51 protein-coding genes and 1 riboswitch (2 of these 52 only partly in view) are annotated in these 55,910 nt (G+C 68.2%); of the genes, 17 read left to right on the top strand and 34 right to left on the bottom strand.

Going from position 1 to position 55,910, the window contains the following annotated elements:
- Positions 1-219, bottom strand: partial view of a 4-hydroxybenzoate 3-monooxygenase gene (gene pobA / locus AC07OC_RS12690; RefSeq protein ID WP_218339170.1) — the 5' portion only. Its footprint begins 954 nt before the window's first position; only the first 219 of its 1,173 coding nucleotides appear in the window; the start codon lies at positions 217-219; its stop codon lies off the left edge, out of view.
- 103 nt (positions 220-322) lie between these two features.
- On the opposite strand from pobA, the gene AC07OC_RS12685 reads away from it, so the two are divergent.
- The 3 genes from AC07OC_RS12685 (at position 323) to AC07OC_RS12675 (ending at position 2,112) form a co-directional block, all read left to right on the top strand.
- On the top strand, positions 323-1,204 hold the full coding sequence (locus tag AC07OC_RS12685; protein ID WP_494598232.1) for a helix-turn-helix domain-containing protein: 882 nt from the start codon (positions 323-325) through the stop codon (positions 1,202-1,204).
- An 86-nt stretch (positions 1,205-1,290) separates the two neighbouring features.
- Complete coding sequence (locus AC07OC_RS12680) at positions 1,291-1,668, top strand: VOC family protein (protein ID WP_494598231.1); 378 nt, start codon at positions 1,291-1,293, stop codon at positions 1,666-1,668.
- Positions 1,669-1,683: 15 nt separating this feature from the next.
- Positions 1,684-2,112 (top strand): VOC family protein, encoded by a 429-nt coding sequence (locus AC07OC_RS12675; RefSeq protein ID WP_218296596.1) that lies wholly within the window; start codon positions 1,684-1,686, stop codon positions 2,110-2,112.
- Positions 2,113-2,142: 30 nt separating this feature from the next.
- On the opposite strand, the gene AC07OC_RS12670 is transcribed toward AC07OC_RS12675, so the two are convergent.
- Entirely contained in the window at positions 2,143-2,595 is a 453-nt protein-coding gene (locus AC07OC_RS12670) for an Lrp/AsnC family transcriptional regulator (protein ID WP_218296595.1), read from the bottom strand.
- A 102-nt stretch (positions 2,596-2,697) separates the two neighbouring features.
- Here AC07OC_RS12670 and AC07OC_RS12665 point away from each other — a divergent pair, with 102 nt between their 5' ends.
- Both AC07OC_RS12665 and AC07OC_RS12660 read left to right on the top strand, forming a co-directional pair.
- A complete protein-coding gene (locus AC07OC_RS12665; RefSeq protein ID WP_218339171.1) occupies positions 2,698-3,318 on the top strand; it encodes a LysE family translocator in 621 nt (206 codons plus the stop codon).
- 103 nt (positions 3,319-3,421) lie between these two features.
- Positions 3,422-3,961 carry an EVE domain-containing protein gene (locus tag AC07OC_RS12660; RefSeq protein ID WP_218339172.1) on the top strand — a complete coding sequence of 180 codons (540 nt, stop codon included), beginning with the start codon at positions 3,422-3,424 and terminating at the stop codon, positions 3,959-3,961.
- Positions 3,962-4,358: 397 nt separating this feature from the next.
- Here AC07OC_RS12660 and AC07OC_RS12655 read toward each other — a convergent pair whose 3' ends face one another.
- The 12 genes from AC07OC_RS12655 to AC07OC_RS12600 form a co-directional block, all read right to left on the bottom strand.
- The gene (locus AC07OC_RS12655) at positions 4,359-5,069 is read right to left on the bottom strand and encodes a hypothetical protein (RefSeq protein ID WP_494598229.1); all 711 of its coding nucleotides are present in this window, start codon (positions 5,067-5,069) and stop codon (positions 4,359-4,361) included.
- A gap of 161 nt (positions 5,070-5,230) precedes the next feature.
- Complete coding sequence (locus tag AC07OC_RS12650) at positions 5,231-8,968, bottom strand: molybdopterin cofactor-binding domain-containing protein (RefSeq protein ID WP_494601306.1); 3,738 nt, start codon at positions 8,966-8,968, stop codon at positions 5,231-5,233.
- Positions 8,965-9,468 carry a (2Fe-2S)-binding protein gene (locus tag AC07OC_RS12645; protein WP_494601304.1) on the bottom strand — a complete coding sequence of 168 codons (504 nt, stop codon included), beginning with the start codon at positions 9,466-9,468 and terminating at the stop codon, positions 8,965-8,967. The genes AC07OC_RS12650 and AC07OC_RS12645 overlap by 4 nt, the downstream gene beginning before the upstream one ends.
- 22 nt (positions 9,469-9,490) lie before the next feature.
- Entirely contained in the window at positions 9,491-10,663 is a 1,173-nt protein-coding gene (locus tag AC07OC_RS12640) for an ABC transporter substrate-binding protein (protein WP_218296589.1), read from the bottom strand.
- A gap of 142 nt (positions 10,664-10,805) precedes the next feature.
- Positions 10,806-11,549: an ABC transporter ATP-binding protein gene (locus AC07OC_RS12635; protein ID WP_494601436.1), complete on the bottom strand. Its 744-nt coding sequence runs from the start codon at positions 11,547-11,549 to the stop codon at positions 10,806-10,808.
- A gap of 2 nt (positions 11,550-11,551) precedes the next feature.
- Positions 11,552-12,337, bottom strand: coding sequence for an ABC transporter ATP-binding protein (locus AC07OC_RS12630; RefSeq protein ID WP_218296587.1), 786 nt, complete (start codon positions 12,335-12,337; stop codon positions 11,552-11,554).
- Positions 12,334-14,244, bottom strand: coding sequence for an ABC transporter permease (locus AC07OC_RS12625; RefSeq protein WP_218296586.1), 1,911 nt, complete (start codon positions 14,242-14,244; stop codon positions 12,334-12,336). Before AC07OC_RS12625 ends, AC07OC_RS12630 begins: the two co-directional genes overlap by 4 nt.
- Before the next feature lie 169 nt (positions 14,245-14,413).
- The gene (locus AC07OC_RS12620) at positions 14,414-15,619 is read right to left on the bottom strand and encodes an ABC transporter substrate-binding protein (RefSeq protein WP_218296585.1); all 1,206 of its coding nucleotides are present in this window, start codon (positions 15,617-15,619) and stop codon (positions 14,414-14,416) included.
- Positions 15,620-15,693: 74 nt separating this feature from the next.
- Complete coding sequence (locus AC07OC_RS12615; RefSeq protein WP_494601302.1) at positions 15,694-16,278, bottom strand: amino acid synthesis family protein; 585 nt, start codon at positions 16,276-16,278, stop codon at positions 15,694-15,696.
- A 48-nt stretch (positions 16,279-16,326) separates the two neighbouring features.
- Positions 16,327-16,968, bottom strand: coding sequence for an amino acid synthesis family protein (locus tag AC07OC_RS12610; protein ID WP_218296583.1), 642 nt, complete (start codon positions 16,966-16,968; stop codon positions 16,327-16,329).
- Positions 16,969-16,989: 21 nt separating this feature from the next.
- Positions 16,990-17,916 (bottom strand): UPF0280 family protein, encoded by a 927-nt coding sequence (locus AC07OC_RS12605; RefSeq protein ID WP_494601300.1) that lies wholly within the window; start codon positions 17,914-17,916, stop codon positions 16,990-16,992.
- An 11-nt stretch (positions 17,917-17,927) separates the two neighbouring features.
- The gene (locus AC07OC_RS12600; protein ID WP_218339180.1) at positions 17,928-19,577 is read right to left on the bottom strand and encodes a 6-hydroxynicotinate reductase; all 1,650 of its coding nucleotides are present in this window, start codon (positions 19,575-19,577) and stop codon (positions 17,928-17,930) included.
- Between the two features lie 174 nt (positions 19,578-19,751).
- On the opposite strand from AC07OC_RS12600, the gene fdxA reads away from it, so the two are divergent.
- From fdxA to AC07OC_RS12580, 4 genes are all read left to right on the top strand, one after another.
- A complete protein-coding gene (gene fdxA / locus AC07OC_RS12595) occupies positions 19,752-20,081 on the top strand; it encodes a ferredoxin FdxA (RefSeq protein WP_218296580.1) in 330 nt (109 codons plus the stop codon).
- Between the two features lie 66 nt (positions 20,082-20,147).
- Complete coding sequence (locus AC07OC_RS12590; RefSeq protein ID WP_218296579.1) at positions 20,148-20,924, top strand: ferredoxin--NADP reductase; 777 nt, start codon at positions 20,148-20,150, stop codon at positions 20,922-20,924.
- Positions 20,925-20,970: 46 nt separating this feature from the next.
- Complete coding sequence (locus AC07OC_RS12585) at positions 20,971-21,678, top strand: TetR/AcrR family transcriptional regulator (protein ID WP_218339181.1); 708 nt, start codon at positions 20,971-20,973, stop codon at positions 21,676-21,678.
- 130 nt (positions 21,679-21,808) lie between these two features.
- On the top strand, positions 21,809-22,996 hold the full coding sequence (locus AC07OC_RS12580; RefSeq protein WP_218339182.1) for an amidohydrolase family protein: 1,188 nt from the start codon (positions 21,809-21,811) through the stop codon (positions 22,994-22,996).
- Between the two features lie 65 nt (positions 22,997-23,061).
- Here the strand turns inward: AC07OC_RS12580 and AC07OC_RS12575 are convergent, their stop codons facing one another.
- On the bottom strand, positions 23,062-23,868 hold the full coding sequence (locus tag AC07OC_RS12575; protein WP_218339183.1) for an outer membrane lipoprotein: 807 nt from the start codon (positions 23,866-23,868) through the stop codon (positions 23,062-23,064).
- Positions 23,869-24,126: 258 nt separating this feature from the next.
- Here AC07OC_RS12575 and AC07OC_RS12570 point away from each other — a divergent pair, with 258 nt between their 5' ends.
- The gene (locus tag AC07OC_RS12570; protein ID WP_494601297.1) at positions 24,127-25,038 is read left to right on the top strand and encodes a DUF72 domain-containing protein; all 912 of its coding nucleotides are present in this window, start codon (positions 24,127-24,129) and stop codon (positions 25,036-25,038) included.
- Positions 25,039-25,079: 41 nt separating this feature from the next.
- Here the strand turns inward: AC07OC_RS12570 and AC07OC_RS12565 are convergent, their stop codons facing one another.
- Positions 25,080-26,006, bottom strand: a complete 927-nt coding sequence (locus tag AC07OC_RS12565; protein ID WP_218296575.1) for a YihY/virulence factor BrkB family protein — start codon at positions 26,004-26,006, stop codon at positions 25,080-25,082.
- Between the two features lie 127 nt (positions 26,007-26,133).
- Between AC07OC_RS12565 and AC07OC_RS12560 the strand changes: the two genes are divergently transcribed.
- The 4 genes from AC07OC_RS12560 (at position 26,134) to AC07OC_RS12545 (ending at position 30,948) form a co-directional block, all read left to right on the top strand.
- On the top strand, positions 26,134-26,946 hold the full coding sequence (locus AC07OC_RS12560) for an IclR family transcriptional regulator (RefSeq protein WP_218296574.1): 813 nt from the start codon (positions 26,134-26,136) through the stop codon (positions 26,944-26,946).
- Between the two features lie 222 nt (positions 26,947-27,168).
- On the top strand, positions 27,169-27,942 hold the full coding sequence (locus tag AC07OC_RS12555) for an SDR family oxidoreductase (RefSeq protein ID WP_218296573.1): 774 nt from the start codon (positions 27,169-27,171) through the stop codon (positions 27,940-27,942).
- Between the two features lie 40 nt (positions 27,943-27,982).
- A complete protein-coding gene (locus AC07OC_RS12550) occupies positions 27,983-29,209 on the top strand; it encodes an acyl-CoA dehydrogenase family protein (protein ID WP_218296572.1) in 1,227 nt (408 codons plus the stop codon).
- 41 nt (positions 29,210-29,250) lie between these two features.
- Positions 29,251-30,948, top strand: coding sequence for a long-chain fatty acid--CoA ligase (locus tag AC07OC_RS12545; RefSeq protein WP_494601295.1), 1,698 nt, complete (start codon positions 29,251-29,253; stop codon positions 30,946-30,948).
- Between the two features lie 187 nt (positions 30,949-31,135).
- On the opposite strand, the gene AC07OC_RS12540 is transcribed toward AC07OC_RS12545, so the two are convergent.
- From AC07OC_RS12540 to AC07OC_RS12520, 5 genes are all read right to left on the bottom strand, one after another.
- Entirely contained in the window at positions 31,136-32,314 is a 1,179-nt protein-coding gene (locus tag AC07OC_RS12540) for an ABC transporter substrate-binding protein (protein ID WP_369641075.1), read from the bottom strand.
- Between the two features lie 113 nt (positions 32,315-32,427).
- On the bottom strand, positions 32,428-33,135 hold the full coding sequence (locus AC07OC_RS12535) for an ABC transporter ATP-binding protein (RefSeq protein ID WP_218296569.1): 708 nt from the start codon (positions 33,133-33,135) through the stop codon (positions 32,428-32,430).
- A complete protein-coding gene (locus tag AC07OC_RS12530) occupies positions 33,122-33,886 on the bottom strand; it encodes an ABC transporter ATP-binding protein (protein WP_218296568.1) in 765 nt (254 codons plus the stop codon). The genes AC07OC_RS12535 and AC07OC_RS12530 overlap by 14 nt, the downstream gene beginning before the upstream one ends.
- Positions 33,879-34,862 carry a branched-chain amino acid ABC transporter permease gene (locus tag AC07OC_RS12525; protein ID WP_218339186.1) on the bottom strand — a complete coding sequence of 328 codons (984 nt, stop codon included), beginning with the start codon at positions 34,860-34,862 and terminating at the stop codon, positions 33,879-33,881. The genes AC07OC_RS12530 and AC07OC_RS12525 overlap by 8 nt, the downstream gene beginning before the upstream one ends.
- 1 nt (position 34,863) lies before the next feature.
- Positions 34,864-35,727, bottom strand: coding sequence for a branched-chain amino acid ABC transporter permease (locus AC07OC_RS12520; RefSeq protein WP_218296566.1), 864 nt, complete (start codon positions 35,725-35,727; stop codon positions 34,864-34,866).
- A gap of 424 nt (positions 35,728-36,151) precedes the next feature.
- Between AC07OC_RS12520 and AC07OC_RS12515 the strand changes: the two genes are divergently transcribed.
- Both AC07OC_RS12515 and AC07OC_RS12510 read left to right on the top strand, forming a co-directional pair.
- Entirely contained in the window at positions 36,152-37,294 is a 1,143-nt protein-coding gene (locus tag AC07OC_RS12515; RefSeq protein ID WP_218339187.1) for a serine hydrolase domain-containing protein, read from the top strand.
- 56 nt (positions 37,295-37,350) lie between these two features.
- The gene (locus tag AC07OC_RS12510; protein WP_218296564.1) at positions 37,351-37,881 is read left to right on the top strand and encodes a shikimate kinase; all 531 of its coding nucleotides are present in this window, start codon (positions 37,351-37,353) and stop codon (positions 37,879-37,881) included.
- A gap of 112 nt (positions 37,882-37,993) precedes the next feature.
- On the opposite strand, the gene AC07OC_RS12505 is transcribed toward AC07OC_RS12510, so the two are convergent.
- On the bottom strand, positions 37,994-38,929 hold the full coding sequence (locus AC07OC_RS12505; protein ID WP_218339188.1) for a LysR family transcriptional regulator: 936 nt from the start codon (positions 38,927-38,929) through the stop codon (positions 37,994-37,996).
- A 214-nt stretch (positions 38,930-39,143) separates the two neighbouring features.
- On the opposite strand from AC07OC_RS12505, the gene AC07OC_RS12500 reads away from it, so the two are divergent.
- A complete protein-coding gene (locus AC07OC_RS12500; protein ID WP_218296562.1) occupies positions 39,144-39,548 on the top strand; it encodes a RidA family protein in 405 nt (134 codons plus the stop codon).
- 99 nt (positions 39,549-39,647) lie between these two features.
- Here the strand turns inward: AC07OC_RS12500 and AC07OC_RS12495 are convergent, their stop codons facing one another.
- The 12 genes from AC07OC_RS12495 to urtA form a co-directional block, all read right to left on the bottom strand.
- Positions 39,648-43,166, bottom strand: coding sequence for a putative Ig domain-containing protein (locus AC07OC_RS12495; protein ID WP_494601293.1), 3,519 nt, complete (start codon positions 43,164-43,166; stop codon positions 39,648-39,650).
- A gap of 357 nt (positions 43,167-43,523) precedes the next feature.
- Complete coding sequence (metH, locus tag AC07OC_RS12490) at positions 43,524-46,238, bottom strand: methionine synthase (protein ID WP_492244773.1); 2,715 nt, start codon at positions 46,236-46,238, stop codon at positions 43,524-43,526.
- Between the two features lie 51 nt (positions 46,239-46,289).
- Positions 46,290-46,396, bottom strand: a riboswitch (S-adenosyl-L-homocysteine riboswitch).
- A gap of 29 nt (positions 46,397-46,425) precedes the next feature.
- On the bottom strand, positions 46,426-48,129 hold the full coding sequence (locus AC07OC_RS12485; RefSeq protein WP_494601291.1) for an IPTL-CTERM sorting domain-containing protein: 1,704 nt from the start codon (positions 48,127-48,129) through the stop codon (positions 46,426-46,428).
- 123 nt (positions 48,130-48,252) lie between these two features.
- Positions 48,253-48,996, bottom strand: coding sequence for a hypothetical protein (locus tag AC07OC_RS12480; RefSeq protein WP_218296558.1), 744 nt, complete (start codon positions 48,994-48,996; stop codon positions 48,253-48,255).
- Between the two features lie 116 nt (positions 48,997-49,112).
- Positions 49,113-50,153 carry an aliphatic amidase gene (locus AC07OC_RS12475; protein WP_218296557.1) on the bottom strand — a complete coding sequence of 347 codons (1,041 nt, stop codon included), beginning with the start codon at positions 50,151-50,153 and terminating at the stop codon, positions 49,113-49,115.
- Positions 50,154-50,168: 15 nt separating this feature from the next.
- Positions 50,169-50,513: an FmdB family zinc ribbon protein gene (locus AC07OC_RS12470; RefSeq protein WP_057228095.1), complete on the bottom strand. Its 345-nt coding sequence runs from the start codon at positions 50,511-50,513 to the stop codon at positions 50,169-50,171.
- Between the two features lie 33 nt (positions 50,514-50,546).
- Positions 50,547-51,773, bottom strand: coding sequence for a formamidase (gene fmdA, locus AC07OC_RS12465; RefSeq protein ID WP_218339192.1), 1,227 nt, complete (start codon positions 51,771-51,773; stop codon positions 50,547-50,549).
- 76 nt (positions 51,774-51,849) lie between these two features.
- Complete coding sequence (gene urtE, locus AC07OC_RS12460) at positions 51,850-52,539, bottom strand: urea ABC transporter ATP-binding subunit UrtE (protein ID WP_492808234.1); 690 nt, start codon at positions 52,537-52,539, stop codon at positions 51,850-51,852.
- A 39-nt stretch (positions 52,540-52,578) separates the two neighbouring features.
- Positions 52,579-53,322 carry an urea ABC transporter ATP-binding protein UrtD gene (urtD, locus tag AC07OC_RS12455; protein WP_121507918.1) on the bottom strand — a complete coding sequence of 248 codons (744 nt, stop codon included), beginning with the start codon at positions 53,320-53,322 and terminating at the stop codon, positions 52,579-52,581.
- Positions 53,323-53,341: 19 nt separating this feature from the next.
- Complete coding sequence (gene urtC / locus AC07OC_RS12450; RefSeq protein ID WP_494601288.1) at positions 53,342-54,553, bottom strand: urea ABC transporter permease subunit UrtC; 1,212 nt, start codon at positions 54,551-54,553, stop codon at positions 53,342-53,344.
- A 46-nt stretch (positions 54,554-54,599) separates the two neighbouring features.
- Positions 54,600-55,514 (bottom strand): urea ABC transporter permease subunit UrtB, encoded by a 915-nt coding sequence (gene urtB / locus AC07OC_RS12445; protein WP_218296553.1) that lies wholly within the window; start codon positions 55,512-55,514, stop codon positions 54,600-54,602.
- A 158-nt stretch (positions 55,515-55,672) separates the two neighbouring features.
- Positions 55,673-55,910, bottom strand: partial view of an urea ABC transporter substrate-binding protein gene (urtA, locus tag AC07OC_RS12440; protein ID WP_218296552.1) — the end only. It continues 1,028 nt past the right edge of the window; the window shows 238 of its 1,266 coding nt (coding positions 1,029-1,266); the start codon falls outside the window, past its right edge — the gene reads right to left on this strand; the stop codon is at positions 55,673-55,675.

The raw sequence follows: 55,910 nt of genomic DNA, 5'->3' as shown, positions 1-55,910 counted from the left end.
GTCGTGGATCTCGCCCTCCTTGTCCATGCGCTCGCCGCACTGGGCCTCGCGCATGAGTGCGGCGAAGCCGTGCTCCAGCACGCCGGCGCGGATGCGGCCCAGCACGTATTCGCGGCTTTGGCGCTCCAGCACGATGGTGGCTATGCCCTTGAGGTGCAAGAGCTGGGAGAGCATGAGGCCCGAGGGGCCTCCGCCGATGATGCAGACCTGGGTTTTCATGGTGTCTCCTGTGGTGGTTGGTGCGTTCATGACATGGGTCAAACGGACCACCCAAAGATACGTGGCACAGTCGCCGCGTTGAATGGACGGATGGAGCCAGAACATGCACTTTTCGAACATCGGAACCATCCACTCGTACAGCCTGTTCGGCGAGTCGCAACACCTGCCCGATGTGCTGCACTGCGAGACAATTGCCGAGCGCTCGGTGCTGCACGACTGGGAGCTGGCGCCGCACCGGCACACGCGGCTGCACCAGGTGCTGCTGATCACCTCGGGCGGGGGCGTGGCGCACCTGGATGGCGAGCGGATTGCGCTGTTTGCGGGTGCGCTCATCAACGTGCCGCAGGGGCACGTGCATGCGTTTCGCTTCACGCAGCACACGCAGGGCTGGGTGGCCACGCTGGCCGATGAATTGATGGACGAGATTTTTGTGCGCGTGGGCGATGTGCGGCGCGACCTGGCGCGGCCCGCCGTGGCGCCCGCGCCGCCTGAGCTGCACCAGGCCATGGGCCAGATCTGGCAGGAGTTCTCGGGCCGCGCCAAGGCGCGTGCGCTGGTGCTGCGGGGCCTGAGCGCCACGCTGCTGGGCTGGGTGGCCCGGGCCACGGAAGAGCACAGCCCGGGCGACGCTGCAGCACCAGAGTCCAGCCTGGTGCTGCGGCTGGAGGCGCTGATCGAGGCGCATTTTCTGGAGCACTGGCAGGTGGCGGACTATGCGCGCGCGCTGGCCGTATCGCCCACGCACCTGAGCCGGGTGGCCCGCGCCACCACCGGGGTGTCGGCCCAGCGCCTCATTGAGGCGCGCCTGATGCGCGAGGCGCGGCGCAACCTGGCCTACACCCATCTGGGCGTGGCCACCATCGCCTACACGCTGGGCTATGCGGACCCGGCGTACTTCACGCGTGCCTTCACGCGCGATGCGGGCCTGTCACCCCGCGCGTTTCGTGCGCAGGTGGCTGCGTCGGCGCCCACCCCGGCGATGTGATGCCGCGTGACAGGCTGCTGACACGCCGCTGTCAGCAGCCCCCGATCACCATCAGGGCTTCTTTCTTTCACACACAAGGAGCCCCCATGAAAAACGCCGTCGCCTGGTTCGAGATCCCCACCACCCAGCTGGACCGCGCCCAGGCCTTTTATGAAGCCGTGCTGGCCCAGCCCATGCGCCGCGAGAACATGGGCCCGAGCGAGGGCGCCGTGTTTGCCTACGACCCCGCGGCCGATGGCGCGGGGGGCGCGCTGATGATGGGCCCCACGGCGCCGCAGGTTTCTGGTGGTGGCACACTGGTGTACCTCGATGCATCGCCCTCGCTCGACGCCGCGCTGGAGCGCGTGGTGGCCCAGGGCGGCCGCGTGGCCCTGCCGCGCCAGGCACTGCCGCCGGGCATGGGGTTCTTCGCGCACATCCATGACCTGGATGGCAACCGCGTGGGTCTTCACGCACTGTCTTGAAGAAAGGACAACCGCATGGAAACACAGGAACTGCACAGGGGCCGCCTCATCGACCACATCCAGCTGGTCGTGCGCGACCTGCCGGCCAGCCAGGCCTTCTATACCGCCGTGTTCAAGGCGCTCCAGGTGCCGATGGGCGGCACGGGCGAAGGGTACTTCTGGGCGGATGAGCTGTTTGTCTCCACCGCCGACAGCGCCGCCGCCCAGGGCCATCTCACGGGCCGGCACCACCTGGCCTTCCAGGCCCGGGACCGCGCCATGGTGGAGGCATTCCACCAGGCCGCCCTTGCCCATGGCGGCACGGACAATGGCGCCCCGGGCGAGCGGCCGTACCACCCCGGCTACTACGCCGCCTTTGTGCTGGACCCGGACGGCAACAACATCGAGGCGGTGTTCCACGGCGAGGCGCAGCGCAGCGCGCCGTCGGTCAAGGTGACGTTCTGATGGCCTGACGCCCCGGGCCCCGCCACTGGATCAACAACCCACCTCGGGGCGGGCCAGGCCGCGCAGCGGTATCGGCGTGGAGAACACGATGGAAGTGCGTGTCTCTCCATAGCCATTGATGTCGCCCAGGAAACGCTCCAGATCCGGCAGGTCGCGCGCCACCACCTGCAGCACATACGAATCGTTGCCGCTGACATGGTGGCATTCCAGCACCCGCGCGGATTGGCGCAGCTTGTCGATCAGCGCCTTCTTGCCGGGCTGCGGCACGTTGATGCCCACCACCGCCCGCACGCCGTAGCCGACCTGGGCGGGGTCGATGTCGGCATGCACGCCACGCACCACCCCGGCCTCCTGCAGGCGCCGCAGGCGCTCCAGCGTGGCGGGCACCGACAGCCCGACCGTGTGCGCCAGGTCCTTGAGGGATGCACGCCCGTCGGCCTGCAGCGCGGTGATGAGCCGCCAGGCCTTGTCATCGACTTCCATGGAACGCCTTTTTGAGTAAATGCAGAAAAATAGGAAACCAGAATTGAAAAATACCTAATTTTCAGCATTCTCCTTCGCAAGGCACCCCCCTAGCATCGGTGCATGGACTTCGCACCACTCACCCTCTTTCTTCAAGCCGCCCTCATTGGCGTCCTCATCGCGGCCCCCGTGGGGCCCATCGGCCTGTTGACGATGCAGCGCACCCTGGAGCGGGGCCTGGCGGCCGGGCTGGCCACCGGCCTGGGCGCCGCTGCCGCGGACGCGGTGTACGGCGCCATCGGCGCCTTCAGCGTGCGCTGGCTGATCGACCTGCTGGCCAGCGCCAAGACACCGCTCGCGCTGGGCGGCGGCGCGCTGCTGCTGGTGCTGGCCTGGCGCACCTGGCATGCGCCGGTAGCCCACACCGCCGCCCCGGCGCGCGATGCGCGCGGCCTGCTGGGCCTGGCGGCGGGCACCTTTGCGCTCACGCTGGCCAACCCGGCCACCATCGTGTCGTTCATCGCGGTGTTTGGGTCGCTGGGCGGCGGCCGGCAGGCCATGCCGTCACCGCTGTGGATGGTGGCGGGCGTGCTGGCTGGGTCGGCAGCGTGGTGGCTGCTGCTGACCGGCGCGATCGCGTACCAGCGGCGGCACTTCACGCCGGCCTGGCGCCAGCGCATCAACCAGGCATCGGCGCTGCTGCTGGGCGGGTTCGCGCTGTGGCAGTGGGTGCAGCTGGTCTGACGGCTCGTGTACCCAACGCAGGAGATGCTGCAAGGGTACTGACACTGCGGTGTCAGCAGCCCGCCCGCACCATCGGTGGCTTCTTTGACCAGGAGCTTTTCTCATGACCGACGCCGTGCTGCAACACACCCTTTGGCCGGATGCCGAGCCCGTGCGCATGGAAACGTCCGTGTCGGCGGCAACCTCTGGCGCCCCAGCGCGCCGCAACTGGATCGCCGTGGCCTGCGCCCAGCACGCCCGCCGGGGCTGCGCCACACCCGGTGCGGGCTACATGCAGGTGTGCCACGGCAAGGCAGCGCCGCTGCAGCGCATACGGCCCGGCGACCGCGTGGCGTACTACGCGCCCACGGTGACCATGGGTGGCAAGGACCGGCTGCAGGCGTTTGTCTCCATCGGCCTCGTGCTGCCGGGCGCGCCGTATGCGTTTGACATGGGCGGCGGGTTTGTGCCGTCGCGGCGGGACGTGGCCTATGTGCCTGCACGTGAGGCGGCGATTGCGCCGCTGCTGGACGATTTTGAATTTGTGGACGACCGCCAGCGCTGGGGCAGCAAGTTCCGCTTTGGGCTGCTCTCCGTCAGCGACCATGACATGCGCCTCATTGCGCGGGCCATGCGAGCCGAATTGCAATTGCTACATTTTTAGTAGCCACCAGTGCAATCGGGGCCAGCGCTAGGGCCCTAAAAGATTCAAAATTGACTTTGAATGGCCGCGTGGCGCGTCAGCACACCGCCATCAGCGTGTCTACCACCCTGCGTTGGGCGGCGGTCAGGGCGGCATAGCCTTCACGCAGCAATCGCAGCACGATCTCGTGGATTTCCAGTTCACTAGCGGGCATGGTCTTCTCCTTGAACGACAGTGGACGGCCGCTGCTTGGGCAGGCCGATGACGTGGGCGCCTGCCACAACAATGCGGGCGCCCGGGCCTGCCCCACCATGGACCAAGCCCCGATGTCACTGTGCCGAGGCGGCAGCGCAGGCGGTGGCGCGATAAACGGGGAAGTTCGCGGCCTTTTTCGCGCGCCGCTCTGCAATCAAAAAGCCTAAGGGGAGGTGGCCCCGGGCACGTAGGCGTCGATGACCGGCGGCTCGCTGTCCCCCGCAGCGGTGCGGGCCAGCTTGAGCCAGGTCCAGGTCTCCACATCGGGCGCGTCGTAGCTGCCGTAGGACTGCCCGCCCCACGAGAAGTACGAGCCCTTGTTGCCCGTGCTGACGGTGCGCTTGCCCACGGCCAGCCCGCCATCCTTGAGCAGCGCCAGCCTGAAACCCTGCAGCACGCCCGAGACCCCAGGCTCCTTGTCCGGCGACACGGTCTGCGGGACCAGGTCGAGCATGCCGGAGCTGCAGCGGGCCTGCGCGCCGCCGTAGGTGACCAGACTCCACTGCCGAGTCAACGAGGTGCGCACGTTGCGCGCGCGGTTGACGGTGCGCGTGCGCAGCGTGGTTTCGCCGCGCTGCTGCTGTACCCAGACCTGCATCTCCGGCGAACCGGTGAAAAACGGCAGGCTGCCCCGCACACCACCGGGCTCCACCGGCGGCCAGGCGTACACCCCTTGCAGCGACGGGCAGCCGAACCAGCTGCTCTGCACGGGGCCAAACGCCGGGGGCGGCTTGGGCGACCCCTGCACATCCGGCCCGCAGGCCGTGAGGGCCAGGCAGCACAGGGCCAGCGTTGCGGCCCCGCCTATGCGCTGCGCGCGCCGGTGCGGGGTGCGCAAGGCGCTATGCGATGGCAAGGGGACGGCATCTGTCATGGTGTCTGGGCGATGGTGCAACCCGATTGTCGGGCTGAACACGGGGCCTGCATTTGCTCCATTTTTGATAGCTGCTTGCGCATGTTCCACTAGCGCCTCAGCACCAAAAAGCTTCAAAACGTGTTGACGCTCGCCCAGAGCGGTTCTGCGAGATCGTCAGCTTAAGGATGCGCAGGCCCCGCCCGCACACGGGCCAGCGCCTCGGGCACATCACGCCACGCCGGGCGCCCGGGGGCGTAGCGCTGGCGCATGTAGCCTGCCAGCTCGGTGATCTGCGCGTCGCTGAGCGCGTGGCCAAAGCCGGGCATGAAGCCGATGTCGCGCGCGGCGGGTTCGCGGATGCCGTGCACGATGACCTGCAGCAGGTTGTCGGGCCGGTCGCTGTGCAGGTTGCTGTTGAGGGCCAGCGGAATGTTCACGCCCAGCAGCTTCGGCCCGTCGCCGTCGTGGTGGCAGGCGGCGCAAGCGCCGTTGAACAGGCGCTGCGCGGAGCCGGGCTGGGGCGCGAGCGCGGCGGCCTGGGCCACGGCCGCCGTGGCGCGGGCCCGCGCCGCGTCGGCGGCAGGCTCCGTGGCGGCCGTGAACGAGGCGAGGTAGGTGGCCATGGCGCGGATGTCGCCGTCGGGCAGGTGCGCCAGCTCGCGCACCACGGGCGCCATGGGGCCGGAGGCGCTGCCGTGCTGCGCGCTGTGGCCGTGGCGCAGGTAGCCGTAGAGCGACTCGGCGCTCCAGGGCACGGGTGCCTTGGACAAGCCGGTGAGCGCGGGGGCCTCCCACCCGTCGATGAGCGCGCCCGACAGGAAGGCCGCCCCGCCCTGCTCCGCGCCCAGCGCATTGCGCGGCGTGTGGCAGGCGCCGCAGTGGCCCACGCCCTGCACCAGGTAGGCGCCCCGGTTCCACTCGGGCGGGCGCGCGGGGTCGGGCTTCCAGGGCGTGGCGTCGTGGAACAGCGCGTTCCATCCAGCCATGAGCGGGCGCACGCTGAAGGGGAATGCAAGTCGGGTGGCGGGCACCTCGGCGCGCACGGCGGGCTGCGCCATGAGGTAGGCGTAGACCGCCGTGAGGTCGTCGTCGCTCATCTTCGCGAACGAGGTGTACGGGAACGCCGGGTACAGGTGGCGGCCGTCGCGCGAGATGCCCTCGCGCATGGCGCGCTGGAAGGCGCTGAACGACCACCGGCCGATGCCGGTCTCGGCGTCGGGCGTGAGGTTGGTGGTGTAGACGGTGCCGAACGGCGTTTCCATGCCGCGCCCGCCCGTGTTGGGCGTGCCGCCGGGCGCAGTGTGGCAGACCACGCAGTCGCCCGCGGCGGCCAGCAGGCGGCCGCGCTCGATGGTGGCGGCGTTGTACACCGCCGCACCACCCGCCGTCTGCACCACGGGCGCGATGGACGGGCGCCAGCCCAGCAGCGCGGCGCCCATGGCCAGCCCACCCGCGGCCAGGGCCAGTGCACGCGCCCAGGGGCTGCGCTGGCGCGGCCACGTGGCGGTGGCGGGCACGGTAGGCGCTGGCAGCTCCAGGGTGGGCAGCACGTCGGCAAGCTGCGTGGTGGCGGTGCCTGCCGTGCCCGCATCTCCCGCACCGGCGTTGCCCGGCAGCGGATTGAGCCCGGCGCGCACCACCTCGGGCGTGAAGGGCGGCGCGCGAAAGCGCACACCCGTGGCGTCGAAGATCGCGTTGGCGATGGCCGCCGTGCCGGGCACGGAGGACGACTCGCCCGCACCCAGCGGCGCCTCGTCCTGCCGGGGCATGTGCATGACCTCGATGACCGGCACCTCGCGGAAGCTCAGGATCGGGTAGCTGCCCCATTCGCGCGTGTCCACCGCCTGCGTGACGGGGTCGAAGCGCACCTGCTCCTTGAGCGCGCGGCTGGTGGTCTGCACCACGTTGCCGTGCACCTGGTGCTCCACGCCGGCCGGGTTGACCATGAGGCCCGCATCGTGCCCCACGACCACGCGGCGCACATGCACCTCGCCGGTCTTCCGGTTCACGTCCACGTCGGCCACCCAGGCCGCCCAGGCGGCGCCAAAGCCCGGCCACTTGCTGTGGATGTAGCGCGCGTAGGCAAAGCCCTGGCCCTGCACCCAGTCGCCGTCCAGCCCGCGCTGCAAGGGGCCGGTGCGGCGCACCCAGCCCGCCTTTTCCGCCGTGGCCTGCACGAGCTCGGCCGCGCGCGGATCGTTCAGCAGCTGCAGGCGGAATTCGACCGGGTCCACGCCCGCCGCCGTGGCCAGCTCGTCCACATAGGACTCGTGCGCGAACGAGTTGGGCAGCGCCGAGACGCCGCGCAGCCACGAGGCCCGCACGATGGGTGCCATGTCGTTCACGGCCACGCGCAGGTTGTCGTAGCCGTAGGGCGGGCGCGCGGTGCGGTCGCCCATCTCGTAGGCCTGGGCCACGGGCTCGATGGTGCGCGTGAGCAGCAGGGCCAGCGTGGGCGCGCCGTTGGAGGGGTAGGAGGTCTCGAAGTCGTAGGCCGCCACCGAGCCATCGGCGTTGAGCCCGCCACGCACCTGCATGAGCTGGGCCGTGCCCTTGGGCTCCCACAGGTGCTCCTGCTCGCGCGTGAGCTGCACGCGCACGGGCGCCCCCACGGCGCGCGAGAGCAGCGCAGCATCGGCCGCCACGTCGTCGGCCCCGTTGCGGCCGTAGCAACCCGCAGCCTCCATGCGCACCAGGTCGATGTCCACGTCGGCCAGGCCCATCAAGCGGGCCAGGTCGGCGCGCAGCACATGGGGGTTCTGCGTGCCGGCCCAGACCGCCATGCGCGGGCGGCCGGTGGTTTCGTCCTGGCGCCACTCGGCCACCGCGCACGACGGGCCGATGGAGCCGTGCAGCTGGTAGGGCCACACATAGGTGCGCGGCATGGGCTGGTCGGCAGCGGCCAGCGCGGCATCCACATCGCCCTCGTCCACCAGGCGGCGCTGGGTGGCGGGGTTGGCGCGAATGGCCTGCTCCACCGCTTCAGCGCTGTCCTGGCGCGGGAAACCGGGCCAGTGCTTCCACTGCACCTTCAGCTCGCGCAGGGCTTGCTCGGCCTGCTCCTCGCGCTCGGCGACGATGCCCACGAAGTCGCGGATCACCACCACCGCGCGGATGCCCGGGATGTGGGCGATGGACGACTGGTCCACCGATTCCAGCGTGTTGCCGATGAAGTCGCCATGGTCGGCGCCCGCATAGGGCGGGCGCACCACGCGCCCATGCAGCATGCCGGGCACGCGCATGTCGTGCACGAAGACCAGCTCGCCGCTGACCTTGGCGGGGATGTCCACGCGCGGCACCGGCTGCCCGACCACGGTGTAGTCGGCCGCGGGCTTGGTGGGCGTGGCCTCGGCCAGCTCCAGGGCGGTGTGCGCGCCAGCGAGCAGTTCGCCATAGGCCACCTGGCGCGCCGGTTCGGCGGCCGCCTGCACCACCCCGGCCTGCACCCGCAGGGTGTCGGCCGCCACGCCCAGGCGCGCGGCGGCGCGCGCCACCAGCCAGTGGCGCGCCTGCGCCGCGGCGATGCGCAGCGGCCTGGCGTGGATCTGGATCGAAGCGCTGGCGATGGTCGCACCCTGGTTGGGCGCGCGCGCAGTGTCGCCCAGCACCATGTGCACCCGGGCCAGCGGCACATCGAGTTCCTCGGCCACGATCTGCGCCAGCGCCGTGCGGATGCCCGTGCCCAGGTCGACGTGACCGTTGAGCGCGGTCACGCTGCCGTCGTCCCACACGGCAATCAGGATTTCGACCCCCTCGGCCGGATTGCCCGCCACCAGCGCGGGCTGGCCTTTGACGGGCGGCGGCGCGGGCGGCGGGTTGCGCACCACCAGCAGCACACCCTGCGCGGCATGGAAGTCAGCGCGGGTCAGGGGTGCGTGGGCGCGCAATGGCAAGGCGCCGGCGGGCGTGGTGCTCATGCCTTGGCCTCCCGCATCAGCACGGCCGCGCGCAACACGGCGCGGATGATCTCCACATGGGTGCCGCAGCGGCACAGGTTGCTGGCCAGTTCGCGGCGGATGGCGGCCTCGTCGGGGTCGGCGTTGCGCTCCAGCAGGGCCACGGCCATCATCACCATTCCGCTCAGGCAATAGCCGCATTGCGCGGCCTGCTCGTCGATGAAGGCCTGCTGCACCGGGTGCAGCCCCGCGGCCCGGCCGCAGCGCGCCGGCAGCCCCTCCAGCGTGGTCACGTCGCGCCCCGCCGCGCCCCGCGCGGGGATCACACAGGCCCGCGCGGCCACGCCGTCCACCAGCACCGTGCACGCGCCGCACTGCCCCAGGCCACAGCCGTACTTGGGGCCGTTGAGCTGCAGGTCGTTGCGCAGCACGTGCAGCAGCGTGGCGCCGTCCGCACCGGTGGCGGGCAGTGCGCAGGGCTGGCCGTTGACGGTGGCCGTGGCGCTGGGGGTGGCGTGCATGGGGCGAACGGACTCCTGGCCTTCAGCGCTTCAAGGTGCCCGAGCGCGTGTACATCTCCAGGTCCACGAAGTTGGAGCCATTGTGGTTGCCCGGGCCGTATTGCAGCGGGAAGTCGCCGAGCTTGGTCGTCCCCATGTCCTCCATGGCCTTGATGAAGCCATCGCGCGTGAGGTTGCGGCCCGCGCGCCTGAGGCCTTCGACGAACACGCGCGCGGCGATGTAGCCTTCCAGCATGGTGTAGCTGTCGATCTTCTCGCCGGCGTCCGCGCGGTCCTTGCGGTAGTCCGCCACGATGGGCATGCGGCTGGACTGGGGCGACGGCACGATGCTGGCGGTCACCAGCCCTTCGATGCCGCCGTTCAGGCGCTGCGCAGATCCCGGCGCGTCGGTGATGCCGACGGAGATGGTGTACAGCGGCGCCGCGCTGCCGCTGGCACGGTAGTCGCGCAGGAACACTTCCACCATCTTGCCGGCCATGATCATCACCACGGCACCGGGCTGGGCCTTGGTGAGCGTGGCAACCTGGGGCTTGGCGTCGGTGGCGGCGATCTCCATGGGCACGGATTCCACCACCTTCACCTTCAGGCCCTGCGCGATCTGCAGGCAGGTCTCGAGGTTGGACTTGCCGAACGCGCTGTTCTGGTAGATGACGGCAATGTTGTTGATGCCCAGGGTGGCCAGGTGGCCCACGATCTTGCGCAGCTCGGTCTCGTAGCTGGCGCGCACGTGGAACAGGTGGCGGTTGTGGTTGGTGCGGAACGAGGTCGTGCCCACCAGCGGCGCGAACATGGGCACGCCCGCCTTCTCGGCGATGGGCATGGCCGCGATCAGGTTGCCCGTGGCCACGTAGCCGATCAGCGCGAACACCTTGTCCTCCTCGATGAGGCGCGTGGTGTTCTCGGCGGTCTTCTTGGGCTCATAGGCGTCGTCGTGCGAGACGAGTTCCAGCGCACGCCCGTGCACCCCGCCGGTCTTGTTGGCCTTGTCGAACGCCAGCACGATGCCGGCCTTGTAGTCCACCCCGAAATCCTTGGCCGGCCCCGTGAAAACGGCCGACTGCCCCACCTTGATGCGGGTGTCCGTCACCCCGGTCTCGGCCGCTGCCGGGCCAGCGGCTCCCAGAGCGGCGGCGGCCAGGGCCGTCAGCACCACCCGGCGGTCGATGCTCCCATCCTCCATCCCACGAAACTTCATGAAACGCTCCTTACATCAAAGGCGCAAGTTTCCCTGCAAGCGAAGCGGCTGTGCAACCATTTCCGCGAGGTGTTGTGAATCCGTCATAGCCGCCACCCCGGGCCCTGGCCGCGCCATGGGCGGGCGGGCAGCGGCCATGGTGCTATACGCTGAGGTAGGCGCGGCGAACCTCTTCGTTCGCCGCCAGCTCCGCCATCGTGGCCTGGTAGCGGATCTGCCCCTTCTCCAGCACATAGGCGCGGTCGGACACCAGTTCGGCAAAGTGCATGTTCTGCTCGGACAGCAGGATGCTCACGCCCTGTTCCTTGAGCTCCAGGATCATGTGCGCCATCTGCTCCACGATCACAGGCGCCACGCCTTCGGAGGGTTCGTCCAGCAGCACCAGGTAGGGGTTGCCCATGAGCGTGCGGGCCACGGTCAGCATCTGCTGTTCGCCGCCGCTCATGCGCCCGCCCGGGCGCTGGGGCATTTCGCCCAGGTTGGGGAACAGCTTGAAGAGACGCTCGGGTGTCCACACCGGGGCTGCCGTGCCATCGGGCCAGCTGCGGGCGGGCTGGCGCCCCACCTCCAGGTTTTCCATCACCGTGAGGTCGGTGAACACGCGGCGGTCCTCGGGCACGAAGCCCAGGCCCAGGCGCGCCGCATCGTGCGGGTCGCTTTTGGAGATGTCCTGGCCCATGAACCGGATCTGGCCCTTGCGCTTGGCGAGCATGCCCATCAGCGTCTTGAGCGTGGTGGACTTGCCCGCGCCGTTGCGGCCCATCAGGGCCACGACCTCGCCGCGGCGCACTTCCAGGTCGACGTCGTACAGGATCTGCGCGGCGCCGTACCAGGCCTGCAGCCCTTGGGCCTGCAGCAGCACTTCTTTGGGTTCGTTGGTCGTCATGCTCATGCGGCCTCCGCAGCAGCGGCTGCCGTTTTCTTCTCGAAGGTCTTGCCGGTGCCGAAGTACACCTCCTGCACCTTGGGGTGGTCGCGCAGCTCCAGGGGCTTGCCCTCGGCGATGAGCCGCCCGCGCGCCAGCACGATCATGCGGTCGGCGTACGCGAACACCACGTCCATGCTGTGCTCGGTGAACAGCACGGCCATGCCGCGGTCGATCACGAGCTGCTTGGTGAGCGCCATGAGTTCGTTGCGCTCCTTGGGCGCCATGCCGGCCGTGGGCTCGTCCATGAGCAGCAGCTTGGGCGCGTTGGCCATGGCGATGGCCAGCTCCACGCGCTTCACATCGCCATAGGCCAGCACGCTGCAGGGGCGGTCGGCCTGGGACTTCATGCCCACCTGGTCCAGCAGCGCCAGGGCTTCTTCTCGCTTGTGGTCGGCCGCCTTGCGCCACATCGCGAAAAGGCGGCTGTCGTGGGAGATCAGCGCCATCTGCACGTTCTCCACCACGGTGAGGGAGGCGAAGGTTTCTGCGATCTGGAAGGTGCGGCCCACGCCCATGCGCCAGATGTCGCGCGGCTTGCGGCCCACGAGCTCCTGGCCGTGGAGCTGGATCGAGCCCGCGTCCGCCGCCAGCTGGCCGTTGACCATGTTGAAGGTGGTGGACTTGCCGGCGCCGTTGGGGCCGATGAGTGCCAGCAGTTCGCCGGCGGCCAGCTCGAAATGGATGCCATCGACGGCCTTGACGCCGCCAAAGGACTTGCCCAGGCCCGTGACTTTGAGCAAGCTCATGCCTTGCCCTCCTGCTTGTTGATATCGGCTTCGCGCCGGTTGTCGAAGAGCTGCTTGATGGCCCCCGCAATGCCCTGGGGGAACAGCAGCACCAGGATCAGGATGATGGCGCCCAGCATGGCGCGCCAGTAGTCGGTGTTGCGCGCCACGGTGTCGTGCAGCCAGGTGAACGTGACGGCGCCCACCACGGGGCCCGCGAGTGTCTGGATGCCGCCCAGCAGCACCATCACCAGGCCATCGACCGATCGGCCCACGTGCAGCGTCTCGGGCGAGATGCTGCCCTTGGAAAACGCGAACAGCGCGCCGCCCAAGCCCGCGAACAGCCCGGCGATCACGAAGGCCGTCCACTGCATGCGCTTGACGTCGATGCCGATGGCATCGGCACGCAGCACCGAATCACGGCCTGCGCGCAGCGCATAGCCGAACGGCGAGAACAGGATGCGGCGCAGCAGCAGCACGCCCCCCACGACCAGTGCCAGCGTGAGGTAGTAGTAGTTGCGCTTGTCCGACAGCCAGGCCGCCGGCCACACGCCGGTGAGGCCGTTGCTGCCGCCGGTGAAGCCATCCCACTGGTAGCAGATGGCCCAGGTGATCTGCGCGAAGGCCAGCGTGAGCATGGCCAGGTACACACCCGACAGCCGCACGCAGAACCAGCCGTAGATGAGCGCGCCCGCCGCGGCCGCGAGCGGTGCCAGCACCAGGGCCAGCTCCATGGGAATGCCCGCAGAGCGCACCAGCAGCGCCGCCGCGTAGGCCCCCAGGCCAAAGTAGGCCGCATGGCCGAACGAGTGCATGCCCGCCGGGCCCATGATGAAGTGCAGGCTGGCCGCGAACAGCGCGGCGATCAAGAGGTCGATGAACAGCACGGTGAGGTACGGCGAGCCGGCCGTGAGCAGCGGCAGCAGCACCAGCACGGCCACCAGGGCCACGCCGCCGAGCTTGAACCAGCGGTCGGGCGCGCGCAGCGGTGTCTCCGGCAGGCCCGTGTTGCGGCTCACGCCCTGCGGACGGCCCATCAGTCCCCAGGGGCGCACCACCAGCACCACCGCCATCACGAGGAACTCCACCACCAGGGTGAGCTTGGAAAAGGAGACGCTGTAGCCGAGGATCTCCACCACGCCCAGCCAGATGCACACGGCCTTGATCTCCGCGATCAGCAGGGCCGCCACATAGGCGCCCGGGATGGACCCCATGCCGCCCACCACCACCACCACGAACGCGGCGCCGATGGTGTTCAGGTCCATCTCCAGCGTGGCGGGTTCGCGCGGTAGCTGCAGCGCGCCACCCAGGCCCGCCAGCAGGGCGCCGAGCGCGAACACCGCCGTGAACAGCCAGGCCTGGTTCACGCCCAGCGCGCTGACCATCTCGCGGTCCTGCGTGGCGGCGCGCACCAGCGTGCCCCAGCGGGTGCGGGTGAGCAGCAGCCACAAAAGGCCCAGCACCACCGGCCCCACCACGATCAGGAACAGGTCGTACGAGGGGAATTGCCGCCCCAGGATGTCCACCGAGCCCGACAGGCCCGGCGCGCGCGGGCCGAGCAGCTCCTCGGGGCCCCAGATCCAGAGCGCGGCATCCTTGATCACCAGCACGAGCGCGAAGGTGGCCAGCAGCTGGAACAGTTCGGGCGCCTTGTAGATGCGGCGCAGCAGCACCACCTCGACCAGGGCGCCGAGCGCGCCGACCACCACGGCCGACAGCAGCAGCGCTGGCCAGAAACCCAGGCCCGTGCCCAGCTTGGCCACCAGCGAGTAGGCGACGTAGATGCCCACCATGAAGAACGAGCCATGCGCGAAATTCACGATGCGCGTGACGCCGAAGATCAGCGAGAGCCCGGCGCCCACCAGGAACAGCGAGGAAGCCCCCGCCAATCCGTTGAGCAGCTGAACGATAAAACTCGAAAAACCCATCTCAGGTCTCCACGGCGCTACCTACGCGCCGCCCACAGCCTATGAAACTGGCGCACCCCAGGCCAGGGCAGCCGAGCAAGGGCCGCCCCGCAGCGGGGGCGGCGCCCCCTTCCCGCGCACAGCACGGCAGAAGGGGGAAGACGCGAAGCGTCTCAGGGAGGGTTGCGACTCAATCCGCGGGGCGCATCTTCTTGACTTCGTCGTTGCTGGGCTGCACCTTGCTGCCATCCACGTAGCGGTAGTTCACCATCACGCCCTTGCCGCCCTCGTTCTTGGTGCGGCCCACGTAGCCGCCCATGGTGGACTGGTTGTCTTCGGCCCGGTAGACGATGGGGCCGAAGGGTGTGGGCACCTGCAGGCCCTTGAACGCGACCACGAGCTTTTCGGTGTCGGTGGAGCCGGCTTTCTTCATGCCCTCGGCCAGCGACTTGATGGCGCTGTAGCCCACGATGGAGCCCAGGCGCGGGTAGTCGTTGAACTTGCCCTGGTAGGCCGTCTGGAAGGCCTTGTGCTCGGGCGTCTGGATGCCGTACCAGGGATATCCCGTGACGATCCAGCCGTTGGGCGCCTCGTCCTTGAGCGGGTCCATGTACTCCGGTTCGCCCGTCAGCAGGCTGACCACCTCACGGTCCTTGAACAGGCCCCGCGTGTTGCCTTCGCGCACGAACTTGGAGAGGTCGGCACCGAAAAGCACGTTGAAGATCGCATCGGGCTTGGCATCGGCCAGGGCCTGCACCACGCTGCCCGAGTCGACCTTGCCCAGCGGCGGCGCCTGCTCGACGACGAATTCCACGTCCGGCTGGGCCGCCTTGAGCAGCTGCTTGAAGGTGGCCACGGCCGACTGGCCGTATTCATAGTTGGGGTAGACCAGCGCCCAGCGCTTCTTCTTCAGGGCGACGGCCTCGGGCACCATCATCGACACCTGCATGTACGTGGAGGGGCGCAGGCGGTAGGTGTAGCGGTTGCCGTTCTGCCACACGATCTTGTCGGTCAGCGGCTCGCCGGCCAGAAAGAAGAATTTCTTTTGCTTGGCGAAGTCCGTCAGCGCCAGCCCCACGTGCGACAGGAAGGACCCCGTGAGCACATCGACCTTCTCGCGGGACACCAGCTCCTCGGCGGCCCGGACCGCGTCGCCGGGGTTGCCGTTGTCATCGCGGATGACCAGCTGGACCTTCTTGCCCAGCACGCCGCCCGCGGCATTGATCTCGTCAACGGCCAGCTCCATGCCTTTCTTGTAGGGCTCCAGGAAGGCGGGCTGCGCCTTGTAGCTGTTGATCTCGCCAATCTTGATGACATCCTGGGCGTGCACAGGGGCCAGCGTGATGGCCAGCGCGGCCGCAGCCGTGGCACGCATGAGGTTTCGTCGCATCGTCATGGGGAAACTCCTGAAAGGTGGGTTGGGGAGACAGGGGGGATGGTGGTGGGTGATGGTAGTGCCGGGGACCGCGCTCAGCGCAGCCCGTCCGTACCCTGGATTTCGGACGCCTTGAGGCCGCCCACGCGGGGCAGCGGCCGGCCGCCGTCCGTCACGACGACGGCGACGACGATTTCGTTGGCCCGCGGCGCGTCTGCCACGCGGGCCTCCATGGCGTCGAAATGGCTGCGCACGTAGGCCGCGTCCTTGTGGCCCAGGGGCACGTCGATGGCCGTGCCCAGGCCACCGATCTTCTTGCTCGACGGCACCAGCGCGGCGCCTTTTTCCACCGCCACGCGCAGCGGGGCGCCCAGCTTGGGGTGCAGGATGGCGGCGGCGTGCTCCAGTTCCCCCGCCTCGCCCACGATGGCGGCCTTGCCATAGCTCTGCGCCTGGCCCGGCTCGATGCCCAGCGCGGCGACGCAGCGGGCGCCCAGCAGGGCCCCCAGCTCCTCGCCGATGGCCACCAGCTCGTCGAGGTTCTCGACATAGCGGCCCGCAAAGGGGTTGTCGATCACGGCCATGGCGAGGGCCTTGCGCACGGGGGGCTGCACGTCGCGCCCCATCTCCACGCGGACTTCATCCGTCTGGACAACGATTTTCCGGATCTTGGCTGGCATGTGTTGCTCCTTGGTTTTCTTGTGGATGCGGCAGTGGGCCTGGCGCCTTCAGCGCAGGCCGTCCCATTGGCTGATGTCGGCGGCCTTGAGCCCGCCGACGCGGGCGTGGATGCGCGCGCCCGTGGTCATGGCGAGGATGAAGACGATTTCATCGGACGCGGGCGCTCCGGGAACGCGCACCTCGATGGCATCGAAGTGGCTGCGCACGTAGCTGGCGTTGATGTGGGTGAGCGGAACATCCAGCGCCGCGCCGGGGCCGCCGACCTTCTTGGTGGAAGGCACAATGGACAGGGCATTGGCGGGCTGCCCGGTCTTCTTTTCCGCCTGGCCCTTGGCATAGGCGTTGCGGTCGCCCTTCCAGCCCAGCAGCTCGCGCATGGCATAGCCGCCGGGCACGTGCCACAGCGCGCCATGCTCCAGCTCGCCGGCGGCCCCGACGATGGCGCCCTTGCCGTAGGTCGCGATGCGCTCGGCGGGCACGGCCATGGCCTTGAGCAGCCGCTGGGCCATGTCCAGCCCCACATCCTGCAGGGCGTCCATCATCGGGAGGATGTCCGGCTCATACCGGCCGGAATAGGGGTTTGTCAGCACCGCGCCGATGGCGCCGCGCAGCAGCGGCACATCGGCCACGGGCCCGAATTCATGCCGGACTTCCTCGAGATGGGTGAAAACACGTCGTATCTGGATCATTTTGGAAACCTGTGCAATTCGTTAAGCAAATACCGAACCAACTTCTGCCTGCGGCGCCATTTCCACCGGCAGCGCCATGCCATCCGCCGCTGGCTGCGCCGCCGCGGTGGCCACGAACTGGCCCTGGCAGGCGAGCAGGGCGAACCACAGCAGGCCCTGTGCCTGCAATTCTTGCGCCTTTTGCAGCCCCTGCCCCAGCGCGCGATGCGCGAGCCCGGCAGGCAATGGCGGAACATCCACTGTGACAGGAATGGCACCCAGATCGCTGTCATCGCGGACCCGCCATGCCGGCATGCGCAGGATGCGTTCGTCATCCACATTGACGGCATTGGCCACGATCGTGGCCGCGGCGTCGGCCTCGGCCGCCGTGCGGGCCAGCACCGTGACGCTGTCGGCAATGCCCAGCGAGTGGCTGCGCCCGCGCCAGCCGCTGGTGGCCACGCCGCGCACGGGCATGGCGCTGTCGATGCGAATCTTCCCGTCCAGGACCAGCCCGTGGCGCCATTGCGCGGCGTCCAGCGCGGCGATGTCGGAATACACCCCCACGGTGGCCGACTGCCCGGGGGCCAGGTGCAGCGCGATGTCTCCGCCATTGTTGACCCAGGCCCGCCCAATGCCGTCCTGGGCATAGCACCCGAGGATCTCCTGCGCCACCGACCCCGCGACCGCAGCCATCGCGGTGATGAAGCCTGCGCGGTACGGCCTGCAGGCCGTCCACATGCGGCGCGCGACCACGCCGCGCAGGGGACAGGCGCCCCCCTCCACCGGCGCGCGCAGGGCGGGCAGCTCGTCCACCAGTTCCTGCAGCAGACCCTCGAAACGCGCCCAGGCACGCTCATGGGCCCGGGCCACGGCATCGGCTGCGCCCTCCGCCTGGATGACGAGATCCATGGGCCCGTGCTGGAAATGCCAGCGGCCGTCGGACAGGGGATTGCGGCAGGCTTGCATGGCGGTGCCGCTCAGCCCAGCAGGGGCGGGCGCCCCAGCGGCCAGGGGTTGGCGGACGGCAGCGTCTGCCATGCCAGCGCCTGGGGCGCGCCGTCGTTGTGCCACGCGCCGTGCTCCAGCACCTCGCGCAGGCTGCGGATCTGCCCCGCATGGCCGCCCAGTGCTTCGTAGTCGGTGCGGCGCATGCTGAATTCGATGGGCGCCACGATGGCGGGCGTGGGCACGGTGCCAAAGCTGTTGTCGGGCATGCGCAGCACATCGGCCATCACGGTGATGCCGCCACCGGGCCACACATAGGCCGGCGCGCCGCCGCAGGTCACATTGACCAGCGCATTCTTGATGGAGCGGGTGAGCAGCACGGGGTTCTCGGTGACGCCGGCACGCAGGCTGCCGCCCGCGCCGCCGAGGAAAAGCACCGAAGCCAGCGAGGGCTCGCAGTTCTCGCCGATGCGGTCCACGATGCGGCGCACTTCGGAAGGCATCTGCGCCTCCACCGGGTTCAGTTGCCCGTCCAGCACATACCAGCAGGCATGCTCGCCCGTGGTGGATGTCATGAGCAGGCGCAGGCCGGGCCATGCCACCTCGGGGTCCCAGCCTTCGATGATGGCCAGCGGGTCGGCAATATCGGTGCCGCCCCAGCCCGTTCCCGGATTCGCCACCTGGAAATAGCGCCCCGGCGTGGACTTTCGCCCGCGCATCTGGATGCCAGAGGACTTCATGTCCAGGCAGCGCCCAGCCTGGTGCTCGGTCAACACGCCGGTGATGTGGTCGTCCACCACCACCACCTCATCCGCATGGCCGAAAAACTGGCGCGCGAAGATGCCGATGGCGGCCGAGCCGCAGCCCACGCGCATGCGCTGCTCGGCCACGCCGTTGACGATGGGCGCGCGCCCGGCCTGGATCACGAGCTGCGAGCCGCCGTCGATGGTGAACTCCACGGCCTGCTTGTTGCCCAGCAGCTGCATCATCTCGGCGGTGACGCGGCCTTCCTTCTTGGTGCCGCCGGTCAGGTGGTGCACGCCGCCGAGCGACAGCATCTGCGAGCCGTATTCCGCCGTGGTCACGTGGCCCACCACCTCGCCCTTGCAGCGCACATTGGCCTGCTCGGAGCCGAGGAAGCGGTCGGTGTCGATCTTCACCTTGAAGCTGCAGTAGCTGAAGATGCCTTCGGTGACCACGGTCACCATGTCCACGCCCTGCACCTGGGAGCCCACGATGAACGGCGCGGGTTTGTAGTCAGGATAGGTGGTGGACGAACCCACGCCCGTCACGAAGACCTCTTCGCTCAGCAGCAGGTCGCCCGACCAGGGCGCGGGCGGTGTGCAAGGCGCGCTCCCCGCATCGCTTGCGGCGGCATCCGCACCGCTCTGCTGCGCGGCCTGGGCCCGCGCCGCGAACGGCACCAGCGTGGCCTCGCCGGCCTCCAGGGTCTTGCGCAGCACCACCACCGGGTCCAGCCGCACCAGCACCCCGGCGTGGTTGGCGTAGCGGTCGCACGCCCCCGCGCGGCCCTCGGAAATCTGGCACAGCACCGGGCACGCATTGCACTCGACCTTGGCCGCGTTCATGCGCTCATTGCGGGGCCGGGCGCGCTCGAGCACCTGCGGCAGATCCGGCGCATCCATGCCCGGAAGCCCATCGGTCTTGGTGTGTTCAGTCATCGTGCGGCCCATTCATTGCATCTTTTCAAATGCTTGTACGCTCAGTGCATTTTGTGTAGCATTCACTTAACTTAAATGTTGTGATCACTACATTTATCGCGAATGTAGCGTAATCATCCATGGTCCGCAATGGTGTTTTCGCACCCCCCGAAAAGGTGCATGAGGAGCCCCAATATGACGCACGTTGTCACTGACGCATGCATTCGGTGCAAGTACACCGATTGCGTCGACGTATGCCCGGTCGACTGCTTCAAGGAAGGGCCGCAATTCCTGGTGATCGATCCCGACGAGTGCATCGATTGCGCGGTGTGCATTCCCGAATGCCCGGCCAATGCCATCTACGCGGACACGGACCTGCCGGCGGAGTTCGCTGCCTTCCTGGAATTCAACAAAAACCTGGCCCCGGGCCTGCCCACAATCACCAAAAGAAAGCCTCCACTTCCAGATGCGGAACAATGGAGGGTTGTGAGCCACAAGCTTTCCGGCCTGGATATCGCGTTCTGACGCGCTCCGGGAGCGGACTTCAGCCAGTTTTCCCCTGTTTTCTTCAACTTTCCCGACCCAAGCACCATGAGCGCCTTTCTCGAAGAACGCGTCCTGACGGTCCACCACTGGACAGACCGACTTTTCTCCTTCACCACCACGCGCGACACCGCCCTGCGCTTTTCCAACGGCCATTTCACGATGATCGGCCTGCGCGGGGAAAACGGCAAACCCCTGCTGCGCGCCTACAGCATCGTGAGCCCCAACTACGAGGAACACCTGGAGTTCCTGTCCATCAAGGTGCCCGACGGCCCGCTGACCTCGCGCCTGCAGCACATCAAGGTGGGCGACCACATCGTGGTGGGCAAGAAGCCCACCGGCACCCTGCTGATCGACTACCTCCTGCCCGCCAAGCGGCTGTACATGTTCTCCACGGGCACGGGCGTGGCACCGTTCCTGAGCCTGATCCGGGACCCCGAAACGTACGAGAAGTTCGAGGAAGTCATCCTGGTGCACGGCGTGCGCGAGGTGAAGGAGCTGGCCTATCACGACTACATCACGCAGGAACTGCCGCAGCACGAGTTCCTGGGCGAGATCGTGAGCAAGCAGCTCAAGTACTACCCCACCGTCACCCGCGAGCCATTCAAGCACCAGGGCCGCGTGACCACCGTGATCGAGAACGGCCAGCTGGCGCGCGACCTGGGCCTGCCGGCGCTGAACCCTGCGGAAGACCGCGTGATGATCTGCGGCAGCCCCGAAATGCTGCGCGACCTCAAGCACATGATGGAAGAGCGCGGCTTCAAGGAAGGCAACACCACGAAGCCCGGCGACTTCGTGATCGAACGCGCCTTCGCGGAGCAGTGACCCCCGGCCGGCCCCGCGGGGCCGGCCCTTCTCACCTGGATCATCCATGTCTGCCACACCCACCAAGACCCGGACGGCGTCCACCCGCTCCCCTTCCGCCCGAAAGACGGGGGTGCGCGAACTGGCGGCGCAGACCACGCGCGACAACATCCTGAAAGCAGCGACCAAGGTGTTTGCGCGCTATGGCTACGAAGGTGGCAGCGTGGAGAAGATCTCCAAGGCCGCCAAGTCATTCGACCGGATGATCTACTACTACTTCGGCAGCAAGGAAGGCCTGTTCATCGAGGTGCTGGAGGAAACATACCGGCGCATGAACGATGCGGAGTCCAAGCTCGACCTGGACACCGCCAAGCCGGTCGAGGCGCTGCAGGCGGTGATCCGCTTCGTGGTGGGCTACTACCGCAAGAACCCCGAGTTCATCACGCTGCTCAACACGGAAAACCTGCACAAGGGCAAGCACATCTCCAAGTCGATGCGGGCCCGCGAATACTCGTCGCCCGCCATCGAGGTGATCCGCCGCGTGCTGGAGAGCGGCCAGGCACAAGGCCTGTTCCGCAAGGACGTGTCGGCGCGCGACGTGTACCTGCTGATCGCCGCCACGGGCTACTTCTACATGTCCAACCGCCACACGCTGTCGGCCTTTCTGGGCGAAGACCTGGAGACGCCCGATGCGCTGGCGCACTGGGAGTCCTTCGTCATCGACAGCGTGCTGCGCACCGTGGCGCCGGGCCCCAGCCTACCCAAGGGCAAGTGACGGCCGAAGGTCCGAAGATCTTCGGCACGCACCTCCGCAAGTAGTACGGCAAACGCAGGACGCACCGGACACAACGATTTTCTGAGCGAGGGCCGCAACGGGCCCGAACCCCCACCCACGAGGAGAATCCATGGCAGAAGCAGCAGCCGGCGGCAAGTCGGGCAAAGTGGTCATCAAGAACATCGGTCTTTTGTTGTCGGGCGACCTGGACCGCCCCATCCTGGATGCCGACACCATCGTCGTTCATGATGGCCTCATCATGGCCGTGGGCCGCGAGAAGGACTGCGACACCGAACACGCGCAGACCGTGATCGACGCGCGCAAGACCTGCGTCGCCCCCGGCCTGATCGACAGCCACGTGCACCCGGTCTTTGGCGACTGGACGCCGCGGCAAAACCAGATCGGCTGGATCGACTCCACCATGAACGGCGGCGTGACCACCATGGTCTCGGCCGGCGAAGTGCACCTGCCGGGCCGCCCCAAGGACATCGTGGGGCTCAAGGCACTGGCCATCACCGCGCAGCGCTCGTTCGACAATTTCCGCCCCGGCGGCGTGAAGGTGATCGCGGGCGCCCCCGTCATCGAGAAGGGCATGACCGAGCAGGACTTCAAGGACCTGGCCGACGCGGGCGTGACGCTGCTGGGCGAGGTGGGCCTGGGCTCCGTCAAGGCCGGCTACGAAGCCCAGCAGATGGTGGCCTGGGCACGCAAGCACGGCATCCAGAGCACCATCCACACGGGCGGGCCGTCCATTCCGGGCTCGGGCCTCATCGACAAGGACGTGGTGCTGGAGGCCGATGCGGATGTGATCGGCCACATCAATGGCGGCCACACCTCCCTGCCCTGGAAGCATGTGTGCGAGCTGTGCGAGAAGTCCTCGCGCGCCATCGAGCTGGTGCACAACGGCAACGAGAAGATCGCCATCCAGGCCGCGCGCGCGGCCATCGAGCTCAAGTGCCCGCACCGCGTGATCCTGGGCACCGACGGGCCCGCGGGCTCGGGCGTGCAGCCGCTGGGCATGCTGCGCATGATCGCCCTGATCTCCAGCTTCGCCGACATTCCCGCCGAGCTGGTGTTCTGCTTTGCCACGGGCAACACGGCGCGCATCCGCAACCTGAACTGCGGGCTGATCGAGCCGGGCCGCGCGGCGGATTTCGTGTTCATGGACCGCGCCCAGCACACGGCGGGCGCCACGCTGCTCGAAAGCGTGCAGCTCGGCGACATCCCCGGCATCGGCATGGTGATGATCGACGGCCTGGTGCGCTGCGGCCGCAGCCGCAACACGCCGCCGGCCACCGAGATCCCCGTGGTGCTGTAGCCCACCCCCGGCCCATGAAAAAGCCCGCTGGCAGCGGGCTTTTTTTGCATTGGAAACGAGGTGGATCAATATGTGTCCGCCACGCGCACGGCGCCGGGCTGCGGGCGTGGATAGGGCTCTGCCGCCCGCGTGGCGGCACCGTCGTCCACGCGGAAGCCCTTGCCCTGCAGCACCACGGGCGTGCCCACGGCTGGGGGCTGCGCGCGCGTGAAACGCCGCACGGAGCCGTCTTCCATGCGCACGGCGATCTGGTAGACCGTCTGCGTGCGCGTGCGCTCTTCGACCTTGTGGCCGACATAGCCACCGCCCACGGCACCCAGCACGGTGGCCGCCGTGCGGCCCGAGCCCTTGCCCACCTGGTTGCCCACCACCGCCCCCAGCACCCCGCCCGCGACCGCCCCCACGCCGGTGGCGGGTGCCGCCTGCTGCACGGCCTGGACGGACTCGACACGGCCACAGGTGGCGCACACAGGTGCCTGCGCGGCGGTGCGCAGCGGTTGTTGTTGCAGCTGCTGTTGCGGCTGCCGGGACGGCTCGGCATACCCCTGCGCCAAGGCCGGCGGCTGGTTGGCCGCGCTGTGGATGGCAACGTTCCTGTTGCCCACGGGCGGTGGTGCCTGGTAGGACTGCGGGGGCGTGGCAGCCCCTGGCGCACCGTTGGCGGGCTGCGCGGCAGCGGCCAGCGGCGGCGCGTCGGCCGCGGACGGCCCCGCGTTCTGCACCACCAGGGTCGTACCCAGCGCGACCACGCTCACGCCGAGCACCCCGATGGCCGCCCACAGCCACTTGAGGGAGGGCGCCGCGCCGAAGGTCCCCACGGGCGCGGCGGCCAGGGAGCGGGTGGTATTGGAAGGTGAAACGATGAGGCTCATGGCTGTTCTCCGAAAGGTCCAGAAGGTTCTGGACGGTGGCTGCCAGCGTACCCGGCAGTACCGGGAATCCGGGCGTAGCCTCTGTAAAGGACGTAAGAACCTGTTTACACATTCTTCTTTGCGCTGCAGCGGCAGGGCGGCACGCGAACTCCCGGCGCCAAAGGGTGGCAAGCACCCGGGTTGTGCCCGCGCAAACGGCCGCCTATGCTGGCCGTCGGCCCGTGCGCCGCGCGGATGCGGAAAGAAAGGAGGCTCACGATGGCGATGGCTGCGGCACAGATCCGCATCGGGATATCCGGCTGGCGCTATCCGCCCTGGCGCGGCAGCTTCTACCCCCCGGGCCTCACCCAGGCGCGGGAGCTGGAATTCGCGTCGCGGCAGTTCCCCAGCATCGAGCTCAACGGCTCCTTCTATGCGCTGCAGCGCCCGTCCAGCTATGGGCGCTGGGCCGCCGACACCCCCGAGGGCTTCGTCTTCACGGTGAAGGCCCCGCGGTACATCACCCACGTCCTGCGGCTGCGCGACGCCCGCGCGGCCATCGCGAACTTCATGGCGTCGGGGCCGCTGGCCCTGGGCTGCAAGCTCGGGCCCATCCTGTGGCAGCTGCCGCCAAGCCTGGCCTTCGAGGAAGCACTGCTCGATGCCTTCCTGGGCCACCTGCCGCACGACACCGAGGCCGCAGCCCGCCTTGCCCATGAACGCGAGGACCGCATGCGGGGCAAGGAATGGCTGGGCCCCGTGGCCCCGATGCGGATGCGCCACGCCCTCGAGGTACGCCACGCGAGCTTCTGCCAGCCGGCGACGGTGGCGCTGCTGCGCCGCCACGGCGTGGCGCTCGTGGTGGCGGACACGGCGGGCCGCTGGCCCGAGGTGGGCGATGTGACGGCGGACTTCATGTACCTGCGCCTGCACGGCGCCCAGGAGCTGTACGCGAGCGGCTACAGCGATGCGCGGCTGGCGGCCTGGGCCGGGCGCATCCGCGCGTGGGCCGCCGGCGGCGTGCCGCCCGACGTGCGGCTGCTCTGCGCAGAAGACGCCGGCCCCGCCGCCATGGCCGCGCGCAATGTGTTCTGCTTCTTCGACAACACCATGAAGACCCATGCGCCCGGGAACGCGCTGACGCTCGCCCGCACGCTGGGCCTGGACGCCCAGCTGCACATTTCCGCCTGAGCGCGCGGGGAAGGCACCCTCGGCACCGCCGGCCTCAGGCCTTACTGCGGCACGTGCAGGCGCCCCCGCTGCGCGGGCAAGGCGCCCAGCTCCTGGAACGCCCGGGCGCAGCTCGCGGAAAACAAGAGGACGGCGGACGAGAAGTAGATCCACATCAGCAGCACCACCAGCGACCCGGCCGCGCCATAGGCCGACACCACGGCCGCGGTGGACAGGTACCAGGCCAGCAGCTGCTTGCCCACCGTGAACAGCGTGGCGCCCACCACGGCCCCGGCCATGATGCAGCGTGCGGGCGGCTTGGCCCCCGCGCCGATGCGCATCAGGCCCACGAACAACGCCACGGCAAAGCCGAAGGCGACGGCTTCGTTGACGACCTGCATGACGGGCGCGAGCGGCGCGAACGACAGGTGCGCCCCGGCCCAGCCCGCCAGCAGGTGGATCAGCGTGGACAGGGCCAGCGACACCAGCAGCAGGAACCCCAGCGCCAACACATAGGCCAGCCCCCGCAGGCGCAGCGAGGCCATGCGCCACCAGGCCGCCCGCTGCGGCACCGGCCCGCCGCCGCGCCAGAGATGCTCCAGCGCCGACTGCAGTTCCACGAACACCCCGGTGGCCCCCGACACCAGCACCACAAAACCCACCAGGGAAGCCAGCCGCCCTTCGCTGGGAGCCTGCGCGCTGGCCAGCGCCTGCCGCACCACGTCGGCCACCTGCTGGCCCATCACCGCCTGCACCTGCGCGATGAGATTGCTCTCCAGATAGCTGCGGTCCATCCACCAGCCCAGCACGCCCACCAGCAGCAGCAGCAGGGGCGCGAGGCTGAGCATGCCGTAGAAGGACATGGCCGCGCTCATGCGCAGCCCGTCGGCATCCAGCCACATCTGGGCCGCGCGCCAGAAGGGCTGCAGCAGCCGCCAAAGGGCTTGAAAAGGCAGGAGGAGGCGTTGGACTGTCGGGCGCACGTTCATCGCCACAGCCTAAGGCCGCAAGGCCGTTGCGTCCATGCGCGGATCACCGCTGTGCAGGTAGGTGCGCTCCCACAGTGGCCGCCCGGCGCCAGGCAGGCCCCTGGAACCGCATCGCCATAATGCGCCCATGCCGCCGCCCCGCCCTGCCCACACTCCCCGCGCGCCCCTGGCGCGGCCTCCCCAGGACCGGCACTTCGTGACGGCGCTGGCCCGGGGCCTGGAGGTGCTGGCCTGCTTTCGCGCGGGCGACAAGCTCCTGGGCAACCAGGAGATCGCGCAACGCTGCCGCCTGCCCAAATCCACCGTGTCGCGCCTGACCGCCACCCTCACCCGGCTGGGCTACCTCATCCACGTGGAGGCCTGCGGCAAGTACCGCCTGGGCACCGCCACGCTGTCGCTGGGCAGTTCGATGCTGGTGCGCCTGGACGTGCGCCAGGTCGCGCGCCCGCTGATGCAGGAACTGGCCGACTTCGCGGGCGCCGAGGTGTCGATGGGCACCCGGGACCGCCTGTCGATGATCTATGTCGAGAACTGCCGCAGCGCGGCCCTGCACACGCTCAGCCTGGACGTGGGCTCGCGCATCTCGCTGGCCACGTCCGCCATGGGGCGCGCCTGGCTCGCCGCCGTGCCGGCCAAGGAGCGCAGCGCGGTGCTGGCCCAGATCCAGGGCCGCGACGAAACCGCGTGGCCGCAGGTGCAGCTAGGCATCGACCAGGCGCTGCAGGACTACCGCGGCCTGTCCGTGGCAACGTCGTTCGGTGACTGGCAGAAGAACGTCAATGCGATCGCCCGCGGGTTTCAGCCGGGGGGCGGGCTGCCGCCCATGGTGATCAACTGCGGCGGGCCCGCGTTCAATGTCCCGCAGGATTTTCTGCTCGATGCGGTGAGGCCGCGGCTGATAGAGATCGTGGCCCGCATCGAGACCGCGGTCTACCGCTGAAGACCGCGCTGGCGGGCCTTCGCGGGCACGCACCGAGTTTCGCAGGTGACAGCTCGCGTTTTACATCGGGTGCGGCCCCGACTAGCATGAAGTGCAGTTGCGGGTTCCGCGCCGCGAGCGCGGTGCCCCGCACCTTTCCCCATCCCACGGCAGCGCGATGCCCGGGCGCCCTGTCGCCTTCGAGCCCGCGCGCTCCACGCACTTCCAACGAAAGCCCTTCTCATGAGCGTCAAGCAACTCTTCGATCTCACCGGCCAGGTCGCCCTAGTCACCGGCGGCTCGCGCGGCCTGGGCCTGCAGATGGCCGAGGCCCTGGGCGAGATGGGCGCCAGGCTCGCCATCACGGCCCGCAAGGCCGATGAGCTGGCCGAAGCGAAAAAGCACCTGGAAGGCCTGGGCTGCGAGGTGTTGACCGTGGTCAACGACCTGCAGAAGACCGGGGACATCCCCGGCCTGGTGGACCAGGTGGTGGAGCGCTTTGGCACCATCGACATCCTCGTCAACAACGCGGGCGCCACCTGGGGCGCCAAGGCCGAGGACCACCCCGACGCCGCCTGGCACAAGGTGATGGACCTCAATGTGAACGCGCCCTTCTTCCTCTCGCGCGAGGTGGGCAAGCGCTGCATGATTCCGCGCGGCAAGGGCAACATCATCGTGACGGCCTCGGTGGCCGGCATCAAGGGCACGCCGCCGGGCATGAACACCATTGCCTACAACACCTCCAAGGCCGCGGCGATCCACTTCGCGCGCACGCTGGCCTCCGAATGGGGGCACTACGGCATCCGCGTCAACGCCATCTGCCCCGGATTCTTCCCGAGCAAGATGGCCAGCGGCCTCATCGACAAACTGGGCCCGGCCATGATCGAGCGCACCCCGCTGCGCCGCATCGGCGGCGAAGAGGACCTCAAGGGCGCCGTGGTGTTCCTCGCCTCCGAGGCCTCGCGCCACATCACAGGCCACGCGATCGTGGTGGACGGCGGCGCCAGCCTGATCTGACACCGCTCCATTCCCTGCCCTTTGCGGAAAGCACCCCTTCATGGATTTCACCTACTCCCCCAAGGTCGTCGACCTGCAGCAGCGCCTGACGGCGTTCATGGAAGAACACATCTACCCCGCCGAACCGGTGTACCACCACGAGGTGGCCGCAAACCGCAAGGCCGGCAACGCCTGGCAGCCCACCCAGGTGATGGAGGACCTCAAGGCCAAGGCCCGGGCCGCCAACCTCTGGAACCTGTTCCTGCCCGAATCCAACCTGGGCGCGGGCCTGACCAACCTGGAATACGCGCCCCTGTGCGAAATCATGGGCCGCTCGCACATCGCGCCCGAGGCCTTCAACTGCTCGGCGCCCGACACCGGCAACATGGAAACGCTGGCGCGCTATGCCACGCCCGAGCAGCAGCAGCGCTGGCTGCTGCCGCTGCTCGACGGCCGGATCCGCTCGGCCTTCGCCATGACCGAGCCCGACGTGGCCTCCTCGGACGCCACCAACATCGAAGCCCGCATCGTGCGCGACGGCGACCACTACGTCATCAACGGCCGCAAGTGGTGGACCTCGGGCGCGCCCGATCCGCGCTGCGAGATCCTGATCTTCATGGGCAAGACCGACCCCGACCATGCCAGCCGGCACCAGCAGCAGTCGATGATCCTCGTGCCCATGGACACGCCCGGCGTGACCATGGAACGCGCGCTGCCCGTGTTCGGCTACGACCATGCGCCGCACGGCCATGGCGAGGTGAGCTTCGTGAACGTGCGCGTGCCCGTGGCCAACATCCTGCTGGGCGAGGGCCGTGGCTTCGAGATCGCCCAGGGCCGCCTGGGCCCCGGGCGCATCCACCACTGCATGCGCCTCATCGGCGTGGCCGAGCGCGCGCTGGAGCTGATGTGCCAGCGCGCCCTGGGCCGCACGGCGTTTGGCCGCAAGGTGGCCGACCAGGGCGTCACGCGCGAGCGCATCGCCAACGCGCGCATCCTGATCGACCAGGCGCGCTTCCTGGTGCTCAATGCCGCGCAGATGATGGACACCGTGGGCAACAAGGTCGCCCGCAAGGAGATCGCGATGATCAAGGTGGCCGCGCCCAGCATGGCCTGCCAGGTGATCGACTGGGCCATGCAGGTGCATGGCGGCGGCGGGGTGAGCGATGATTTCCCGCTCGCGGCCGCCTATGCCCAGGCACGTACCTTGCGGTTTGCCGACGGCCCCGACGAAGTGCACCGCAATGCCATCGCCAAGGACGAGCTGGCACGCCATCTGAAACGCGGCTGACCGCCCCGCCGCCGAACCACGCCTTCAGGAGCCCGCCCCGCATGTCCGACCGCCACCTTGCCCACTGGCCCCCGGGGCTGTCCCGCCACCTCACGCTGCCGCAGACCAACCTGTTCCACAACGCCGAGGTTTCGGCGGCGCGCTACCCGGACAAGCCCTTCCTGGTGTTCTACGACACGCTGGTGACGTTCCGGCAGTTCCAGCAGGAGGCCGAGCACATCGCGGGTTTCCTGCAGCAGCGGTGCGGCGTGAAGGCCGGCGACCGAGTGCTGCTGTACATGCAGAACAGCCCGCAGTGGATCCTGGCGTTCTACGGCATCCTGCGCGCCAATGCCGTGGTGGTGCCGGTGAACCCCATGAACCTCACCGACGAGCTGCGCCACTATGTACACGACAGCGGGGCCACCGTGGCCTTCCTGCCGCAGGACCTGCATGCGCAGGCGCAGCCGCTGGTGGGCGGGGCGCAGGGTGGCGCCGGCCTGGAGCACCTGATCGTCGCGGCCTACAGCGACTACCTGCAGGTGCCCACCGACCTGCCCGTGCCCGCGTTCGTCAGCGCGCCGCGCGAGGCCATCGCCGCCCCGGGCGTGACGCTCTGGAGCGACATGCTGGCGCAGCGGCTCGCGCCCGGCCCGCTGACCGCCGGGCCCGATGACCTGTGCGTGATGCCCTACACCTCGGGCACCACCGGCCACCCCAAGGGTTGCATGCACACGCACCGCAGCGCCATGAGCACGCTGGTGGGCGGCGCGCAGTGGTTCTCGCGCACGCCGGATGCGACCTATCTGGCCGTGCTGCCGCTCTTTCACGTCACGGGCATGTCGGGCAGCATGAACGGGCCGCTGTTCGTGGGCGCCACCGTGGTGGTGCTGCCGCGCTGGGACCGCGACGCCACGGCCCGGCTCATGCAGCGCTATCGCATCAGCATCTGGCAGGCCATCTCCACCATGGTGGTGGACTTCCTGGCCAACCCGCGCATCGGCGACTACGACATCTCCAGCCTGCAGGCCATCCGGGGCGGTGGCGCGGCCATGCCCAAGGCGGTGGCGCAGCGCCTCAAGGAGCTGACGGGGCTGGACTACGTGGAGGGCTACGGCATGTCCGAAACCATGGCGGCCACGCACATCAACCCGCCGCACCGGCCCAAGCCGCAATGCCTGGGCATCCCGGTGTTCGACGTGGATGCGCGCGTGGTCGACCCCGCGACGTTCGCCGAACTGCCGCCGGGCGAGACCGGCGAGATCGTGGTGCACGGACCGCAGGTCATGGTGGGCTACTGGAACAACCCGCAGGCCACGGCCGACAGCTTCATCACCCTGGAGGGCAAGCGCTTCCTGCGCACCGGCGACCTGGCGCAGGTGGACGAGGACGGCTACTTCTTCATGGTGGACCGCTTGAAGCGCATGATCAACGCATCGGGCTTCAAGGTCTGGCCCGCCGAGGTCGAGGCCATGATGTACGCCCACCCCGCCATCCAGGAGGTGTGCGTGATCGCCGCGCACGACGAACGCCGGGGCGAGACCGTGAAGGCGGTGGTCGTGCTGCGCGACGCCTTCAAGGGCCAGGTGAGCGCGCAGGACATCATCGACTGGAGCCACGACCACATGGCCGCCTACAAGAGCCCGCGCCGCGTGCAGTTCGTGGACAGCCTGCCCAAGTCGGGCACGGGCAAGGTTCAGTGGCGCGAGCTGCAGGAACAGGAGCGCAGCGCACCTCCCGGGGCGGGTCCGCGCGCCTGATGCTTCACTTTTTATAGCACCTTGCGCTTGCCAGTCAAGCGCCAACGGCCAAAAATCACTGCAAATCCAGGAGTCAGCCCGCGCCGGGGCAGCGCGCGGTGCACGGCAGGATCCCTTGCAAAAAAAAGGCCTGCCCCTTCTCCGTGGCAGGCCCTGCGTGGTGTGGCGGGCCAGGGCCCGCGCCGACCTACTTGGCCAGCGCGTCCAGCCGGATCTCCTTGACCTTGCCGCCTTCCACGATGGCCACGCGGGTGTTGGCCGTGGAGCCGCCGCGCTCGTTCACGCCGTCCATCTCGTGCGGGTTGTTTTCGGTGGGCAATGACTTGAAGGCCTTGTCCAGCTGCGCGCGGATCGCGGCGGCGTCGGTGGTGCTGCCCGCGAGCTTCATCGCCAGCGCGGTGGCGTGCACGGTGGTGTAGTTGAGCGAGACCTCGGAACTCGGGTCGCGGCCGGGGTGGGTCTTGCGAAAGCGCTCCACGAAGGCCTTGGTCACCGGCGAGCTGTCCTCCACCACGGGCAGCACGCCGATCGATCCCTCCAGGGGGCCGTAGCCGCCGGTGATCTTGCCGATCTCGTCCATCTTGGCCTGGTCGATGATCACGAAGCCCCCCTTGAAGCCCAGCTCGCGCGCCTGCTTGATCACCAGGCCCGTGGGCTCGGACGCGCCGCCGATGAAGAGCACATCGGGCTTGGAGGCGAGCACCCGGCTCACGCCGCTGTAGAAGTCCGTCGCGCGGTTGTAGGACATGGGGTTCTCGGCCACCACCTTGCCGCCCGCGGCTTCCCACGCGGGCTTGAAGGCGGCTGTCCAGGCCTTGGCGTAGTCGTGGTCGGCATTGGCGATGGCCACGTTCTTGCCGTACTTGCCCATGGCGTGGTTCACGAAGGGCTTTACGTAGGACGTGAACTCGGGCGGGATGCGCAGCGTGAGCTTGTTGTTGCGCTCGGTGATCTGCGGCACGCTGGTGTACGAGAGCAGCAGGACCTTCTGCGCCTCGTTGGTGGCCATCACCGCGAAGCTGCCGCCCGAATGCGGCACCAGCACCGCGGGAGCCTTGTGCTCCTGCACCAGGCGCTGGGTATTGATGGCGGTTTCACTGGGGTTGTACTTGTCGTCCAGCGCGACGATCTCGAGCCTGACCTTCTGGCCGGCCACCTCCAGGCCCTTGGCGTTGATCTCCTGCACCGCCATCTCCATGCCGCTGAGCACGTTCTTGCCGTACAGCGCGGCTCCGCCGCTCAAGGGGCCCGAGTAGCCGATCTTCACGACCTGCTGGGCGAAGGCGGTGCCGGTGGCACCCAGCAGTGTGGCCACCGCGAAGGCGCTGGCACCGAGTCGAAGGATGGTCTTGCGTTTCGTGATCATGCTGATGTCTCCTTGGGGTTTCTGAAAAAGCGGCTCTTGCGAGTCAGGGTCGTCAAACAGGTGGCACTACCGTCGCACGCGCGCGGCGCCGCGGGGGTGCTGCTCCTCATCTCCTATGCGCCGATGTAGGCCCGGCGCACGGCCTCGTTGTTCATGAGGCTGTCGCGGTCGCCCTCCATCACGATGCGGCCGCTCTCGATGACGTAGGCGCGGTGCGCGATCTTGAGCGCCGCGAACGCGTTCTGCTCGGCCAGCAGCACCGTGGTGCCGGCCTGGTTGATGCGCTGGATGACCTCGAAGGTCTGCTTGATGACCAGCGGCGCCAGGCCCAGCGAGGGCTCGTCGAGCAGCAGCACCTTGGGCCGGCCCATCATGGCGCGGCCGATGGCCACCATCTGCTGCTGGCCGCCGCTGAGCGAGCCCGCGGGGTCGTCCTTCTTCTCGGCCAGGATGGGAAACAGCGCGAACACCTCGTCCAGCACCTTCCTGCTGCCCGCCGTGTCGCCCCGGTGCACGTAGGCGCCCAGCATCAGGTTCTTGAGCACCGACATGCCGGGGAACAGCTTGCGCCCCTCGGGGCACTGCACCACGCCGTGCTGCACGATCTGAGAGGGCTTCATGCCCGCCAGCTCCCTGTCGCCATAGCGGATGCTGCCGCCGGCGGCCTTGTGGATGCCGCTGATGGTCAGGAAGATCGAGCTCTTGCCCGCGCCGTTGGCGCCCAGCAGCACCACCAGCTCGCCCTGCCGGGCATGCAGGCTCACGCCATTGAGCGCCTGGAAGCTGCCGTATTTGAGCGAGAGGTTGTCAAGCTGCAGCATGCTCGCTCCCCAGGTAGGCGTCGATGACGGCCGGGTTGGCGCGGATCTCGGCGGGGGTGCCCTCGGCGATCTTCTCGCCGTAGTTCAGCACCATGATCTTGTCGGCCAGGCTCATGATCATGTTCATCTTGTGTTCGATCAGGCACACGGTGAGGCCATGGGCCACCATCTTGCGGATGAGCTGGGCCAGGCCTTCGGTCTCGTCGGGGTTCACGCCGCCGGCGGGCTCGTCCAGCAGCACCAGGCGCGGCCCGGTGGACAGCGCCAGCGCGAAGGCCACGCGCTTGCGCTCCTCCTGCGAGATGTCGCCCGCCATGCGGTTTTCCAGGTGCGCGAGGCCCACGAAATCGAGCGCCTCGCGCGCCTTCTCGCGGCAGATGCGCTCTTCCTCGCGCAGGCGGCTGGAATTGCACAGCACGTCGAGCAGGCCCGAGCGCGTGCGCAGGCGGTGGCCCACGATGAGGTTGTCCAGCACCGAGGCCATGTCAAAGAGCGCCGTGGTCTGGAAGGTGCGCGCCACGCCCAGGCGCGCCACCTCGTCGGTGCGCAGCGAGGTCACGTCGCGCCCCTCCAGCGTGATGGTGCCCGAGCTGGGCCGGTGCATTCCGCTGATGAGGTTGAAGAACGTCGTCTTGCCGGCACCGTTGGGGCCGATGATCGCGTTGATCCTGCCGGCCTCGATGGTGGTGCTGACGTTGTTGACGGCGGCCAGGCCGCCGAAGCGCTTGGTGAGGTGTTCGATCTTAAGCACGGTCGCCTCCTGCGGGCGGTGTGGCGGACGGCCGGGTGGCGCGGCGTGCCTTCCAGCCCAGGTAGGTGCCCACGATGCCGTGCGGCACGAAGATCACCAGCAGCACGAGGATGGGACCGAAGACAAGGAAGCGGTACTCCTGCAGGAACTGCAGGTACTGCGTGAGCCAGGGCATGGCGAGCGCGCCCAGCAACGGGCCCAGCAGCGTCCCCAGCCCCCCGATGAGCATGTACATGGTCATGTCGAAGGTGTGCTCCACCCCCGCCACGCCGGGCCCGATGAAGCGCACATAGCCCGCATACAGCCCCCCCGCGATACCCGCGTAGAACACCGACAGCATGAACGCCAGCACCTTGTTGCGCATGAGGTTGATGCCCAGCGACTCGGCCAGCTCGTCGCTGTTGCGGATGGCCATGAAGGTGCGCCCGAGCAGCGAGTTGACGATACGGCGCATGGCCCACATGCCCACCACCAGCCAGAAGAAGGCCAGGTAGTACAGCGCCAGCGGCGTGTCGAACCGCAGCCCCCCGATGGGCGACGGGGCGGGGATGCCGATGATGCCCACCGTGCCATGGGTGAGCCCTTCCCATTTCTCGATCACGAGGAACATGATGTAGCCCACGCACAGCGTGAAGATCGAGAAGTAGTGCCCCTTGAGCCGCAGCGACAGGACGCCGATGAAGAAGCCCAGCACGGTGGTGACCACGCCCGAGAGCGCGAATGCCACCCAGAACGGCACCTGGTGGTCCACCGTGAGGATGCCCACCGTGTAGGCGCCCACCGCCATGAAGCCGCTGTGCGCCAGGTTGAACTGCCCCGTGTAGCCCGTGATGAGGTTCAGGCCGATGGTGGCGATCGCAAAGATGTAGGCGGTGCCCATCACCGTGAGGTGGTAGTCATTGCCCACGAACAGGGGAAACGCCAGCCCGGCGGCCAGCAGCAGGGCCCAGCCCCATTTGCCTTCCAGGAATGCCATGTCAGCGCACCCCCTTGGTGAACAGGCCCTGCGGACGCACCGACAGGATGGCCACGAGCAGCACGAAGGCGATGATGTCCTTGTAGTCGGTGGAGATGTAGAACGCCCCGAAGCTCTCGGCAAAGCCGATGATGAGCCCCCCGATGATGGCGCCGGGCACGCTGCCCATGCCCCCCAGGATGATGATCACGAAGGCCTTGGTGATCACGAGGTGCCCCATGGCCGGGTACACGAGGTTGATGGGCGCATACAGCGTGGCGGCCACCGCGGCCAGCGCGCCCGAGATGGCGAAGGTGAGCATGGCCACGCGGTTCGCGTCGATGCCCACCAGCGACGCGCCATCGCGGTTCTGCGCCATGGCGATGATGGTCGAGCCCGTCACCGTCTTCTTGAGGAACAGGTGCAGCACCACCATGAGCACGAAGGCCGCCGCGATGATCAGCAGGCGCTGCACCGGCGCCGTGACTCCGCCCAGGTCGATGATGCCGGTGTACGGCGTCTGCATGCGGTGGAAGTCCGCGCCCCACAGGGCCTGCGCGCCGGCCTCCAGGAACAGCAGCACCCCGATGGCCGCGATCATCGGATGCAGGCCCGAGGCATTGCGCAGCGGGTGGAACACCAGCCGCTCCGACACCACGCCGATCAGCGCCACGGCGAGGGCCGAGCCCGCCATCGCCACCCAGTAGTTGAAGCCCCAGGCCGCCATGAGGTGCCACGACACGAACGCCCCGGCCATGTAGAACGCGCCATGGGCGAAATTGGGCACGTGCAGGATGCCGTACACCAGCGTGAGGCCCAGGGCCACCAGGCTATAGATGCCGCCCAGCGTGAGGCCGTTGAGCACTTGCTGCAGGAACAGGTCCATCAACCGCCCCTCCCTGCGAGCGGTGCGCGGCCGTGCTGCGCGGGCGGCATGGCCTCGGGGCGTGGGCTCGGGGCGTCCCCGCGGGGGCGTGTCTCCATGGTCGTGCTCCTGGTAGGTTTGCAGACAGGCTGCGGCCATCGGCCCAGCCGCCCCGCATGCCGCACGCGATGCGCCGAAGCGGCGCGATCCCCTTGCGGTCGAGGCCGGGCCAGCTTAATAACGAAGCCCCGGATGCCCAACCTCGCATTCCGCTGTGCAGAACATTTCAGGGTAATCACCCAGCGATTGGCGGGTGCGCCAGTCATCTGCGCGACTTGCCGCCACGGGATGCCGCAACAGACTGAAACAATCCGTCCACCACCGGCGACGTTCCGACACGCGGAACTTGCGCGGGCCCCATTGCCACCACCGTCTCGAGGAACCCATGCACCCAGCCCCCCTGGCACGCCTGTGCCACGTACTTCAAGCCCATGTGGACCAGGGCGTGCTGCCCGGCGCGGTGGCGCTGGTGCACCACCAGGGCCGCACCGTGCTGCACCAGGCGGTGGGCGCACAGCGCCCCGGGGCGGACGCCCCCGCCATGGAGCACGACACGCTTTTTCGCATCTACTCGATGACCAAGCCGATTGCCTCGCTGGTGGCACTGATGCTCATGGAGGAAGGCCGCCTGCTGCTGGCACACCCCGTGTCGCACTACCTGCCCGCGTTTGCCGGGCAGCAGGTGTACGACCCTGCCACCGGCCAGCGGGCACCCGCGCCGCGCGAGGCCACCGTGCACGACCTGCTGCGCCACACCGCCGGCCTCAGCTACGCGTGGGAGGCGGGCCCGGTGCCCGACCTGTACCGCGCTGCCCGCATTGGTTCGCGCCGCCACACCAATGCCGGTCTCGCGGCCGCGCTGGGCCCCCTGCCGCTGGTGCATGCGCCCGGCAGCCGCTGGGAGTACAGCCGCGCCACGGATGTGCTGGGCGCCGTGCTCGAGGTGGTGGAAGGCGCGCCCCTGGGCACCATCCTGCAGCGCCGCGTGTTCGGGCCCCTGGGCATGCACGACACGGGCTTTAGCGTCCCTCCCCGGAACCTGCACCGGCTGGCCGAGCCCTTCGCGCGCGACCCGCAGACGGGTACCGAGGTCGCGCTGATCGACGTGGCCGCCCCGCCCGCGTTTGAATCCGCCGGGGGCGGGCTGGTGTCCACCGCCGCGGACTACGCGCGTTTCCTGCAGCTCCTGCTGGGCCGGGGCACCCTGGAAGGCACGGACGGCCCCGTGCGGCTGGCCAGCCGCGCCACGGTGGATTTCATGACGGCGGACCACCTGGGCGGCATCCCCACGGCCGGCGACGTGCTGCCCCCCGGCTACGGATTCGGGCTGGGCGTGGCGGTGCGCACGGCCACCGGGCAGGCGACGCGCCCCGGCTCGGCGGGGCACTACAGCTGGAGCGGGCTGGGCGGCACCTTCTTCCTCGTGGACCCGGCGCAGGACCTGTTCGCCATCCTGCTCACACAGGCCCCGGGACAACTGCGCTACCTGAGCGAGCTGTATCCGGCCCTGGTGTACGCCGCGCTCTGAGCGCCCGCCGCCTTACACTCTGCGTCCAGTTGGGCAGCCCTAACAACAGGAAATTTATGCAGATTCGCTGTGCACTGGTCGGTATGCCCGGCTCGGGCAAATCCACCATCGGCCGGCAACTCGCCCACCGGGCGGGTGTTCCATTCGTCGACCTGGACCACCGGCTGGAGCAGACCCTCGGCACCACCATCCGCAGCTTTTTCGAAGCGGAAGGCGAAGCGCGCTTTCGCGATGTCGAGTCCCAGGTCCTGGCCGAGGTGGCGCAGGAGCCTGGCGGCATGGTGCTCTCCACCGGTGGCGGCGCCGTGCTGCGCCCGGCCAACCGGGAGGTGCTGCGCCGCTTCGGCAACGTGCTGTACCTGCGCGCCTCGCCCGAAGAGATCTACCGCCGCGTCAAGCACGACAAGACCCGGCCACTGCTGCAGGTGGGCAACCCCATGGACAAGCTGCGCGAGCTGTACGCGCACCGCGACGGCCTGTACCGCGAAACGGCCCACTTCGTGATCGAGACCGGCCGCCCCACGGTGCATACGTTGGTCAACATGATCATGATGCAGCTGGAGATGGCGGCGGGCGCGCAGGGGTAGGTTTCCTGGCGGTTGATGGCTGCGCGGCGGGCTTCAGCGGTTTGGGTTGACCGGCCATCCTGAAGCTGAATGGGCCCCGGGCGCTTATCCATGAACCCTGAATGCTATATTTTCAATAGCTTCCATCGGCACGCCGCACCGCCACCGGTGCATGCAGCGCCATCAGCTCCACCACCCAGTCAATGAACACCCGGACCTTGGCGCTCACATGGCGGTTGGGCGGGTAGGCCACGTACAGGGGCATGGGGTCCATCGTCCAGCCTTCAAACAATGGCACCAGTTCGCCGCTGGCCGCGTGCGGCCGCGCCATGTAGCTGGGCAGCCACAGCACCCCCATGCCGGCCAGCCCTGCGGCCAGATAGGCATTGCCGTCGTCCATCGCGCACACGTAGCGGCCCTGCACGTGGATGCTCTCGCCGCCGCGGCGCATGGCATAGGGAACCGGCTTGCCGGTGCGCGCCCACAGGAAACCCACGATGCGGTGGTGCGAGTCCTCCAGCTCCCCCGGGTGCGCGGGCACGCCCGCGTGCCGCAGGTAGCTGGGAGCGGCAAACACGCGCAGTGCGAGCTCGCCCACCTGGCGGGCGATGAGGGACTGGTCGGTGAGGGTGCCGCCGCGCACCACGCAGTCCACGTTCTCGCCCAGCATGTCCACGCGGCGGTCGCTCACGCCCATGTCGAGCTGGATGTCGGGATACCGCGCGTGGAACGCGGGCAGCGCGGGGACGAGGACGAGCCGGGCCAGGGGGCTGGGCACATCCACCCGCAGGCGGCCCCGGGGCGCGGCGGCGGCGGTGGAGAGGCTGGTCTCGGCGTCGTCCAGGTCGGCCAGCAGGCGCACCACGCGCTCGTAGTAGGCGGCGCCATCGGCGGTGACATGGACCTTGCGCGTGGTGCGGTTGAACAGCCGGACCCGCAGGCGTGCCTCCAGTTGCTGCACCAGCTGGGTCACCGTGGTCTTGCTCATGTGCAGGGTTGCCGCCGCCTTGGTGAAGCTGCCGGTTTCCACCACCCGCGCGAAGGCCTGCATTGCGTCAAAACGGTCCATGGGGATGCTCCGGTGCGGCCGCCTCAGGGGGCCCGTGGGGGTGCGCGGGTCGAGCCCGTGCCGCGCTCCAATGGGCCTGGTGCGGCCCGCGATTGTTTGGATTCTAAGAACAGTGATGGACAGGCTTGCCTGTTTATCGGCCGGCCCCGCGCTTCTACAGTGCCTTCATCGTCAACACGGGGCGGCTTGCCGGCCCCACCGAAGGAGTTTTTTCATGGCCCAACGTGATGTGGTGTTTCCGGCCGGTCGCCAGGCGCTGTACGAGCGCAACCGCTATTCGCCGGCGGTGCGGTCCAACGGTTTTCTGTTCGTGTCGGGCCAGGTGGGCAGCCGCGAGGATGGCTCGCCCGAGCCCGACCTGAAGGCGCAGGTGCGGCGGGCGTTCACCAACCTGGACGCGGTGCTGCAGGCGGCGGGCTGCACCTTTGACGATGTGGTGGACGTGACGATGTTTGTCGTCAACCCCGAGGCGAACTTTGAAGCGGTGTGGAGCATCGTGCCCGAGTTCTGGGGCGAGGCGCCCCACCCCACGCTGACGGGCATTGGCGTGACCTGGCTGTATGGGTTTCAGTTCGAGATCAAGGTGATTGCCCGGCTGCCGCAAGGCCAGGGCGGCTGAATCTTGCAGGGAGCGGATGGCTGCAATCTTTGAATGAAATGGGGCCCCAGCGCTTATCCCGAAAGCGCTGGCAGCTATGATTTTCATATCAACCGCACATCACCCCGCGCCCCGGCGGCGCTGGCCTGCGGCCACGGCCAGCAGACCCAGGGCCAGCCACCAGATCAGCCCGTCGCCCAGCGGCACGGCCGTGGCGGCCAGCCCGAAGCCCGCGCCGCCCGCGTCCACGACGGCGCCGTTGGCGGCCAGGTCATCATCCCCCAGGGCGCCGTCGGTGATGGAGAAGGTCGCCACCGCGCCCGCCACCCCGGCGGGCAGGGTGTACCAGCGTGGCGCCGCGTTGGGCGGGCTGGCCGGCGTGGGGCCGTACTTCCAGTACTGGGTGTGGGCCGGCAGCGCGCCGGGGTAGGTGATGGTGAACTGCAGCGTGCTGCCCGGCGTGCAGCCCGTGGTGGCGAAGTCAAACAGCCCGTGCGGAAACTGCACCCCCGCCGGGGCGCTGTGGGCGGGCGGGCTGGACGCGTGGCCCGACGGCGGGATGAACTGCGCGCTGGCGAACACGCACCCCGCACCGCCGCCGCCAAAGCTGGCCGTGATGGTGCCCGAGCCCGTGGGGGACGGGCCGCTGTAGGTCTGCGCCAGCGCTACCTGCAGCGTGTAGGCCTGGCTGCCTGCATAGGCCGCCCCGCTGGCGTCGGTGGCCGTGACGGTGAAATGGTAGGTGCCCGGTGCGCCCACGGTACCGGCCAGCACGCCAGCCGTGCTCAGCGCCAGGCCCGGGGGCAAGGCGCCGGTGCTCACGGCATAGCTGTGCGGGGCCAGCCCACCGGCCGCCGCGAGGGTCTGGCTGTAGGCGCTGTACGCGCCGGCAGCGGGCAGCGTGGCGGGCGCCAGGGTGACGGTGGGGGCTCCCACCGTGAGCGCCACGGCCTGCGCGCCGTTGAACGGGCCGGCGCCGGTGCTGCTGTCGGTGGCGGTGAGGTGGAGGTTGAACGCACCGGCCACCGAGGGCGTGCCCGACACCGTGGCGCTGTCGGCCGTGGTGGCCGTGACCGACAGGCCCGCGGGCAGGTTCTGCACCTGCAGGCCCGTGTAGGGGGCGGCGCCGCCGCTCCAGGTGAAGGTGCGGGTGTAGGCGCTGCCCACCGTGGCGGTCTGCGCACTGTTGGGGCTGACCACCAGGGTGGGCGGGCTCACGGTCAGCGTGACGGTGGCGGGCGACGATGTGCCGGAGGTGTTGGTGGCGGTATAGGCAAGACTGTCACTGCCCGCATAGTCCGGCGTGGGCGTGTACTGGAGGGTGGTGCCACTGACCATCGCCGTGCCGTGCGCGGCCGGCGTGGTGAGGGCCAGCGACGTGGCCGCCCCGCCGGAGAGGCTCAGCGGCACGGCGTTGCCGCTGGAGCCATAGGCCACCGTGTGCGCCGAGTGGCTGGCCACCGGCGCCGCATCGGCCACCACCAGCGTGTAGGCGCGCGTGGCGGTGTAGGGGCCGGTGCCGGTGCTGCTGTCGGTGGCGGTCACGCTGAAGTTGAAGGACCCCGTGGCCGTGGGCGTGCCCGACAGCACGCCACCCGCGCTGAGCAGCAGCCCGCCCGGCAACGCCCCGGCCGTGACGGCATGGGTGTACGGCGCCGTGCCGCCCGATGCCGCGAGCGGAGTGCTGTAGGCCACGGTGCGCGTGCCGCCCGGCACGATGGCGGGGGCCAGCGACACCGTGGGGCTGGCAATGGCCAGGGTATAGGCCTGCGAGCCCGCATACGGCCCCGGAAAGGCGCTGCTGTCGGTGGCGGTGACCGTGAAATTGAACGCACCGCCCGCCGTGGGCATGCCGCCGAGCAGCCCGCCGGTGGACAAGGCCAGCCCCGTGGGCAGCGCGCCCGCCGTCACCGCGAATGCATAAGGGCCTGCGCCACCGCTGCCCGCCAGGGTCTGGCTGTAGGCCGCCGCCACCGTGCCGCCCGGCAGGGTGCCGGGGCCGACGGCCACAGGCACATCGTCGTTGGTGATGGTGCCCAGGCCCTGGTTGTCGGCGATGGTGGCGTTGACGGCGCCGCTCAGGTGGACGAAGAAGGTCTCGTGGGCCTCGGGCGTGGTGTCGCCGACCACGGGCACCGTGACGGTGAGCAAGGTTTGCCCTGGCGTGAAAGTCAGCGTGCCGCTGGTGGCGGTGTAGTCGCCGGGCTGCGTGGCCGTGCCGTTGGCCGTGGCGTAGTTGACGCTGGTGGTGAAGCCGCTCGGCGCGCTCAGGGACACGGTGAAGACGGCGCCGGTGGTACCGCCGTGGCCCTCCACCACGGTCACATCGTTGATCGACAGGCTGGGGGCCGCGTCGTCGTTGACGATGGTGCCCTGGCCCTGCGCGTCGCCCGCCACGGCATTCACCAGATTGGTCACATTCACCCAAAACGTCCTGTCCGGCTGGAAGAGCGCATTGCCCGGCACCTGCACCACGAAGGGGTAGGTGCTGCTGCCTGCGGGTATGGCCTGGCCCGCGAGGCTGTGCGCCACGTAGTCGGCCCCCGCGGTGGCCGTGCCATTGGCCGTGGCGATGTCGAAGGTGACGCCGCCCGGCCCGGCGGGCGCGCTGAGGCTGACCGTGAAACTGAAATGGGCCATGCCCGCATTGCCTTCGCTGGCCGCCACGTCGTTGATGGACAGCACGGGCTGCTGGCTGACCACCAGCGTGTAGTTCTCCAGCTCGAAATAGCTCCCAGGCCCCGTGCTGGCGTCCGTGACCCGCAAGGTCACCGGGTAGCTGCCCAGGGACGCCGCCGTGGTGCCGCTGACCACGCCCGCGCCGGAGATGCTGATGCCCGCCGGGAAGCTGCCCGTCTCCAGCTGATAGCTGTAGGGCGGCACACCGCCCGTGGTGGCCAGTGCTTGCGAGAAGGGCTGGCCCTGCACCGCCGTGCCCGTGGGGGTGGCCAGCGCCAGGCTCGGGTTGCCCACCGTGCCGGTGTAGCCCTTGTCCACGAACAGGCCGCCATGGTCGGTGGAGCGCACGCTGAAGGTGTAGCCCCCGCGCCGGGTGGGCGTGCCGGTGATGGCGCCCGAACCGGCCAGGCCGAGGCCCGGGGGCAGCGCGCCGCCTTGCAGCGTGTAGGTGTATGGCGCCGTGCCGCCGCTGGCGCTGAGGGCCTGCGAAAACGGCGTGCCCGCCGTCAGGGCGGGCAATGTTGCGGGTGCGACCGCAATGGGAGACGACGAGGGATGGATGGTGACCGTCACGCCCACGACGCTTTGCGCAGTGGCGTTGCCCGATGCGTCGGTGAACTCGAAGTAGTCGCTGGTGGCGCTGTTGCCATTGTGGCTGTAGTCCAGGACCCAGTTCGGTCCGGTGATGCGCAGGTTGGCACTGCCATGCACAGGTAACGCCGGCCCGTCCACCGGACCGGTGCCCGCCCAGCCAATACCTGGCGTGCAGTCGGTCACGTCGATGGTGACCGTGCCGCCTTGCGTGACCCCACCACCCTTGGCCGGGCAGATGAGCGAGGTGTGCGCGGCGCTGGCCATGCCAGGCTGCAGCAAACCCGCCAGCAGCGCCGCGCAAGCCAGCAGGCGCAGGGCCGCATGACGGAGCCCCTCCGGAAATCCATGGAAACGCAGCATTGGCATCGCCCCTACACAGTTCTTTGTCTTGTGCTTGGGCGGGCCCTGCGCGGCCCACGGCGGGAGCCACTGTCCTGTGAAAAGTGCAGCGGCAGCGCCGCACCGAGCTTGTCCCAATCGTGGCTGATTACATGCTGCGCCCTGGCAAATAGCATCCCTCCTGAAGTAGGGTTCCCACTGCCGAAAACACGCGCCAGGCATGGCGCAGGCGCGCCGGTCTGGAGGCAGGCCCATGGCTTGCGAAGCGCTTTCCGGCAAAGCCACCAACAGAAAGGCCCCGCGTGCGGGGCCTTTCTGTCCATTCGATCAAATCAGCCCCTGGCGCTTATCCATCAAGTGCCAGATGCTATAAAATCAATAGCATCACAGATTCGGCGCCAGCAACCGCTCCAGCACCTTCTCATCCATCCTGCGGCGCTGCGCCATGTCGTGCAACTGGTCTTCACCGATCTTGCCGACGTTGAAGTACACGGCATCCGGATGACCGATGTAGAAGCCGCTCACGCTGGCCGCCGGCATCATGGCCAGGCTTTCGGTGAGGGTCATGCCGATGTCTTCGCACTGCAGCACACGGAACAGCTCGCTCTTGGCGCTGTGGTCGGGGCAGGCGGGGTAGCCGGGCGCGGGGCGGATGCCGCGGTACTTCTCGGCGATCATGTCGTCGTTGCTCAGCGCCTCGCCGGCGGCATAGCCCCACAGGTCGGTGCGCACGCGGTGGTGCAGGGCTTCGGCAAAGGCTTCGGCCAGGCGGTCGGCCAGGCTCTTGAACAGGATGGCGGAGTAGTCGTCCAGCGCGTCGATGAAGGCCTTTTCCTTCTTCTCGATCCCCAGGCCCGCCGTCACGGCGAACATGCCGGCGTAGTCGGCAATGCCGCTTTCCTTGGGCGCCACGAAGTCGGCCAGGCAGCGGCTGGGGCGGGTCACGCCGTCGATGGTGTGCTTTTCCGCTTGCTGGCGCAGGCCGTACCAGGTCATGGCGACCTCGGTGCGGGTGTCGTCGGTGTAGAACTCGATGTCGTCGTCGTTCACGCTGTTGGCGGGCAGCAGCGCCATCACGCCGCTGGCCGTGAGCCACCGGCCTTCGATGATTTTTTTCAGCATGGCCTGGCCATCGGCAAACACCCGCGTGGCCTCCACGCCCACCACCTCATCGGTGAGGATGGCGGGGTACGGGCCGGCCAGGTCCCAGGTCTGGAAGAACGGGCCCCAGTCGATGTACCTGGCCAGCTCGGCCAGGTCGAAGTTCTTGAACACGCGGCGGCCCAGCGCACGTGGCACGGCGGGCTGGTAGGCGGACCAGTCCACGGGTGTCTTGTTCGCGCGGATCTTGGCCAGGGGCCACAGGGGCGTGGCCTTCTTGTTGGCGTGCTGGATGCGCACCTTGTCGTAGTCGGCATTCAGCTCGTCCACGTAGTTCTGCACGCCGTCGCCCAGCAGGCTCTGCGCCACGCTGACGCTGCGCGAGGCATCGGGAACGTAGACCACGGGGCCTTCGTAGTGCGGCGCGATCTTCACGGCGGTGTGCACGCGGCTGGTGGTGGCGCCGCCGATGAGCAGCGGGATCTTCTTGATGCGGAAGTGCTCGTCCTTCTGCATCTCGCCCGCGACGTACTGCATTTCTTCCAGGCTGGGGGTGATCAGGCCCGACAGGCCCACGATGTCGGCGCCCTCGACCTTGGCGCGCGCCAGGATCTCGTGGCAGGGCACCATCACGCCCATGTTCACCACCTCGAAGTTGTTGCACTGGAGCACGACGGTGACGATGTTCTTGCCGATGTCGTGCACGTCGCCCTTGACGGTGGCGATGACGATCTTGCCCTTGCTGCGCACGTCGCGCCCGGCCAGTTCGTCCTGGCGCTTTTCTTCCTCGATGTACGGAATCAGGTGGGCCACGGCGGACTTCATCACGCGCGCGCTTTTCACCACCTGGGGCAGGAACATCTTGCCAGCGCCGAACAAATCGCCCACCACGTTCATGCCGTCCATGAGCGGGCCCTCGATCACGTGCAGCGGACGGCCGCCCCTGGCCAGGATCTCGCGGTAGGCCTCTTCGGTGTCCTCGGTGATGAAGTCGGTGATGCCGTGCACCAGCGCATGCGACAGGCGCTCGCCCACGGTCTTGGGGTGCTCGGGCGTGCCGCGCCATTCGAGTTTCTTGCTCTCGTCCTTGGCGCCGCTCTTGGCGGTTTCGGCGATCTCGACCAGGCGCTCGCCGGCGTCGGGGCGGCGGTTGAGCACCACGTCTTCCACGCGCTCGCGCAGCACGGGCTCCAGGTCGTCGTACACACCCACCATGCCAGCATTGACGATGCCCATGTCCATGCCCGCCTTGATGGCGTGGTACAGGAACACGGTGTGGATGGCCTCGCGCACGGGGTCGTTGCCCCGGAAGCTGAACGACACGTTCGACACGCCGCCCGAGACCTTGGCGCCCGGCAGGTTCTGCTTGATCCAGCGCACGGCCTCGATGAAATCGACGGCGTAGTTGTTGTGCTCTTCGATGCCGGTGGCCACGGCGAAGATGTTGGGGTCGAAGATGATGTCTTCGGGCGGGAAGCCCACTTCATCGACCAGGATGCGGTAGGCGCGTTCGCAGATTTCGATCTTGCGTTCGTAGGTGTCGGCCTGGCCTTTTTCGTCAAACGCCATGACCACCGCAGCGGCGCCGTAGCGGCGCACCAGGCGCGCCTCGTGCTTGAACTTGTCCACGCCCTCCTTCATGGAGATGGAGTTGACGATGCCCTTGCCCTGCACGCAACGCAGGCCGGCTTCGATCACCTCCCACTTGGAGCTGTCCACCATGATGGGCACGCGCGCGATGTCGGGCTCGGACGCGATGAGCTGCAGAAAGCGCACCATGGCGGCCTTGCTGTCGAGCATGGCCTCGTCCATGTTGATGTCGATGACCTGGGCGCCGTTTTCCACCTGCTGGCGCGCCACGGCCAGGGCCTCTTCATACTGGCCGTTCAAAATCATGCGCGCGAACGCCTTGGAGCCGGTGACGTTGGTGCGCTCGCCGATGTTGACGAACAGCGTGCCCTCGCCAATGGAGACAGGCTCCAGGCCGGACAACTTCATGGGGGGGACGGACAAATCTGACATAAGGCTCACCTGCGCGGCACAAGGGGGTTCAGGTGAGCGTCGTTGTCAATGTACTGAGGGATGCGCGGCCCAAGCCTGACGAGCCGCCATGCCCCACCAGGGCACGGCAAGCCGCTGCAACGCTCCTTGGACCAGGGGCCGATTGTAGTTGGCCCGCCCGCGGTCAGCGCATCTGGCGGCGCTGGCCCAGCGCGGCCAGCAGCACCAGGCCGGCGAGCAGCCACAGCGCCCATTCCGACAGGGACGGAATCGCGCTCGGGGCCGCCGCGATGGTGTCGGTGTCGGTGGCGCTGTTGTTGCCGGGGTTGGGGTCGGTCACGCCACCTGGGGCCGCGACGGTCGCGGTGTTGACCAGTGTCCCCGTCGCCGACGCGCCCACCGTGGCGCTGACGGTGTAGGTCACCGATCCGCCCGCGGGCAGGTTGACGGTGTCGTTGATGCTGCCACTGCCCGCCGCCGTGCAGGTGCCGCCGCCCGCGCCCACGCAGGTCCAGGTGCCGGTCAGCACCGCGGGCAGGGTGTCCGCCACCGTCGCCCCAGCGACGCCGGAGGGCCCGGCATTGCTCGCGGTGATGGTGTAGGTCACCGAGCCGCCCGCGGTGGCCGTGGTCACGCCGTCCGTCTTGGTGATGGCCAGATCCGCCTGCGGCGTGACGGTGTCGGTGTCGGTGGCGCTGTTGTTGGCCGGGTTGGGGTCGGTCACCCCGCCCGGCGCCGTCACCGTCGCCGTGTTGACCAGCGTTCCCGTGGCCGCCGCACTCACCGTCGCGCTGACGGTGTAGGTCACCGAGCCGCCCGCGGGCAGGTTGACGGTGTCGCTGATATTGCCGCTGCCCGCCGCCGTGCAGGTGCCTCCGCCCGCGCCGACGCAGGTCCAGGTGCCCGTGAGGGCGGCGGGGAAGGTGTCCACCACGCCCGCGCCTGCGGCGTTCGATGGGCCGGCGTTGCTGGCGGTGATGGTGTAGGTGACCGAGCCGCCCGGAACGGCCGTGGTCACACCATCCGTCTTGGTGATGGCCAGGTCGGCTTGCGACGCGAGGGTGTCGGTGTCGGTGGCGCTGTTGTTGGCGGGGTTGGGATCGGTCACCCCGCCCGGCGCTGTCACCGTCGCCGTGTTGACCAGCGTTCCGGTCGCCGAACCGCTGATCGTGGCGCTCACCGTGTAGGTGACCGATCCCCCCGCGGGCAGGTTGACGATGTCGTTGATGTTGCCGCTGCCCGCCGCCGTGCAGGTGCCTCCGCCCGCGCCGACGCAGGTCCAGGTGCCGGTGAGCGCGGCAGGGAAGGTATCGAGCACCGCGGCCCCCGACGCATTAGACGGCCCCGCGTTGCTGGCGGTGATGGTGTACGTCACCGATCCGCCCGGAACGGCCGTGGTCACGCCATCGGTCTTGGTGATGGACAGATCCGCCTGTGGCGTGAGCGTGTCGGAGTCGGTGGCGCTGTTGTTGGCTGGGTTGGGGTCGTTCACGGCAGACGTCACCGTCGCGGTGTTGGTCAGCGTGCCCGTCGCAGACGCATTGATCGCGGCGCTCACCGTGTAAGTCACCGAGCCGCCCGCGGGCAGATTGACGCCATCGTTGATGTTGCCGCTGCCCGCCGCCGTGCAGGTGCCGCCGCCCGCGCCCACGCAGGTCCAGGTGCCGGTGAGCACGGCCGGAAAAGTGTCCGCCACCGTGGCACCGACGGCGGGGTCCGGCCCTGCATTGCTGGCGGTGATGGTGTAGGTCACCGATCCGCCCGGCGTGGCCGTGGTCACTCCATCGGTCTTTGTGATGGAAAGGTCCGCGTCTTGGGCATGCGCTGCGGTCGCGGCCACCATGGCCAACAAGAACGCAGTGAGCCACAGCAATGCACGTTGGCGCATGGTGAAGTCCCGATTTGGAGTGGAAGGGTGGCCAAAGTGTAACGCCACGTTTCCATCTGGAACGTTCATGCGCGTCGGCGCGCGCTCACGGCGCGTCCCGCGCTGGACGCGGTCGAATCGCCCTTAACGCACCGGCAGAAACTGCAGGAAAGTCCCGCCCACGATACCCTGCACGTAGCTGATGGCAGCGCGACGGTACTTTTCGGTGGTCAGGGCGGCCAGCAGGTCGAGCCGCGCGATGACCTTGCCGAACTCGCGCTCGAAGCTCAGGTTGCGGCCCTGGGGCCCGATTTCGTCGGCCAGCAGCAGCGGCTGGCCCTGGGCATTGCGGCGCTGGGCCAGCAGCCACACGGCGCTTTCCACATTGCGCGCGGCGTTGTAGAGGTGCTGGGCATCCACACCGTCGAGCAAGAAGAACTCGGTCTTGCCGCCATGGGCCGTGATGATCATGTCGGCCGTCGCATGGATGAACGCCGCCACGCGGTCTCCCGCAAACTCCGGCGCCAGCGCAAAGCCCATCGCGGCGATGTCACGGCGCCCCTGCAGTGGCGCCCAGGGCTGGCGCTGCAGGATGGCCGTGCGCACCTGCTCGGCGGCGTGCTCGCGGCTGGTGGTGCTGGTCTTGCGCCATTCGGCGGGGTTGCGGCGGTAGAGCTTGTCCATGAGGCGGAACAAGCCCTCCAGGTTCTCCTGCATGGCCAGCGTGGCCAGGCGGTTCATGTCGGACTGGGCCAGCTCACCGGGCGCGGCGGATGCGCCCTTGACCTCGCCGCGCTGCGTGGGCGCGTTGCCCGCGCAGCCCGCGAGCACGGCGCACAGCAGCGCACAGGACGACATCCACAGGATAGAAAAGAACGGCCCACGCATGGGGGCCGATTATCGGGCGCAGTGCGGGCCTCGCACAGGCGGTTGACACTGTTTGAAGATCTCAGGCCGCTGCAGTGCATCGAACGGGCGAACCCGCGCCACACCCCCCGTTGGCGTCAGCTGCGGCCTGCGCTGTCAGGGTTGGGGATGCCCTTCATCGGGCATTCCTCGGTGCCCACCATGGGCCGGGTGATGGCTTCCACGGCCTTGCGGGTGCCTTCGGGGTCATTCACCCAGCGGGTGTAGAAGTCATACGGGCAGGCGGCCACGCCCTGGTCCCCGTCGCGGGAGTTGATCATGCCGGTGTAGCCCCGGTGCAGCAGCTTGAAGAGGTGGTTTTCGGACTGCCCGTTCCTGCGGAAGTCGCGGATCAGGCTTTTTGACAACGCTGCGTACTGCACCCCGTATTCCTCCTCGCCGCATTCACCGAGCGTTCGGCCATCAAAGCCAATCAGCGCGCTGTGGCCAAAGTAGCTGTACACGCCGTCGAACCCGGCGGCATTGGCCACGGCCACGTAGGTGTTGTTGGCAAAGGCCATGGCCTTGCTCATCAGAATCTGTTGCTCCTTGGCGGGGTACATGTAGCCCTGGCACCGCACGATGAGCTCAGCGCCCTTCATGGCGCAGTCGCGCCAGATCTCGGGGTAGTTGCCGTCGTCGCAGATGATGAGGCTGATCTTCAGGCCCTTGGGGCCTTCGCTCACGTACGTGGTGTCCCCCGGGTACCAGCCTTCGATGGGGGTCCAGGGCATGATCTTGCGGTACTTCTGCACGATCTCGCCCTGGTCGTTCATCAGGATCAAGGTGTTGTACGGCACCTTGTGCGGGTGCTTCTCATGGCGCTCGCCGGTGAGCGAGAAGACGCCCCACACCTTGGCCTTGCGGCAGGCGGCGGCGAAGATCTCGGTCTCCTCGCCGGGGATGGTGGCCGCCGTGTCCATCATCTCCTGGGCGTCGTACATGATGCCGTGGGTGCTGTACTCCGGAAAGATCACCAGGTCCATGCCGGGCAGGCCGGTCTTCATGCCCACCAGCATGTCCGCGATCTTGCGCGCGTTGTCCAGCACCTCGGCCTTGCTGTGCAGGCGTGGCATCTTGTAGTTGACCACCGCCACGCCGACGGTGTCCTTGCTGCTGGAGATATCGCCGTGAATCATGGTGAAGCACCCCTATCAATGAGAAATCATCCAGGGCCGTTTGCTGGGAAACGCCTTGGCGCCGCTGGGCGCCGTCACCGTGGCCTTGCGGCTTTGCGATGACGAACAGCAACCACAGCCTGCGGGGTGCTTGAGGCGGGCGTAGTCACCCGAGCGCTGCGGTTCGTGGCGCGCGCGCTCGTTGGTGGCGATGGCGCTGCGTGCGGACGCACTCATGAGCGCCAGGCGCGGCGCGGTGGCAAACACGCGCGGCGATGCGGCGCCGCAGTCCGGGCAGGCGGCGGGTTCGTTGCGGTCCGCCAGCAGGCGGAAGGCATCAAAACCGCCACACTGGGCACAGGCGTAGTCGTAGGTGGGCATGGCGGTTTCTTTCTGGCGAAGGCGCCCCGTGGGTCAGGCCAGATCGGGCGACAGCGGCATGGCCACCGAGCCATCCAGGTGCTGGACCGGCCCTGCGGCGCTGGGGTTGATGTCAAAGTCAAAGATCTGCGTGGGCAGCCACAGCGTGGCGCAGGCGTTGGGCACATCCACCACGCCGCTGATGTGGCCCTGCACAGGCGCGGTGCCCAGAATGGAATAGGCCTGCGCGCCCGAGTAGCCGAACTTCTTCAAGTACTCGATGGCGTTCAGGCAGGCCTGGCGGTAGGCCACGTTCACATCCAGGTAGTACTGCTTGCCGCTTTCGTCCACGCTGATGCCTTCAAAGATCAGGTAGTCGTTGTAGGTGGGCGTGATGGGGCTGGGCTTGAAGATGGGGTTCTTGATGCCGTACTTGGCCATGCCGCCCTTGATGAGCGTGACCTTCATGTGCACCCAGCCCGCCATCTCGATGGCGCCGCAGAAGGTGATTTCGCCATCGCCCTGACTGAAGTGCAGGTCGCCCACCGACAGCCCGGCACCGTCCACATACACCGGGAAGAACACCTTGGCGCCGCGCGACAAGTCCTTGATGTCGCAGTTGCCCCCATGCTCGCGCGGTGGCACCGTGCGGGCGCCTTCGGCAGCCGCCTTGGCCTTGGCCTCTCCAGTCAGGCGACCCATGTGCGCGGTGCCCGCCGAGGGTGGGTTGGCCAGCCCGGCCGTGGGGTCCGAGTCGATCAGGGTCTGCTCACGGGCGTTCCACTGCTCCAGCATCTTGCGGTCGGGCAGGCAGCCGATCAGGCCGGGGTGGATGAGGCCGGCGTACTTCACACCCGGCACATGGCGCGAGCTGGTGAACATCCCATGAAAGTCCCAGATGGACTTTTGCGCCTGGGGAAAGTGCTCGGTCAGAAAACCGCCGCCATTTTTCTTGCTGAAGAAACCGTTGAAGCCCCACAGGCTGTCCTGCTTGGCGCCAATGTCCAGCAGGTCCACCACCAGCAGGTCGCCCGGCTCGGCGCCCTTCACGCCTACGGGGCCGCTGAGGTAGTGCACCGTGGTCAGGTCGATGTCGCGCACGTCGTCGGCGCTGTCGTTGTTCTTGATGAAGCCGCCCGTCCAGTCGAACGTCTCCAGCACGAACTCATCGCCAGGGTTGACCCAGCAGGCCATGGGGATGTCGGGGTGCCAGCGGTTGTGGATGTTCTCGTTCTCGGTGGGCGACTTGCTCAGATCGACCTTGATCAGGGTTTCAGCCATGGCGTGCTCCTTGGAAGGGGTGGGTGATGAAAGGGGTTGAAGGCAGGACGTTGCGCTGACGCAGCTGCGAACTTCGTCAAACAGACAGATAGGCTTTGATGCGCTGCTGGTCGGTGTCAGCGCGTGCCGTCTCATGCACCAGGCGGCCGCCCTCGATGACGAACAGCCGGTCGGCCACGTCCATCGCGAATGACAGCACCTGCTCGCTCACCACGATGGTGATCTGGCGCAGCTTGCGGATCTCGTTGAGCGCCTTGGCGATGTCCTTGATGATCGAGGGCTGGATGCCCTCGGTGGGCTCGTCGAGCAGCAGCACCTTGGGGTCGGTGACCAGCGCTCGCGCAATGGCCAGCTGCTGCTGCTGCCCGCCCGACAGGTTGCCGCCCTTGCGGCGGCGCATGTCCCACAGCACGGGGAACAGCGCGTAGATGTCTTCGGGAATCTGCCGCGTCTTGGAGTTTTCCAGCCCGGTCTCGATGTTCTCTTGCACCGTGAGGGTCGGGAAAATCATGCGGCCTTGCGGCACGTAGGCGATGCCCTTGGCCACGCGGCGAAAGCTCTCGTCCTTGGTCACGTCCTGGCCTGCCACGGTGATCTGGCCGCTCTTGACGGGCATCACGCCCATGAGGCTTTTGAACAGCGTGGTCTTGCCCATGCCGTTGCGGCCCATGATGGCCACGGTTTCGTTCTCCCGGCCCTCGAACGAGATGCCGTGCAGTGCCTCGCTCTGGCCGTAGGCCACAAACAGATCCTTGACTTCCAGCATGCTGCGCTCCTGTGGGGGTTCGGTGGGCGGGTGGCGAGGTCAATGACCGAGGTACACGTCGATGACCTTGGGGTCCGCCTGCACCTTCTCCATGGGGCCTTCGGCCAGGATCTTTCCCTGGTGCATCACGGTGACCTTGTGGGCAATGCGCTTGACGAACTCCATGTCGTGCTCAATGACGATCACCGCGCGGTTCTTGCAGATGCGCTGCAGCAGCTCGGCCGTCAGCTCACGCTCGCGGGCGCTCATGCCAGCGATGGGCTCGTCCAGCATCAGCAGCTCGGGCTCCTGCATCAGCAGCATGCCGATCTCCAGCCACTGCTTTTGCCCGTGGCTGAGCAGGCCCGCCTCGGTGTCGAGCTTGTCCCCCAGGCCGATGTCCTCTGCCACCACCTGCACACGCGCCTTGACTTCGTCGGTGCACTTGAACGCCAGCGCGCCCAGCACCGAGCGGCCCGCGGGGTAGGACACCTCCAGGTTCTGGAAGACCGACAGGTTCTCGTAGATGGAGGGTGTCTGGAACTTGCGCCCGATGCCCAGCCGCACGCGCTTGTGCTCGGCCATGCGGGTGAGTTCTTCGTTCTTGAACTTGATGCTGCCCCCCGTGGCGCGCGTCTTGCCGCAGATCAGGTCCAGCAGCGTGGTCTTGCCCGCTCCGTTGGGGCCGATGATCACGCGCAGCTCGTTCTTGTCGATGTACAGCGTGAGGTCGTCGATGGCCTTGAAGCCGTCGAACGACACGGTCAGGTCTTCAATGGCCAGCGCGAAGTCGGTGTTGCTCATGAGGGGTGCTCCGGTGGTTTCAGACGCCCTGGCGGCTCACGCCGTCAGGCAGCGCGGCAGACGGTACGGGCGACGATGCCGCCGCTGGCCCAGCATCGGCGGGCAGGCGGGCTGCGGGTGCCCGGCCTTGGGCGGACGCCTGGCGCAACGCTTCGCGGCGGCCCTTCCACCAGGGCACCACATGGCTCTCCCACAGGCCCGCCAGGCCCATGGGGAAGGCCATGGTCACGCCGATGAAAAGCCCGGCCATGAGGAACAGCCACAGCTCGGGAAAGCTCTCCGAGAAATACGTCTTGCCCGCGTTCACCAGCAAGGTGCCATACACGGCCCCCACCAGGCTCATGCGCCCGCCCACGGCGGCGTAGATCACCATCTCGATGGACGGCACGATGCCCACGAAGCTGGGCGACATGAAGCCCACCTGCAACGAGAACATCGCCCCACCGATGCCCGACAGCGCGGCGGCCAAGCAGAAGGTGAAGACCTTGAAATTGGCCACGTCGTAGCCCGAAAAGCGCACGCGGTCTTCCTTGTCGCGCATGGCCAGCAGCAGCGTGCCCACCTTGCCGGTCTGTATCCAGCGGCACAGGACGATGGAGCCGATGAGCAGCGCCACGCACACGTAATACAGGATGTACTTGGCGCTGTCGGTGCGCGTGTCCCAGCCCCACAGGGTCTTGAGGTCCGTCATGCCGTTCACGCCCCCGGTGTAGCCCTGCTGGCCGATGATGAGCACGGTCAGGATCAGCGCCACGGCCTGCGTGATGATGGCAAAGTACACGCCGCCCACGCGGCGCTTGAACATCGCGAAGCTGATGACCCAGGCCAGCACCGTGGGCACCACGATGACCGCTGCCAGCGCAAACGGCAGGCTCTTGAAGGGAATCCAGAAGCTGGGCAGCTCGGTGATCTGGTTCCAGTCCATGAAGTCCGGGATGCCGGGCGTGGACTGGATCTTGGTGCTGATGGGGTCCGACGCTTCGAGCTTGAGGAACATGGCCATGGCATAGCCCCCCAGGCCAAAGAACACGCCCTGCCCCAGGCTGAGCACGCCGCCGTAGCCCCACACCATCACGAGGCCGATGGCGACGAACGCATAGGTGAGGTACTTGCCCACCAGGTTCAGCCGAAAGATGTCGAGTGCCAGCGGCAGCACCACGGCCAGCAGCACGGTGAGCAGTACCAGGCTGGCGAGCTGGTAGCGCAGGATCCAGGCTTTGAGGGCGTTCATGCGGAGACTCCGGTGGGCTCGAAGGAAATGGACAGTTGAGCGAATTTCATCGGCGAACTTTGGAGGCGAACAAACCCTGCGGCCGCACCATCAGGATCAGCACGATCAGCGACAGCGTGATCATCTTGGCCATGGAGCCCGCCATGAAGAACTCGGTGATGGACTGCGTCTGCGCAATGCCGAAGGCCGACACCACGGTGCCCAGCAGGCTGGCGGCGCCGCCAAACGTCACCACCAGGAAGGCGTCCACGATGTAGAGCGAGCCCGATGTGGGGCCGGTGGAGCCGATGGTGGTGAACGCTGCGCCCGCCACGCCGGCAATGCCGCAGCCGATGGCGAACGTGAGGCGGTCGGTCTTCTGGGTGTCGATGCCAATGGCGTTGGCCATGACGCGGTTGCTCACCGTGGCGCGCACCCGCAGGCCCCAGCGGCTTCGGTGCAGGGCGAGCAGCACGCCGCCCGTGACCACCGCCGTCAGCGCCAGCACGAACAGGCCATTGATCGGGATGTCCAGCCCCTCGGCGGGCGCCCAGGAGCCCAGCAGCCAGTCGGGCAAGGTCGGGCTGACCTCCTTGGGGCCAATGAAGGTGCGAAACGATTGCTGCAGGGCGAGGCTGATGCCCCAGGTGGCCAGCAGCGTGTCGAGCGGGCGCTTGTACAGGTGGCGGATCAGCCCCCATTCCACCAGCCAGCCCGCCGCAAACGCAAATCCGAACGCCGCCACGATCGCCAGCGGAAAGTAATACGGAATCATCTGCGGCGCATGGTTGGCCGCCAGGGTGGAGCCCAGGTAGATGGTGTAGGCGCCAATGGTCATGAACTCGCCATGGGCCATGTTGATCACGCCCATCTGCCCAAAGATGATGGCCAGGCCCAGCCCCATGAGCAGCAGCACGGCAAACAGACTCAGGCCCGCAAAGCCCTGCATGAGGCCGATGTTCATCATTTCGGAAAAGGTCATGTTGCAGCTCCTGCGTGGGCAGCGTTGGAAAACGAACAGCGGTGCCATGGGGCGGCCTCTTGCGAGGGACACCGAGGAAGGGCCGCCCCGCACCGAGGGTGTCGTCCCCCTCCCGCGCAGCGAGAGAGGGGGAAGGCGCGAAGCGCCTCAGGGGGTGTTTATTGATAACCTTTGGGAAATGGATCGGGCTTGATCAGCGCGGGCGACTCGGACACCACCTTGAACGACGCGTCCGGCATTCCCATGGCGATGCGCGACTTGCTCCACAGGTGGTGGTTGGCGTCCACCTTCACATAGCCCTCCGGCGCGGTGGTCAGTTCAATGCCGGGCGATGCGGCCACCACCTTGTCCACGTCAAAGCTCTTGGCTTTTTCGACCGCCGCCTTCCACAGCCAG

It is taken from the genome of Acidovorax sp. GW821-FHT10E04 (assembly GCF_059415185.1).
Note: the sequence above shows the minus strand (reverse complement) of the source record. Positions and strands in the feature narration are given on the sequence as shown.

Bases quoted from the DNA above. Each gene is read 5' to 3' on its own strand.
- AC07OC_RS12685 (WP_494598232.1), top strand. From the start codon at position 323: ATGCACTTTTCGAACATCGGAACCATCCACTCGTACAGCCTGTTCGGC.
- AC07OC_RS12680 (WP_494598231.1), top strand. From the start codon at position 1,291: ATGAAAAACGCCGTCGCCTGGTTCGAGATCCCCACCACCCAGCTGGAC.
- AC07OC_RS12675 (WP_218296596.1), top strand. From the start codon at position 1,684: ATGGAAACACAGGAACTGCACAGGGGCCGCCTCATCGACCACATCCAG.
- AC07OC_RS12670 (WP_218296595.1), bottom strand. From the start codon at position 2,595: ATGGAAGTCGATGACAAGGCCTGGCGGCTCATCACCGCGCTGCAGGCC.
- AC07OC_RS12665 (WP_218339171.1), top strand. From the start codon at position 2,698: ATGGACTTCGCACCACTCACCCTCTTTCTTCAAGCCGCCCTCATTGGC.
- AC07OC_RS12660 (WP_218339172.1), top strand. From the start codon at position 3,422: ATGACCGACGCCGTGCTGCAACACACCCTTTGGCCGGATGCCGAGCCC.
- AC07OC_RS12655 (WP_494598229.1), bottom strand. From the start codon at position 5,069: ATGACAGATGCCGTCCCCTTGCCATCGCATAGCGCCTTGCGCACCCCG.
- AC07OC_RS12650 (WP_494601306.1), bottom strand. From the start codon at position 8,968: ATGAGCACCACGCCCGCCGGCGCCTTGCCATTGCGCGCCCACGCACCC.
- AC07OC_RS12645 (WP_494601304.1), bottom strand. From the start codon at position 9,468: ATGCACGCCACCCCCAGCGCCACGGCCACCGTCAACGGCCAGCCCTGC.
- AC07OC_RS12640 (WP_218296589.1), bottom strand. From the start codon at position 10,663: ATGAAGTTTCGTGGGATGGAGGATGGGAGCATCGACCGCCGGGTGGTG.
- AC07OC_RS12635 (WP_494601436.1), bottom strand. From the start codon at position 11,549: ATGACGACCAACGAACCCAAAGAAGTGCTGCTGCAGGCCCAAGGGCTG.
- AC07OC_RS12630 (WP_218296587.1), bottom strand. From the start codon at position 12,337: ATGAGCTTGCTCAAAGTCACGGGCCTGGGCAAGTCCTTTGGCGGCGTC.
- AC07OC_RS12625 (WP_218296586.1), bottom strand. From the start codon at position 14,244: ATGGGTTTTTCGAGTTTTATCGTTCAGCTGCTCAACGGATTGGCGGGG.
- AC07OC_RS12620 (WP_218296585.1), bottom strand. From the start codon at position 15,619: ATGACGATGCGACGAAACCTCATGCGTGCCACGGCTGCGGCCGCGCTG.
- AC07OC_RS12615 (WP_494601302.1), bottom strand. From the start codon at position 16,278: ATGCCAGCCAAGATCCGGAAAATCGTTGTCCAGACGGATGAAGTCCGC.
- AC07OC_RS12610 (WP_218296583.1), bottom strand. From the start codon at position 16,968: ATGATCCAGATACGACGTGTTTTCACCCATCTCGAGGAAGTCCGGCAT.
- AC07OC_RS12605 (WP_494601300.1), bottom strand. From the start codon at position 17,916: ATGCAAGCCTGCCGCAATCCCCTGTCCGACGGCCGCTGGCATTTCCAG.
- AC07OC_RS12600 (WP_218339180.1), bottom strand. From the start codon at position 19,577: ATGACTGAACACACCAAGACCGATGGGCTTCCGGGCATGGATGCGCCG.
- fdxA (WP_218296580.1), top strand. From the start codon at position 19,752: ATGACGCACGTTGTCACTGACGCATGCATTCGGTGCAAGTACACCGAT.
- AC07OC_RS12590 (WP_218296579.1), top strand. From the start codon at position 20,148: ATGAGCGCCTTTCTCGAAGAACGCGTCCTGACGGTCCACCACTGGACA.
- AC07OC_RS12585 (WP_218339181.1), top strand. From the start codon at position 20,971: ATGTCTGCCACACCCACCAAGACCCGGACGGCGTCCACCCGCTCCCCT.
- AC07OC_RS12580 (WP_218339182.1), top strand. From the start codon at position 21,809: ATGGCAGAAGCAGCAGCCGGCGGCAAGTCGGGCAAAGTGGTCATCAAG.
- AC07OC_RS12575 (WP_218339183.1), bottom strand. From the start codon at position 23,868: ATGAGCCTCATCGTTTCACCTTCCAATACCACCCGCTCCCTGGCCGCC.
- AC07OC_RS12570 (WP_494601297.1), top strand. From the start codon at position 24,127: ATGGCGATGGCTGCGGCACAGATCCGCATCGGGATATCCGGCTGGCGC.
- AC07OC_RS12565 (WP_218296575.1), bottom strand. From the start codon at position 26,006: ATGAACGTGCGCCCGACAGTCCAACGCCTCCTCCTGCCTTTTCAAGCC.
- AC07OC_RS12560 (WP_218296574.1), top strand. From the start codon at position 26,134: ATGCCGCCGCCCCGCCCTGCCCACACTCCCCGCGCGCCCCTGGCGCGG.
- AC07OC_RS12555 (WP_218296573.1), top strand. From the start codon at position 27,169: ATGAGCGTCAAGCAACTCTTCGATCTCACCGGCCAGGTCGCCCTAGTC.
- AC07OC_RS12550 (WP_218296572.1), top strand. From the start codon at position 27,983: ATGGATTTCACCTACTCCCCCAAGGTCGTCGACCTGCAGCAGCGCCTG.
- AC07OC_RS12545 (WP_494601295.1), top strand. From the start codon at position 29,251: ATGTCCGACCGCCACCTTGCCCACTGGCCCCCGGGGCTGTCCCGCCAC.
- AC07OC_RS12540 (WP_369641075.1), bottom strand. From the start codon at position 32,314: ATGATCACGAAACGCAAGACCATCCTTCGACTCGGTGCCAGCGCCTTC.
- AC07OC_RS12535 (WP_218296569.1), bottom strand. From the start codon at position 33,135: ATGCTGCAGCTTGACAACCTCTCGCTCAAATACGGCAGCTTCCAGGCG.
- AC07OC_RS12525 (WP_218339186.1), bottom strand. From the start codon at position 34,862: ATGGCATTCCTGGAAGGCAAATGGGGCTGGGCCCTGCTGCTGGCCGCC.
- AC07OC_RS12520 (WP_218296566.1), bottom strand. From the start codon at position 35,727: ATGGACCTGTTCCTGCAGCAAGTGCTCAACGGCCTCACGCTGGGCGGC.
- AC07OC_RS12515 (WP_218339187.1), top strand. From the start codon at position 36,152: ATGCACCCAGCCCCCCTGGCACGCCTGTGCCACGTACTTCAAGCCCAT.
- AC07OC_RS12510 (WP_218296564.1), top strand. From the start codon at position 37,351: ATGCAGATTCGCTGTGCACTGGTCGGTATGCCCGGCTCGGGCAAATCC.
- AC07OC_RS12505 (WP_218339188.1), bottom strand. From the start codon at position 38,929: ATGGACCGTTTTGACGCAATGCAGGCCTTCGCGCGGGTGGTGGAAACC.
- AC07OC_RS12500 (WP_218296562.1), top strand. From the start codon at position 39,144: ATGGCCCAACGTGATGTGGTGTTTCCGGCCGGTCGCCAGGCGCTGTAC.
- AC07OC_RS12495 (WP_494601293.1), bottom strand. From the start codon at position 43,166: ATGCCAATGCTGCGTTTCCATGGATTTCCGGAGGGGCTCCGTCATGCG.
- metH (WP_492244773.1), bottom strand. From the start codon at position 46,238: ATGAAGTTGTCCGGCCTGGAGCCTGTCTCCATTGGCGAGGGCACGCTG.
- AC07OC_RS12485 (WP_494601291.1), bottom strand. From the start codon at position 48,129: ATGCGCCAACGTGCATTGCTGTGGCTCACTGCGTTCTTGTTGGCCATG.
- AC07OC_RS12480 (WP_218296558.1), bottom strand. From the start codon at position 48,996: ATGCGTGGGCCGTTCTTTTCTATCCTGTGGATGTCGTCCTGTGCGCTG.
- AC07OC_RS12475 (WP_218296557.1), bottom strand. From the start codon at position 50,153: ATGATTCACGGCGATATCTCCAGCAGCAAGGACACCGTCGGCGTGGCG.
- AC07OC_RS12470 (WP_057228095.1), bottom strand. From the start codon at position 50,513: ATGCCCACCTACGACTACGCCTGTGCCCAGTGTGGCGGTTTTGATGCC.
- fmdA (WP_218339192.1), bottom strand. From the start codon at position 51,773: ATGGCTGAAACCCTGATCAAGGTCGATCTGAGCAAGTCGCCCACCGAG.
- urtE (WP_492808234.1), bottom strand. From the start codon at position 52,539: ATGCTGGAAGTCAAGGATCTGTTTGTGGCCTACGGCCAGAGCGAGGCA.
- urtD (WP_121507918.1), bottom strand. From the start codon at position 53,322: ATGAGCAACACCGACTTCGCGCTGGCCATTGAAGACCTGACCGTGTCG.
- urtC (WP_494601288.1), bottom strand. From the start codon at position 54,553: ATGAACGCCCTCAAAGCCTGGATCCTGCGCTACCAGCTCGCCAGCCTG.
- urtB (WP_218296553.1), bottom strand. From the start codon at position 55,514: ATGACCTTTTCCGAAATGATGAACATCGGCCTCATGCAGGGCTTTGCG.